At 45.6% G+C, this 57,671-nt stretch carries 51 protein-coding genes and 1 pseudogene (1 of these 52 cut by a window edge); 24 read left to right on the top strand and 28 right to left on the bottom strand.

Annotated elements, in window-relative coordinates; translation table 11 throughout:
* Positions 1–1,691, top strand: partial view of an MMPL family transporter gene (locus KO501_RS02980; protein ID WP_354667801.1) — the 3' portion only. Its footprint begins 775 nt before the window's first position; only the last 1,691 of its 2,466 coding nucleotides appear in the window; the start codon falls outside the window, past its left edge; the stop codon is at positions 1,689–1,691.
* Positions 1,692–1,752: 61 nt separating this feature from the next.
* On the opposite strand, the gene KO501_RS02975 is transcribed toward KO501_RS02980, so the two are convergent.
* Both KO501_RS02975 and KO501_RS02970 read right to left on the bottom strand, forming a co-directional pair.
* The gene (locus tag KO501_RS02975; protein WP_216028141.1) at positions 1,753–1,947 is read right to left on the bottom strand and encodes a hypothetical protein; all 195 of its coding nucleotides are present in this window, start codon (positions 1,945–1,947) and stop codon (positions 1,753–1,755) included.
* Between the two features lie 30 nt (positions 1,948–1,977).
* Positions 1,978–2,154 carry a DUF1328 family protein gene (locus KO501_RS02970; RefSeq protein ID WP_216028140.1) on the bottom strand — a complete coding sequence of 59 codons (177 nt, stop codon included), beginning with the start codon at positions 2,152–2,154 and terminating at the stop codon, positions 1,978–1,980.
* A 252-nt stretch (positions 2,155–2,406) separates the two neighbouring features.
* On the opposite strand from KO501_RS02970, the gene yfbR reads away from it, so the two are divergent.
* Positions 2,407–3,051 carry a 5'-deoxynucleotidase gene (gene yfbR, locus KO501_RS02965; RefSeq protein ID WP_216028139.1) on the top strand — a complete coding sequence of 215 codons (645 nt, stop codon included), beginning with the start codon at positions 2,407–2,409 and terminating at the stop codon, positions 3,049–3,051.
* 48 nt (positions 3,052–3,099) lie between these two features.
* Here the strand turns inward: yfbR and KO501_RS02960 are convergent, their stop codons facing one another.
* The 10 genes from KO501_RS02960 to KO501_RS02915 form a co-directional block, all read right to left on the bottom strand.
* Complete coding sequence (locus KO501_RS02960; protein ID WP_216028138.1) at positions 3,100–3,549, bottom strand: DUF2383 domain-containing protein; 450 nt, start codon at positions 3,547–3,549, stop codon at positions 3,100–3,102.
* A gap of 226 nt (positions 3,550–3,775) precedes the next feature.
* Positions 3,776–4,348: a hypothetical protein gene (locus tag KO501_RS02955; protein WP_216028137.1), complete on the bottom strand. Its 573-nt coding sequence runs from the start codon at positions 4,346–4,348 to the stop codon at positions 3,776–3,778.
* Between the two features lie 10 nt (positions 4,349–4,358).
* A complete protein-coding gene (locus tag KO501_RS02950) occupies positions 4,359–4,616 on the bottom strand; it encodes a hypothetical protein (RefSeq protein WP_216028136.1) in 258 nt (85 codons plus the stop codon).
* 2 nt (positions 4,617–4,618) lie between these two features.
* On the bottom strand, positions 4,619–5,104 hold the full coding sequence (locus KO501_RS02945) for a phage holin family protein (RefSeq protein ID WP_216028135.1): 486 nt from the start codon (positions 5,102–5,104) through the stop codon (positions 4,619–4,621).
* Positions 5,105–5,107: 3 nt separating this feature from the next.
* Entirely contained in the window at positions 5,108–5,428 is a 321-nt protein-coding gene (locus KO501_RS02940; RefSeq protein ID WP_216028134.1) for a DUF883 domain-containing protein, read from the bottom strand.
* 207 nt (positions 5,429–5,635) lie between these two features.
* The gene (locus tag KO501_RS02935) at positions 5,636–7,627 is read right to left on the bottom strand and encodes a response regulator (protein ID WP_216028133.1); all 1,992 of its coding nucleotides are present in this window, start codon (positions 7,625–7,627) and stop codon (positions 5,636–5,638) included.
* Between the two features lie 18 nt (positions 7,628–7,645).
* Entirely contained in the window at positions 7,646–8,098 is a 453-nt protein-coding gene (locus tag KO501_RS02930; protein WP_216028132.1) for a response regulator, read from the bottom strand.
* Positions 8,088–9,599 (bottom strand): sensor histidine kinase, encoded by a 1,512-nt coding sequence (locus tag KO501_RS02925; protein WP_216028131.1) that lies wholly within the window; start codon positions 9,597–9,599, stop codon positions 8,088–8,090. Before KO501_RS02925 ends, KO501_RS02930 begins: the two co-directional genes overlap by 11 nt.
* Positions 9,600–9,604: 5 nt before the next feature.
* Entirely contained in the window at positions 9,605–9,829 is a 225-nt protein-coding gene (locus KO501_RS02920) for a hypothetical protein (RefSeq protein WP_216028130.1), read from the bottom strand.
* A gap of 10 nt (positions 9,830–9,839) precedes the next feature.
* Positions 9,840–11,174: a sigma-54 dependent transcriptional regulator gene (locus KO501_RS02915; RefSeq protein ID WP_216028129.1), complete on the bottom strand. Its 1,335-nt coding sequence runs from the start codon at positions 11,172–11,174 to the stop codon at positions 9,840–9,842.
* Between the two features lie 334 nt (positions 11,175–11,508).
* Between KO501_RS02915 and KO501_RS02910 the strand changes: the two genes are divergently transcribed.
* Entirely contained in the window at positions 11,509–12,114 is a 606-nt protein-coding gene (locus tag KO501_RS02910) for an exopolysaccharide biosynthesis protein (protein ID WP_216028128.1), read from the top strand.
* 2 nt (positions 12,115–12,116) lie between these two features.
* Here KO501_RS02910 and KO501_RS02905 read toward each other — a convergent pair whose 3' ends face one another.
* The 3 genes from KO501_RS02905 to KO501_RS02895 all read right to left on the bottom strand — a co-directional run bounded on the left by KO501_RS02905 (position 12,117) and on the right by KO501_RS02895 (position 15,553).
* Complete coding sequence (locus KO501_RS02905; RefSeq protein ID WP_216028127.1) at positions 12,117–13,961, bottom strand: bifunctional diguanylate cyclase/phosphodiesterase; 1,845 nt, start codon at positions 13,959–13,961, stop codon at positions 12,117–12,119.
* A gap of 211 nt (positions 13,962–14,172) precedes the next feature.
* Entirely contained in the window at positions 14,173–15,093 is a 921-nt protein-coding gene (locus tag KO501_RS02900; protein ID WP_216028126.1) for a LysR family transcriptional regulator, read from the bottom strand.
* Positions 15,094–15,208: 115 nt separating this feature from the next.
* The gene (locus KO501_RS02895; RefSeq protein ID WP_216028125.1) at positions 15,209–15,553 is read right to left on the bottom strand and encodes a rhodanese-like domain-containing protein; all 345 of its coding nucleotides are present in this window, start codon (positions 15,551–15,553) and stop codon (positions 15,209–15,211) included.
* Between the two features lie 166 nt (positions 15,554–15,719).
* On the opposite strand from KO501_RS02895, the gene KO501_RS02890 reads away from it, so the two are divergent.
* Positions 15,720–16,025: a metalloregulator ArsR/SmtB family transcription factor gene (locus KO501_RS02890; RefSeq protein WP_216028124.1), complete on the top strand. Its 306-nt coding sequence runs from the start codon at positions 15,720–15,722 to the stop codon at positions 16,023–16,025.
* 4 nt (positions 16,026–16,029) lie between these two features.
* Here the strand turns inward: KO501_RS02890 and KO501_RS02885 are convergent, their stop codons facing one another.
* Together KO501_RS02885 and maoP are read right to left on the bottom strand one after the other, a co-directional pair.
* Positions 16,030–16,785 carry a PRC-barrel domain-containing protein gene (locus tag KO501_RS02885; protein WP_216028123.1) on the bottom strand — a complete coding sequence of 252 codons (756 nt, stop codon included), beginning with the start codon at positions 16,783–16,785 and terminating at the stop codon, positions 16,030–16,032.
* A gap of 165 nt (positions 16,786–16,950) precedes the next feature.
* Positions 16,951–17,307 (bottom strand): DUF413 domain-containing protein, encoded by a 357-nt coding sequence (gene maoP, locus KO501_RS02880; protein WP_216028122.1) that lies wholly within the window; start codon positions 17,305–17,307, stop codon positions 16,951–16,953.
* Between the two features lie 555 nt (positions 17,308–17,862).
* On the opposite strand from maoP, the gene KO501_RS02875 reads away from it, so the two are divergent.
* The 6 genes from KO501_RS02875 (at position 17,863) to KO501_RS02850 (ending at position 27,918) form a co-directional block, all read left to right on the top strand.
* Positions 17,863–18,708, top strand: coding sequence for a LysR family transcriptional regulator (locus KO501_RS02875; protein WP_354667800.1), 846 nt, complete (start codon positions 17,863–17,865; stop codon positions 18,706–18,708).
* Between the two features lie 252 nt (positions 18,709–18,960).
* Positions 18,961–19,326: a DUF2750 domain-containing protein gene (locus tag KO501_RS02870; RefSeq protein ID WP_216028121.1), complete on the top strand. Its 366-nt coding sequence runs from the start codon at positions 18,961–18,963 to the stop codon at positions 19,324–19,326.
* Positions 19,327–19,384: 58 nt separating this feature from the next.
* A complete protein-coding gene (locus KO501_RS02865) occupies positions 19,385–19,627 on the top strand; it encodes a DUF2789 domain-containing protein (RefSeq protein WP_216028120.1) in 243 nt (80 codons plus the stop codon).
* A 269-nt stretch (positions 19,628–19,896) separates the two neighbouring features.
* Positions 19,897–22,062, top strand: coding sequence for a S46 family peptidase (locus KO501_RS02860; protein WP_216028119.1), 2,166 nt, complete (start codon positions 19,897–19,899; stop codon positions 22,060–22,062).
* Positions 22,063–22,202: 140 nt separating this feature from the next.
* A complete protein-coding gene (locus KO501_RS02855) occupies positions 22,203–23,579 on the top strand; it encodes a ribonuclease J (protein ID WP_216028118.1) in 1,377 nt (458 codons plus the stop codon).
* A 121-nt stretch (positions 23,580–23,700) separates the two neighbouring features.
* On the top strand, positions 23,701–27,918 hold the full coding sequence (locus tag KO501_RS02850) for an EAL domain-containing protein (protein ID WP_216028117.1): 4,218 nt from the start codon (positions 23,701–23,703) through the stop codon (positions 27,916–27,918).
* 4 nt (positions 27,919–27,922) lie between these two features.
* Here the strand turns inward: KO501_RS02850 and KO501_RS02845 are convergent, their stop codons facing one another.
* Together KO501_RS02845 and KO501_RS02840 are read right to left on the bottom strand one after the other, a co-directional pair.
* A complete protein-coding gene (locus tag KO501_RS02845) occupies positions 27,923–30,172 on the bottom strand; it encodes a molybdopterin cofactor-binding domain-containing protein (RefSeq protein WP_216028116.1) in 2,250 nt (749 codons plus the stop codon).
* Complete coding sequence (locus KO501_RS02840) at positions 30,169–30,624, bottom strand: (2Fe-2S)-binding protein (RefSeq protein ID WP_354667805.1); 456 nt, start codon at positions 30,622–30,624, stop codon at positions 30,169–30,171. Before KO501_RS02840 ends, KO501_RS02845 begins: the two co-directional genes overlap by 4 nt.
* A gap of 273 nt (positions 30,625–30,897) precedes the next feature.
* Here KO501_RS02840 and KO501_RS02835 point away from each other — a divergent pair, with 273 nt between their 5' ends.
* Together KO501_RS02835 and KO501_RS02830 are read left to right on the top strand one after the other, a co-directional pair.
* Positions 30,898–32,580 carry an AMP-binding protein gene (locus KO501_RS02835; protein WP_216028114.1) on the top strand — a complete coding sequence of 561 codons (1,683 nt, stop codon included), beginning with the start codon at positions 30,898–30,900 and terminating at the stop codon, positions 32,578–32,580.
* 95 nt (positions 32,581–32,675) lie between these two features.
* Complete coding sequence (locus tag KO501_RS02830; RefSeq protein WP_216028113.1) at positions 32,676–33,062, top strand: hypothetical protein; 387 nt, start codon at positions 32,676–32,678, stop codon at positions 33,060–33,062.
* 8 nt (positions 33,063–33,070) lie between these two features.
* On the opposite strand, the gene KO501_RS02825 is transcribed toward KO501_RS02830, so the two are convergent.
* A complete protein-coding gene (locus tag KO501_RS02825) occupies positions 33,071–33,727 on the bottom strand; it encodes a dUTP diphosphatase (RefSeq protein WP_216028112.1) in 657 nt (218 codons plus the stop codon).
* 447 nt (positions 33,728–34,174) lie between these two features.
* On the opposite strand from KO501_RS02825, the gene recC reads away from it, so the two are divergent.
* The 3 genes from recC to recD are packed head-to-tail and all read left to right on the top strand — an operon-like array spanning position 34,175 to position 42,944.
* Entirely contained in the window at positions 34,175–37,486 is a 3,312-nt protein-coding gene (gene recC, locus KO501_RS02820; protein ID WP_216028111.1) for an exodeoxyribonuclease V subunit gamma, read from the top strand.
* Positions 37,483–41,067 (top strand): exodeoxyribonuclease V subunit beta, encoded by a 3,585-nt coding sequence (recB, locus tag KO501_RS02815; RefSeq protein ID WP_216028110.1) that lies wholly within the window; start codon positions 37,483–37,485, stop codon positions 41,065–41,067. The genes recC and recB overlap by 4 nt, the downstream gene beginning before the upstream one ends.
* A complete protein-coding gene (recD, locus tag KO501_RS02810) occupies positions 41,067–42,944 on the top strand; it encodes an exodeoxyribonuclease V subunit alpha (protein WP_216028109.1) in 1,878 nt (625 codons plus the stop codon). Before recB ends, recD begins: the two co-directional genes overlap by 1 nt.
* Here recD and KO501_RS02805 read toward each other — a convergent pair.
* Positions 42,926–43,954 carry a hypothetical protein gene (locus KO501_RS02805; RefSeq protein WP_216028108.1) on the bottom strand — a complete coding sequence of 343 codons (1,029 nt, stop codon included), beginning with the start codon at positions 43,952–43,954 and terminating at the stop codon, positions 42,926–42,928. The two genes, recD and KO501_RS02805, sit on opposite strands and share 19 nt — an antisense overlap.
* A 333-nt stretch (positions 43,955–44,287) precedes the next feature.
* On the opposite strand from KO501_RS02805, the gene KO501_RS02800 reads away from it, so the two are divergent.
* Entirely contained in the window at positions 44,288–46,672 is a 2,385-nt protein-coding gene (locus tag KO501_RS02800) for a zinc-dependent metalloprotease (RefSeq protein ID WP_354667799.1), read from the top strand.
* A 70-nt stretch (positions 46,673–46,742) separates the two neighbouring features.
* On the opposite strand, the gene KO501_RS02795 is transcribed toward KO501_RS02800, so the two are convergent.
* Together KO501_RS02795 and moeB are read right to left on the bottom strand one after the other, a co-directional pair.
* On the bottom strand, positions 46,743–47,864 hold the full coding sequence (locus tag KO501_RS02795; protein ID WP_216028107.1) for a succinylglutamate desuccinylase/aspartoacylase family protein: 1,122 nt from the start codon (positions 47,862–47,864) through the stop codon (positions 46,743–46,745).
* A complete protein-coding gene (gene moeB / locus KO501_RS02790) occupies positions 47,861–48,628 on the bottom strand; it encodes a molybdopterin-synthase adenylyltransferase MoeB (RefSeq protein ID WP_216028106.1) in 768 nt (255 codons plus the stop codon). Before moeB ends, KO501_RS02795 begins: the two co-directional genes overlap by 4 nt.
* A 125-nt stretch (positions 48,629–48,753) precedes the next feature.
* On the opposite strand from moeB, the gene moaB reads away from it, so the two are divergent.
* The 7 genes from moaB to KO501_RS02755 are packed head-to-tail and all read left to right on the top strand — an operon-like array spanning position 48,754 to position 52,911.
* Positions 48,754–49,263, top strand: coding sequence for a molybdenum cofactor biosynthesis protein B (moaB, locus tag KO501_RS02785; protein WP_216028105.1), 510 nt, complete (start codon positions 48,754–48,756; stop codon positions 49,261–49,263).
* Positions 49,263–49,748 (top strand): cyclic pyranopterin monophosphate synthase MoaC, encoded by a 486-nt coding sequence (moaC, locus tag KO501_RS02780; RefSeq protein ID WP_216028199.1) that lies wholly within the window; start codon positions 49,263–49,265, stop codon positions 49,746–49,748. Before moaB ends, moaC begins: the two co-directional genes overlap by 1 nt.
* Positions 49,745–49,993, top strand: a complete 249-nt coding sequence (locus KO501_RS02775) for a MoaD/ThiS family protein (protein ID WP_216028104.1) — start codon at positions 49,745–49,747, stop codon at positions 49,991–49,993. Before moaC ends, KO501_RS02775 begins: the two co-directional genes overlap by 4 nt.
* On the top strand, positions 49,994–50,470 hold the full coding sequence (locus KO501_RS02770; RefSeq protein ID WP_216028103.1) for a molybdenum cofactor biosynthesis protein MoaE: 477 nt from the start codon (positions 49,994–49,996) through the stop codon (positions 50,468–50,470).
* Between the two features lie 7 nt (positions 50,471–50,477).
* On the top strand, positions 50,478–51,230 hold the full coding sequence (gene modA, locus KO501_RS02765; RefSeq protein WP_216028102.1) for a molybdate ABC transporter substrate-binding protein: 753 nt from the start codon (positions 50,478–50,480) through the stop codon (positions 51,228–51,230).
* A gap of 2 nt (positions 51,231–51,232) precedes the next feature.
* The gene (modB, locus tag KO501_RS02760) at positions 51,233–51,913 is read left to right on the top strand and encodes a molybdate ABC transporter permease subunit (RefSeq protein WP_216028101.1); all 681 of its coding nucleotides are present in this window, start codon (positions 51,233–51,235) and stop codon (positions 51,911–51,913) included.
* Positions 51,898–52,911: an ATP-binding cassette domain-containing protein gene (locus KO501_RS02755; RefSeq protein ID WP_216028100.1), complete on the top strand. Its 1,014-nt coding sequence runs from the start codon at positions 51,898–51,900 to the stop codon at positions 52,909–52,911. The genes modB and KO501_RS02755 overlap by 16 nt, the downstream gene beginning before the upstream one ends.
* Before the next feature lie 24 nt (positions 52,912–52,935).
* On the opposite strand, the pseudogene hemN reads toward KO501_RS02755, so the two are convergent.
* The 5 genes and pseudogenes from hemN to KO501_RS02730 all read right to left on the bottom strand — a co-directional run.
* Positions 52,936–54,291, bottom strand: a pseudogene (hemN, locus tag KO501_RS02750) (oxygen-independent coproporphyrinogen III oxidase); the annotation flags it as partial.
* Between the two features lie 146 nt (positions 54,292–54,437).
* Positions 54,438–54,716, bottom strand: coding sequence for a hypothetical protein (locus KO501_RS02745; protein WP_216028098.1), 279 nt, complete (start codon positions 54,714–54,716; stop codon positions 54,438–54,440).
* Between the two features lie 278 nt (positions 54,717–54,994).
* Positions 54,995–55,390 carry a DUF3718 domain-containing protein gene (locus tag KO501_RS02740; RefSeq protein WP_216028097.1) on the bottom strand — a complete coding sequence of 132 codons (396 nt, stop codon included), beginning with the start codon at positions 55,388–55,390 and terminating at the stop codon, positions 54,995–54,997.
* A gap of 423 nt (positions 55,391–55,813) precedes the next feature.
* Complete coding sequence (locus tag KO501_RS02735) at positions 55,814–55,978, bottom strand: entericidin A/B family lipoprotein (RefSeq protein WP_216028096.1); 165 nt, start codon at positions 55,976–55,978, stop codon at positions 55,814–55,816.
* 10 nt (positions 55,979–55,988) lie between these two features.
* Entirely contained in the window at positions 55,989–56,906 is a 918-nt protein-coding gene (locus tag KO501_RS02730; RefSeq protein ID WP_216028095.1) for a mechanosensitive ion channel family protein, read from the bottom strand.
* A 290-nt stretch (positions 56,907–57,196) separates the two neighbouring features.
* On the opposite strand from KO501_RS02730, the gene KO501_RS02725 reads away from it, so the two are divergent.
* Positions 57,197–57,505 (top strand): 4a-hydroxytetrahydrobiopterin dehydratase, encoded by a 309-nt coding sequence (locus KO501_RS02725; protein WP_216028094.1) that lies wholly within the window; start codon positions 57,197–57,199, stop codon positions 57,503–57,505.
* The last annotated feature ends 166 nt before the right edge of the window (positions 57,506–57,671 follow it).

Here is a 57,671-nt window from a genome sequence, read left to right as displayed (position 1 = left end):
GCGCATATGTGGTAGGCCAACACCTCATTGATATCATCAAATCTGATTTGATCACATTTGGAACCGCCATTGTCTTAGTGATCGTACTGTTGCTTGCACTGTTATACCGTTCGCTGAAGTGGGTGTTTTTTCCTGTTCTGTCCTGTGCTTTAAGTGTACTTCTGACCATGAGTTTGTTTGGCTTATTGGATATGCGAACCACGGTGATTTCTGCTAATTTTATCGCCCTTCAGTTAATTTTGACCTTGGCGGTGATGATCCACCTTATTGGTGCTTATCGCAGTATTAGCCATGGGAATACGGATTTAACCCAGCATCAACGTATCGTGGCCACGTTACAGGAGAAATTGTCGCCTTGTTTTTATGCAACTTTGACTACATCGGTTGGGTTTGGTGCGCTCATTTTCTCTGGGCTGCAACCGGTGGTGGCTTTTGGCTGGATGATGTTAGTGGCCATGGTGGTTACCATGTTGGTTAGCCTCTTACTTTTTCCCGCATTGCTCTCCTTTTTGCCTGCGGCGAAAGAAAAAGCGGATTTTTCTTTTATATCCCATGTCCTTACTTGGCTACGAGGCGTCTCTTTACGAGCTCCATGGCCAGTTAGCATTGTTGTTATCGCCCTTTTCGCTATTACTGCGTTAGGTATTACGCGCTTAAATGTTGAAAATTCCTTTATTAACTACTTCAGTAAAGATACCCAAGTTTATAGTGAGTTAGCTTTCATCGATAAGGAATTTGGGGGCTCGACGGCCCTTGATATTATTGTCACGTTAAACAACGCAGGGAAGGGGAGCGACGAAGATTTAGTGCTCACGGCGCAGTCCGTTGCCCAAATGCAACTGGTGCAAAAAGCCATTGATGCTTTTGATGCTACCGGCAGTGTTACCTCGGTGGTTAATTTCACTACATTGGCCAAACAACTAAATGGGGGGAAGCCGTTAACTGAATACGAACTTACCACCATTTATCGTTTGCTAGATGAAAAAGTGGCAAATCAATTGGTCGGTGCTTACTTGGCGGTTGATGACGGGACGTTTCGGATTGCCACCCGAGTTCAGGATACTACCGAAGGACTAGACCGACAGCACTTTATGACCCAGCTTAAACAAGACATGCAAGCTGTCGGACTAGAAGATAACCAGTATCAGCTAACCAATTTGTTCGTACTTTATCAGGATATATTAAGTCGGTTATTCGATTCGCAAATAAAAACACTGGGGATCGTGTATGTGGTGTTAGGTGTTGTTCTGCTTATTATATTCCGTTCAGTCAAAGTGGCACTTATTGCGCTTGTGCCAAATGTACTGACAACCCTTGGCATCTTGGGCGTAATTGGTTGGTTAGGTATCTCTCTTGATATTATGACCATCACCATAGCTGCAATTGCCATGGGCATAGCCGTGGATGACACCATCCACTTTTTGCATAGTTACCTTTCGGCAGGTAAAGCGCCTTCGGCGTCATCGGCGAGCAAACAAGCGTTTGAGCACTCAGGACGTGCCATACTTTATACCTCGGTGATTATCGCCACAGGTTTTTCTTTGTTTGGGTTTTCTGACTTTCTTCCCAGTGTGTATTTTGGCCTGTTAGCGTCATTGGCCATGTTAATGGCATTAGTCACTGATTTAACGTTACTACCGGCTCTGTTAAACCGCTTTGTGGGTAAAAAAAACGGTAGATTCATGATGTAGAGATAGAAATTAAGATACAAAAAAACCAGGCAATTGCCTGGTTTTTTTAAATGGCTAAAAACTAGCAGTCTTCATCTTCTGCGTTCATGCCTTCTTTCACATCTTCGCAGGTGTCCTCGACGGCATTACCTGCATCGGTCATTACCTCATCGACTTCTTCGCCAGCATTTTCAGCATTGTTGTCGCCACATGCGGCTAGTGAGAGTGCAAAGGAAGCTGCCAATAGTGTTTTTAACATTAGTGAATAGTATTTCATGTCCTTTCTCCTTTTCCAAAAAAATTTAAGTTAGGCGCGCGGCGCCTTTCCTCTGAATGCATTTGCAATCAAAGAGATAACAAGTAAAGCTACAAACACAAAGAATAAAAATTGCGCGATGCCCGTAGCGGCGCCGGCGATTCCACCGAACCCAAAAATGGCAGCGATAATAGCGATAATGAAAAATGTAATTGCCCAACCTAGCATAACTTTTTCCTCTATTTGCTTATGTGAATGTCCCTTTAACTTATGCTTGAACTATGCCACCTTTATCTTGTTGAAATATAGGAGTTATTTTTAATTCGTCTCAGCTGCTAAGGTGTCTAGCAGACAAGAGTTACAAATACGCTGCATTTTTTACACGGCAGATTCACACCCTTTTACCGAAAACACGGTATGATAGGGTTTCGCCTCTGTTTAGAGGTGTACCAGATACAGTTAAGTGAGAACTAAATTACTATGACAAAGAAACATTCTGCTTTTATCGGTCTTATGCAACGAGCAAGAAACGTTAAGCGTTGGCCCCTTATGGCACAGTTTCAAGAAGAAATGCTGTCTACCCATGTATACGAAGCGGCAGTGGTGGCCCATATGCTCGGCGCCATTGCTAAAGATGTGTATAACGAAGACGTGGATCCAGATCGGGTAGCCGCTATGGCGATATTTCACGAAGGCAGTGAAATTGCAGGCATGAGTGATATTCCTAGTCCAGTCAAATATCACGATCCTGAAACAACCATAGCAATTAAAAAACTCGAGCGTCGGTTTGAAGCTATGTTGCTGCAAACGGTACCTGAACCGCTACGGCAACGGTATCAGCCGCTTATCGAGCAAGATAAAGAAGATATTCATGTTGCGTTAGCGAAAGCGGCAGATGTGCTGTGTGCGTACCTTAAGTGTGATTATGAGTTATCAAAGTCTAATTCTGAATTTGCCAATGCGATGCACGAGATGGAAGTACAACTGAAAAAGTATAAAGATACCTTTGCGTGCGTAGATTATTTTTGCCAAGTATTCTTAGAAGATGCCAAGGGTACCCTTGATGAACAAACCCGAGATCTCGACTGGGTAGAACGAGCAAATACAATAAACATCAAAGAATAAAATCTACCAGCAATGTTGTCTGTAATAACGGATGCTTAGTTGTCTATTTTAGGCAGAAACCTGTTTGGCTAACATCATAAGCTCATCGTGGCATTGAAGCATTCTGGAACGAACTTTACGTAATGCTTGAGCACATTCGTTTGATACATCTGCATCAAGTGCATCGTCGAAACTTTGCAAAATACGGTTTTCTATGTGGTTTAACCGCTTAGACAACGCGGCCTCTTTGTCTGTGGCGAGGGCGTTTTGCAGGGTTTCATAATCATTTTTTATTTTTTGTCCCCACGCCAAACGTGTATTCGGCGCGAGATCAGAGCGGTGTTGAAATGGGCTCAAGTCTCTAATGGCTAGACGTTTCTCTTCAACCATTCGCGTACACATTGCTCTAACCCGATCATAGCGAGTGCGGGTGATACCCTGTTGGTAAAAAATTAACCCGTCATTAAGTACATTGATTATTTCCGGTAGCATAGTATTTCGTTGATAGCGTGATGACATTACGATCTCTTCCTCACATCTTTACATCTAAAACTCGAACACCCTCTTTGATAAATTGCACATCACACGCCAATTTCACATTAACGATAATTAATTTGTATGTCATTGTATTAGCAGGTTATTTGATGGGTATGGATCTTTTTCTTTGTTAACGGTTGTTGGCGAGGCTTAGGGCTTCGCCGTTATTACATGGCGCTGTGTAAAAAGGTAAAGGGCATAGGCCTCGTTACTCAACTGGATGGGACAGCACCGTAGACACATCGAACGCCTTGGCATCAGGGCGACTGGTGGCGTCGGACATTCTTACCAAAATAGAATAGTACACATCCTTCATCACTTCGGTCTCGATAGTCATACCACTATTAGTGGGAAACGGTTGTGCGATTTCTGTACATCCAGACATTGAGCATTGTTCATTTTGGAACACCGACAAGGCGTTGTTTTTACTCTTTTCGGCTTCCACAGTATGTTTACCTAACGCGGCTTTGCGTTCCACGTCCGTTTTCACAATCGTGACCCAGGAATACTTTTGCTGTTGCGCGATTTGAGCGGCGCGAAACAAGGTATACTCTTGAACCTTGGAGGCATCGGTAGATTCTGTAGCGCGGAACATGATTCGATACTCGGTATCAGAAAGTTGCACAGAGGAGTAGCCATACCCTTCGTGTGTGCTGGCCGACTGAAAGGGGGTGGCAGTAGAATCGGGTAAATTAACACATCCCATAAGCACGAACGAGGAAGCCGCGGTTAACGCGAATATTCCTCGGCGCAGGCGCAATTGAAAAAAAGTCATATCCATATTACAGATCCTAGCCAATAAAATTGAAAAATGCCGTACGCGCAAAAGTAAACAATGCCTGCTTGCGCCTCGACTTTGGTTGATTACTGGTTAAGCCTTTACATGCGCCGGCGGCAAAAATAGACAGCAGAGCAGCGGGTCTGGCAATCAGCAATCGGGACTTTAATTTAACATGCTCTAGCGCATAGTCACTTCTTCTTTGCGCTATTATGTATTTTTCTTGCGCCTTGTCCCTATGTTGTAATTCTGATTTTAGAAAAAGCTGCATGGTTAATCCTCATTGTGTGCCTTTATTCCCACTTGGGCTAGCACTGCACGAAGTGCTGGCATGAGCGTGACATGCCGATAAGCGCTGCGAGCAACGATAAATGCACCAAAAGCGGCGGCCAGATTGAGAGCAAAGGTAATTAGGGCAATCACACCAAAATGCAATCCGGCTTTATGCAAACCGGTGGTGATGGCCAAGTTGATGACAAGCCAACAGAAACAAGCGAAAACGAACGCACCAAGGGTGGCCAAACTCATAATGATAAGAGATTTTTGCGCCAACTTTACTTCCGCACCAACCCATTCCGATAATGAAGCGATTTCGGATTGCTTTTGTCCAAAAGCGAATTTGGCACTTTCAACGACTTCTTCGATGGACGGTTCATGTTCATAAGATGTGTCCGCCCGGCCAGAATCACTGGCCGGGCGAGTTGAGCTTTTGTCGTCCTTAAGACTCGCCGTTTCAGGCGTTTCATGTGCGGACGTCATGGTTTATTTCTTCCGCATTAACGACGTTACCAGCATACCGGCAGCGAAGGCGATACCTGCGGTTGCAATGGGGTTTTCAATCGCGTATTTGCGAACACCTGAAGTCTTCCACTTCGCGTCTAACTGTGCTTTGCGTTCAGCCATATTTTCCGCTGAATCTGCCGCTGTTGAACGTAGGTTTTCTTCCGCTTTGGCCGCTGAGCTTGCTAGTTTGTCTACCGACGTGTGCAGTGTCTCTTGTGCCTTGTCCGTAAACGGATGGGTTGCTTCACTTGCTGAATTACCCGTGTTTGGTGTCTTAGGTGTGGCAGTGGTTGTAGCCATGATCTAAATCTCCTTGCTAAGTGAATTCATAATGACTGATGCAACTGCAATACCAATAAGTGTAGTTTATTAAGTATATGATAATTATGGGTTAAATATTCCTGCGGCGAAGGTGTTTTAAGGTGAAGACAATTTATTACAAAGTAATTGTAATATTTGCAGGAAGAAGGAAAAGATGACTTCTTTGCAACCAGAAATGGCGGGCACTTAATTTAACAGGTTAGCCAAATCGTCTTTATTGACCGGTTTTAGTAATGTTCCCGCTATGGCTACGTCGCCAATTTCGTTGGCGTCAGGTTCTCGGCCACTGACAATATAAACTCGTAACTCGGGGCACTGGGGATGCAATTGTGCCGCCAATTCAAGCCCGCCCATATCGGGTAAAGATAAATCCAATAAGGCGACATCAAACAACTGTTGTCCGCTGCGCTCCATGGCCTCTTGTCCGTTGTGGGCAACCGTCACCTCATGACCGAGATGGTTGAGTAATAGAGCCATTAGTTCTGCCGCATCATGATCATCTTCCACCAGAAGCACCCGTTTGGCGGCGGTGTTGTTATCAGGGCTCGGTGCCGGTTGGAGCCGATCTTCGACAGGTTTTTGGGGGCTATCCGCTTTAGGGGTTGTGATGAGGTATCTGTCCAGTACCTTCAACAAAGCGGTCTTGTCGATAGGTTTACCCAATACGTCGTCAAAACCTTCATCGAGCAGAGATTGGCGTAGCCCTTTTCTACTCGCGGCGGTTATCGCCACCACCGCCACGTTACAACGATGTTGACGCATAGCGTTTAAAGACTCTATCCCATTCATCACCGGCATGTGAATGTCCATTAGTACCAGGTGGAAAGGCTTGCCAGCCCGTTCTGCTTCCAGCACGGCTTCCAGTGCTTTGACGCCATTTTCAGCATAGGAAACAGAGGCATGACATTGGCTAACCATATAGCCGGTAAGACGACGTAATTCGCGTAAATCATCGACAATAAGCACGCGGCCAGTTACATGCAGATTTCGTTTATCATGTTGATTAATACTCGGTGCTGCAAGGGTGAGAAATTCCCTAGGCTGTTCTCGAATTTCACCGGGATCCAGGGTAAAAGAAAAAATACTGCCTTTGCCGACTTCCGAATCAACATCAATGGTACCGCCCATTTTGTAAACTAACTCACGGCAAATCGCTAAGCCCAGTCCAGCGCCGCCATGGTTAGCGCGCACAACATCTTCAATTTGCTCAAATGGATGGAAAATGGCATCGAGTTTATCTGGAGGCATCCCGATACCCGAGTCTTTCACCCGAAACAGTAACAGTTCTTTGCCATCAATAGGTCGTACAGGGAGGGTTTCTACCGTGACAGTGATTAAACCCGAATCGGTAAATTTTACGGCGTTACTGATTAAATTAATCAGAATTTGTCGCAAGCGGGTAGGGTCCACATCGATGTTAATCGGCACCTCGGTCTCTGAGCAAATGGCCATGGACAGCCCTTTATCTTTGGCCGCCAAATTCATCAGAGAGTGCACATCGGTCATAAATGCACTGAGGTTAATGTTTCGTGGGGCCAGTTCAAGCTTATTCGCCATGATCCTAGACATGTCGAGTAAATCGTTCAGTAAGCTAAGTAGATGTTTACCATTGGTGTGAATAATGGAAAGCTCTTGGCTCATATGATGATTTTCTTCGTCATCGAGGAGCAATTCGGTGTAGCCGAGTATTGAGGTAAGGGGAGTGCGAAGTTCGTGGCCTAAATGAGCCAAAAATTTATCTTTGGCTTTATTTTGTTGCTCGATCTTATGTCGTTCTATACGCTCATTTTCAATTTCACGGCGAACCATGGCATAACGCATGGTGCGCATAAAACGAGGCGATTCAATTTCACTTTTCGTGAGGTAATCGGCGGCACCTGCGCGCATCACCATTTCGTCGACTTGATTATCCGACTGGCCGGTAAGAATGACCACAGGCACCGTAATGCGGGCTTGTTTAAATTTGGCTAACACATCGAGGGCATTTTCTGCCCCCAAGATAAAATCGAGTAAACAAATGTCGAAGGTTTTTTTCTGCAACACTTCGATGGCTTCGGAGCCATTAGTTACCCAGGTTATGTGGAACCGAGGCTCCGGACACTGAGACATATAGTCGGCAGTGAGAAAATAATCGTCCTCGTCATCTTCTACCAGTAAAACACGGATGACCTCAGCCACTGTAACCCCTATTAACCACTAATCGTGTGGTAATTCAACAAACTCTATCCAATAGCGACCGAGGGCGCGCATTAAATCAACCAGTCCTTCAAAATTAACTGGTTTGGTTATGTATGATGCACACCCTAAATCGTAACCCCGTAACATATCTTCTTCTTCTTTCGAGGTCGTTAGGATCACAACGGGGATCCCTCTTAGTGATGGGTCACCTTTGATTTCTTGCAAGGCTTCCCGTCCATCTTTGCGTGGCATGTTTAAATCTAACAGTATGAGACTGGGCCTCGGTGAGGTTTTAGGATCGCTGTATTTGCCTTCACGTCGCAGAAAAGCAAGAAGTTCTACGCCATCTTCTACACAATATAAATTGTTCAATACCCGGCTTTCTTTGAGGGCATCAAGGGTAAGCAATCTATCATCTTCATCGTCATCGGCCATGAGAATATTGATTGGGGTCGCATTTTTAAGAGACATTGCTAACAATTCCTTCATTTTGGGTGGCAAACGGCTCACCATTTACCGGTATGATAATCACAAACCGCGTGCCTTTGCCAGGCTCACTGAATGCATTAATCTGTCCGTTGTGTCGCTCCACAATGCGCCGACAAACTGCCAGCCCAATGCCGGTGCCTTTAAAGGCAGAGCGTCCGTGTAATCGTTGGAAGGGAGCAAAGATTTTTTCAGCAAAAGATTGCTCAAAACCAATACCGTTATCTTCTATTGTAATGGCCACCCAATCAAAATTGTCACGGACTAATATGGGGGATAACTCTTCCTCAGAAGGAGCCCGTACTTTAATGTTAATAATGGGTGCTTTATCTTCGTTACGGAATTTTAACGCGTTGGAAAGCAGGTTCTGCATTAATTGTTCTATTTGGGATTTGTCGCACTGTAAGGTGGGCAAATCGTCAATTTGTATAGTGGCGCCACTTTCTTCTATGGCAATCTCGAGATCGCTGCATATGTTGTCCATGATATGATTTAACGACACTTGCTCAAATTCTTTGCCCCGCGTTGATACCCGTGAGAACGACAATAGATCGCTAATTAGCATCGACATGCGCTCCGCTGCATTGAGCATACGCTTAAGAAAATCTTTACCACGTTCGTCCATAATACCTTCATAGCCCGCTTCTAAACGGTTACCGAAGGCGCGAATTTTTCTTAATGGTTCTTGAAGATCATGAGAGGCCACGAACGCAAAGTCTTCTAACTCACGATTACTACGTGCTAGCTCATCGGCAAAGATCCGCAATTCTTGGGTCCGTTCCGAAATTTTATCTTCTAATTCCTCGTTGTATTCTTCTAGCGCCTCTTGATGACGCATGTTTTCTCTTACGTTTATTTTGAGTAAAAACAAAATGGCAAACACCAATAGACCGGTGGTAACACCGGAAATAATAAGGGTATTGACCGAATCTTTGCGCAGCTTCATCAGGTTGCTTAAGTGTGTCTGTTGCATTTCCTTTTCAGAGTGGGCAACTAACTTGTAGCGTTCTTCAAATTGATCATATAAGCCCAACCCCACATCGGTATTAACAATGGCCAATGCCGTCTGATACTCGCCGTCTTTGGTTAACTCGACGGTTTTGATAAGCCCATTCACTTTGGCTTTGGTTAACCGCAACAACTCGTCGATATTACTGTCTTGGTTGGGTTGTTCTGATGTGAGTGCGGCGGTTTCCACATCGTCAATAAGTTGGTTTAACTTATCTAGCGTACTGGTGTAATCATCGAGGTAAGCTTCATCGCGGGTGAGCAAATATCCACGTTGTCCTGATTCCGCCCTAAGCACCGCCATATGCAGTTGGTTGGTAACATTAATTACGCGATTGGTGGCGAATAAACGGGCCTCGAGGGTGGTTAGTTCATCCAAGGTGTTAATCACATAAAACGCGTTACCTGTGATAACAACAAGCACTATGATGACAAGGGCAATCCAACTATAAAATGACTGAATAAGTTTATTTAGCATGCTGATTATTCCGCACTGTTAGCGCCTAATGACGCCATCATTTGGGCGAGGGTATGGCTACAGTCTTTTGTGCTATGGATAATTTTGTCTAGTGCAACAGTGGCTTTTTCCACCGGTATCTCGCCATTTAGGGCCATTTTTACCAATTCGGCCTGCATGGATATACGGTTTAACGGTTTGCGGGCATCGTGTACCCATTTTGCAATTGTCGCTAACTCGTCGTCGTTCATTTGCTACTCCCTAGGCGTCGTCTTTGCTCAGATCACCGTATGCATGAAGCCGGTTATACAAGGTTTTTGTGCTGATCCCTAACATTTCGGCAGCTAAGGTCTTGTTGCCATTCACCTTTTCCAAGGTTGCATAAATCAGTTCTTTTTCTACATCTTCAATGGTGCGTCCTGCTGCTAACGCCGGGGTGGTCGATTGCTTTTTAGCGAAAGGCGATTCGATGGTTTTCGGCAACTCAATTTCACTACGCTCAGGATCGCTCATAATGCCAGCGCGATGGACAAAGTGGCGTAATTCTCTAACGTTACCCGGCCAATCATAGGCGGTGAGGGTATCAAGTTGAGACTCTTCCCATTTAAACTGGGTTTGGTTGTCGCGATTAAATTCGTCTATAAAGTGGGTGGCAAGTAAGGCAATATCTTCCCGACGTTCTCGTAACGGGGGAATCGTGATGGGAAAGACAGCCAATCTAAAATAGATATCTTCACGAAGTACTTTGCTTTCGGCGATTTCTTCCATTTTTCGGTTAGTGGCAGACACAACTCGGCAATTTACGGGAATGGTTTTAGTGCCACCCACACGAATAACCACTTTGTTCTCTAAAACCCGCAATAGATTGGGTTGCATGTCGATGGGCATTTCGGTGATCTCGTCGAGAAACAAGGTACCGCCCTCGGCTTGTTCAAATACCCCTTCTTTTTTGCCAACCGCACCGGTGAACGCCCCTTTTTCGTGGCCAAACAGTTCGCTACCGATTAATTCTTTTGAAAATGCGCCACAGTTGGTGGCGATATAAGCGCCGGTACTTTGAGATGCGGCGTGTATGGCTGCTGCAACCACTTCTTTACCTGCACCGCTTTCGCCAAGCAACATCACATTGGCGCTGGTTCTGCTAACCCGTTCAATGAGCTTGTAGAGTTCTTGCATACAGGCAGACTCACCAATTAAATGCCCAAAGTGTTTTTTGATCTTTGGCGCTTGGGATGATTTAGGTTGTTTTTTGCCCGATAAGACCGCTTCAATATCTTCCCGTTGGATGGGCTTAACCAGATAATCGATATTAGGGCCGCACAAGCCTTTGATAATACCCTTTACTGATGGGTGTCCTGTAATAAGGGTAATTCGCGGCTGCTTAGGTAGCTTATTAAGTTCATCAAAAAGGTGAGCACCACTGCCATCAGGCAGCATAAAGTCAAGAAGGACATGGTCGAAAGTTTCTTTTGTTAACCATTCTCTGGCTTCGGCAAGATTGCAGGCTGTTAAGACCTCATGGCCAAGAAACTCGATAATAGTACAAGCCACTTCTGAAAATTCAGGATCATCATCAACCAGTAAAACTGTCAGCACAGCACGTTCCTTTTTTATAAATTTTATTTCGTTGTACGTAGTACAAGATTCAACAGGGTTAAGATCACTGAAAAATCCTTTCCTTAGCCTAGCGTTAGCAACGCTAAGCGTTAGCGTAATAGGCAACCCGAATAGCGACGAAATTATCCCTTAAGGCTTGTGGGTATAAAATTCCCATATCGTGAAAAAAGCACCATTTCATGGATTTACGCTATTGCTGTTCACTATACTAACTTATTGAATAATAGCCATTAGGTTATTTTTTCCTTTTCCATTGTATGGCACGAAACTGGCAGTAGCTTGCATAACTTTGCAAAATTAGGATAACGGATAAATGGATTCTTCAACCGCTAAACCCTCTATGACACTTAATGAGCTGCTTGGACGAATGCAGTCTCACGGCGAAGAGGAATCAGTGTCCTTTGGGACACTGCTGTTTACCATGGAAAAGCGGGGGTTTGGCCCTATGTTAGCGGTTCCGGCATTTATTTGTTCCACACCAATAGGGGCATTACCCGGTGTGCCGTCAATGACGGGCATTACCATTATGCTTATCGCTATTCAAATGCTGGTGTCTAAGCAGCACCCTTGGTTGCCAGGGCCTATCCGTGATATTCCAGTAAGTCGGGCAAAGTTAAACAGTGGTATTCGACGCATGAAACCTTGGATGGCGCGCATAGATCGCTTTCTTGTGCCACGATGGTTGTTCGTTCAACATCCTGTTTTTCGTAGCCTTGTAGCTGTAAGTTGTGCGTTGTGCGGGTTATCGATGATACCACTGGAAATCGTGCCTTTTGTGGGTTTTATTCCGGCACTGTCGGTATTGGTAATGGCCATTGGTTTGACTACCGATGACGGCGCGGTGGCGTCAGTGGGACTGATTGCAGCATTAAGTGGCTTAATGCTTGGCACGCAGCAAGTCTACACTTTGGTCAGCTGATCTTACCGTGACAATCTACGTTTATTGCTAAAAGATGATTGCATCAGTGTGGTGATGTTTTTGGCCGGCGTAGGCTTGCCATACAAATAGCCTTGAGCAAAGTGACAGTCAAGTTTTGTAAGCAATTGAGCCTGGGCTTTGGTTTCCACGCCCTCTGCAATGACATCAATATCTAAGTTTCTGCACAAGGACACAATACTTTCTACAATTTTAGCCGTACGGCTGTTCGGCTCGAGATCCCGAATAAACGACTGATCGAGTTTTACGGTATTAATATCAAGCTCTCGAAGATAGGCAAAGGAACTCATACCCGTACCAAAATCATCGATGGATGTCTTTATCCCCATTTCTCTAAATGCGGTCAATACCCGTTTACTGACCTCGATATCCACCATGGTGGCGCTTTCCGTGAGTTCAAATTCCAGCAAGGCCGGATCAATATTGGTGGTTTCCAGACAGTGTTTTATAAAGGGAATAAACTCGCTATCCATTAGGTTGTAGGCCGATAAATTCACCGAAACAGGAACAAAGTGACCTTGAGATGACCAGGATTGTATTTGGGCAACGGCTTGCTCCACGGTATATCGCGTAAACGCGTGAACAATGCCGCTTTGTTCGATAAGGTCGATAAATAACGCCGGCACTAACAAACCTTCATCTGGATGTTGCCAACGGACAATGGCTTCAACACCTATTAAACGACCGCTGCCAATTTCTGCTTTTGGTTGGTAGTAGAGGATGAATTCTTGGTTTTGTAACGCAGAACGTAACTGACTACGAAGGGTAACTTTAATGGTACTGTTTAAGGCTAGGCGATCGCTGTACATTTGCACGCCCAAGCGCAGTTTCTTAGCACGATGCATGGCATTTTCAGCGTTGCGAACGAGCGTGTCGGGGCGTTGTCCGTGGTCTGGTAAACAAGCGACACCGATGCTACAGCCAATTTCAAATGCACTGTTACCAATTTGCAGGGGGTCTCGGCAGTCGTATAGCAATCGAAAGGCATGGCTTAAAACATCTTCTTGGAGAATGTCTGGTTGCCAAATGACAAATTCATCGCTGCGATAGCGATAGGTATAAGCAGTGGGGCCGGCTAAGGTTTTTAACCGCTGGGCAAAGGCGAACAACATACGATCACCCATTTCATGACCAAGGGCGTCATTAATATCTCTAAACCGGTCGAGGTCGAAAAAAAACAGCGCGCCATGAGCGAGATTGAAGTGTTTGCTGGCCAGCAGAGCATGACGATTTAGCAGATGGGTTAGTGGGTCTTGTAACGCTAATTGCTCTAGGGTTTGGTTCGCTTTTTCGAATCGTTTCGCGATGAAGGCAGACATGATCATGGCTACCCAAACGGCGAGACCAAAAAGGATAAATCCCGCTAACGTTAGCTGATTAATGATCCTCGAAGAAATGCCAGAAAGTTCATAGGCTTGCCAAACTATTACCACAGCCTTTGGCGATTGTTGGGTGGTGTATTTTTTTACATAATAACGGCGCTTGTTAAGCGCGAAAAAGCTATCACTATTTACCGTAGTCGCTAGCGAAAGTAGGGTGGGTAGAGGTTTTTGTTGCGGATAAACTTGGGTGTTACCCATGCTTACTAACACCACGTCAGGTGGCATAGACATCGCCGCTAAGGGAGTATCATTCGCTATCCGGGCAAGAACATGTTTGGCATGGCGATGGAAAGTGTCCTTTTCAAAGGCTTGCTCCATCTCTAATAAAATACCATGGCCAATAAAGCAAAGTGTACTGATAAGAATAAACGATAGGCTCACGGTACCGAGCATAAGGCGTTTTCTTAAGTTAGCCTTGCTGTGCTGTAAAATCACTTTATGAGGCATACGTTAACCTATCACAAAGGACAAAGCTAAACGAAATAATGAAGACAACTTTTCCAGTGCGTAAAGTGAGGATCTTTGAATATGAAGTGTAGTCGGTAACAGCAAAACCGGCCCTTTATTATTATAATTATTTTTAGGTGATGTTAGTTATACCCTGTAAGTTGTTGGCAAGCAACGCTTTAGCCGGTATGAAAAACGTAAAGTGAATGCTTTAGGGCGCCGATCCCACGTTAATGCCGTCAGCAGTAGGAAGCTGCATCGTTTGGTAGCGCAGTTCGCCGATAAATGCACGGGCTGCGGGCCCTAGTCTGTCGCCATCTTCAAATAGAAGATACAGCATGGCTTTGCGTACACCATGGCTTTTTAAGGGAAGGGGCTTTAAAAGTCCTTGATCTAGTTGAGGGCGAATGAATGCAACGGGCAGCCACGCAAACCCCATTCCTTGGCTCAAAATATCAATGGAGGTTCTTAAATGACTCACCGTCCATCGTTGATCTGCAGACAGCCAACCCGCGTCAACTTTTCCCTCGCTTGAAGAGTCTCTAACCACAATTTGTCGGTGTGATTTTAAATCTTCAATGGAAATGGTGCGGTTTAGATGATGTAAAGGATGTTCGGGGTGAGCCACCGCAATAAATTCGATTTCGCACAACTGTTCACTGAAACCGGACTCAAGGGGAAAGGGGGAGATAGCGATGTCAACTTCTGCAGCTTTTAACAGCGCATTGGCGCCGCTTAACACCGATTCCATCAGCTCAATGCGAAGTAACGGAAAGTTTTGTGATACACAGTGGAGCACGTTGTATAACACGGTGGGGGGAAAAATAATGTCAACGGCTACTTTTAATTCGGTTTCCGTGCCGTGATGTAAACTCGCCGCCACTGCTTCTAATTTATGTGCTTCTTCAAGCAGTGTGTTGGCTCGGCGAAGCATTAATTTCCCTGCGGGTGTCAGCTTTACTTTACGGCCGTCATTCGTAAACAGGGTAATACCCAGCCCATTTTCAAGTTTTTGCACAGCATGGTGTACACTAGACTGACTTTTATGCACTTGCTGAGCCGCTTGATTAAAGCCACCCGCATCAACGACGGCTTTAAACATGCGCCATTGTTCTAATGTGGCTTTTAGCATGACTAGGTTGCGAGTTAAAAAAGAATGGCGCTATGCTACATTCTTTCAGAAATTAAAGGAATAATTAGTCGACCCGTTGAGGGGCATTTCCCTTGTTTTAGCCAACTGGCCTCACTTAAAAATGCTGTTTAATTTGGGTGATATTGCAGGTGATAACGGTAACGTTAGTATATCCCATATTTAACAGCTGTTCGGCACTGAGCTGAGCACGTACACCGGATGCACAATGGATATAAATGGGCTTGCCCTCGTCGAGAAATTGTTCAAGCATTTTCATTTCTAACACCCCTCGAGGGATGTTAAGGGCACCGTCAACGGGCTCGTTTTGTACTTCAGCCGGCTCTCTGACGTCAATGAGACAACCTTGGTTGTTACTCATCTCTTCGGCGGCGAGGGCGGCGGTGATAGTTCTAATGGGATAAGAAATAGCGGCTAATCTTTGCTGAATATTTTTTAACATTGAAACTCAGTGACTTTACTAAGATGTAAGATATACCTTATGTATTGGTGTTAAAAATGTAAAGAGATTATGCTCTACAAAATAGTTTTGCGATGAATGAGCTTGATAAAAAAGTGCCTGTCGCATTAAATGTCATACTTTTTTATTATTACAAGACGCAATAACGATGATAACTGATGTAAATACCCATGCAATGTTGGCGCATGCCGCAGACGCTGAGCGTTACCTAAAGCAATTGGCCAATAAAACACGACTAATGGTCATGTGTTCGTTATTGGAAGAAGAACTCTCAGTCACCGATTTATTGAAACGGATCCCTGTGACGCAACCGGTTTTGTCTCAGCATTTAGCACTGCTTCGAGATGCGAAAATGGTGGCTACCCGTCGTGATGGCCAGACGATTTATTACCGCCTGGCAGACGATAGAGTGACGCAAACCATTGAGTTACTTTATCGCTTTTTTTGCGCTTAACAAATTAGTCTTGTTGGTTAAGCGCCAACGTTGCTTTGGCTTCCAACGTATTCAAGTACTCCCTGTTCTCCATTTTATCTTCTTCAAAATCCGGGAGTGCCATCACCGAATCGTGACAAAGATTCACATGAATTTTATGTGTGGACCAATCGATGGTTTCAACACAATTAGGGGGAAGCGCCACTTTTTTCCCCCCTGGCAACCAGTTACGGGTGTCAACAATGAGTAGTTTGATCGCCCAATTGTCTGGGTCGATAATAAAATCGGTAATGTGTCCGGTATCTTCATCGGTGGTGGCAACATCGTATCCGTGGACTTCTTCACAGGAACGTAAGTGATTCACACCTTGGTTCTCGAGTTTTGATATCTCCTGTTGAAACGATTGTTGATCGGCCAATTCTGTGGGGTGAGAGAAGTCGCCCCATGCCCCTGGACCAACCCAGTAATATCCGTAACCGAAATATTTAAACAACATTTCTTCGTACTCTCGAGAAACCGGCTTATGTTCGTCAATAGTCGGGCTGTCTTTGAGGGCTTGCTTGCTCATAGACACCACAAGGGTTTCGTCATCATGGTTGATGGCGCTAAGGGAAATAGGCGACAGCACCACTTTTCTGCCCAGTGGTAGCCATTTGTTTGTGTCGGCAACAAAATAGCGAAGAAAAAAGTTCTGGTCATCAAACAGAACATCTTTGCAACGACCAATATCACCATCCGTTGCATGTATACCAAAATCGGTGAGGCGTTTATAAGTAATCATTCCTGTCTCCTTATATCATCTATCGATGTGTTCGGTGGTTAGGTAAAGAAAGATCACATTTGTCAGTATAGAAGATGTCACGCAAAGCGGGAGGATTTTACTCTGATTGGCAGTGGAAATGGCAGCGGTGATGCTGCCATGAACAAGAACAACTGGGTTTGAAAACTAGGCTACGTCAAAACTCTCATCATCATAATCATCGTCGAATTCAGACTGATTACTCGCGGCGCTATGTAGGGTGTAAAAGTGGCGCTTGTCCCGCGCTAGATGAACGTATTTTTGCCAGGCTTTTTCTATCCCATTGCTGGCTTGCACTTTACCTGAAATAAAGTCGATAAAGTGTTTTTCATCGCTGGTTTCAGCCTGCATTTCTCCCTTCTCTAGTGCCACTAAGGAGTTGCCGAATTTTGTAAGTAAATCGGCCTCTGGAATGCTGAAATCACCAGATTTTCGAAAGCCATAAGGGAACTTACGACGATCAGTGAACGGTTTGTTAGATAAACGAATGTTAAAAGTATTCATGGTGTGGTCTCTTTGGCGGATTCAACTGTGCAGACTTTTAACCAAGAAGGAAATTGAAGGGAAACAAAAAATTTTTTCCTTAAAGATAAATTTTTTTTAAATTGTACGTTCTGTGTCTCAATTACCTAAAATAACCGTCCTAGCTCCCCAAAATAGGGAAAGAAAGCAGTCACACGCCATCAAAGTGGGAAAATTCATCGTCACCACAATTAAAATTTGTTTTCCATTTTTGAGTGCCTATTGATAATGGAAAAGTGGCAATCACTTTGATAGAACTTTGAGACAACAATGAGTAAAGACTACCGTCACCAAAGAGAGGAGTGGGATCCTATAGAGGATGTTCATCTCCAAGGTAAAAAAGGCCCAAGCAAACAGCTTCAGGTTAAAGATAAGATTAAGCGGGATCATCAGCGTCGGGAGAAGCAACGCCGACATCATCAGGAGGTATCGTGAGCACTGATGTACGTTGTGGTTTTATCCTCCCTTTTATTTGCTGCGTTTTAACGGTTTTTATTTTACTTAAATAATAAGCTGTGCCAAGGTAGGCTTCGCTACGTGATTCGTTGTGAAGCTTCTATGGACATTCGTTTTCTATCTACTTTTCTTGAAGTTGCCAAAACCCGACATTTTGGGAAAGCGGCTGAAAATTTATACCTTACTCAATCTGCGGTGAGTGCCCGTATTAAATTGGTTGAAGAGTATTTTCAAACCACCTTATTTATTCGTCATCGTAACAGCATTCAACTAACGCCCGCGGGCGAAAAATTATTGCCCTTTGCTCATCAATTGAACGATACCCTACGAGATGCAAAACGTGAATTGCAGCTTGAGTCTGGTGAGTTTGTGGTTTGTGGGGCAACCCAATTGGCCAGCGAGCTAGGCTTTACGTCAATGCTAGCGTCAATTCATCAAGCTTTTCCAGATTGGTCGGTGAAGGCAGAGGTATTAACCTTAGAAAGTTTATCCCGCCAGTTGCATGAGCGCAGTATTGACGTGGCGCTGTCGTCTGAACCCCTTAAGTCTGAGGAAATTCAAGCGGTCAAACTACTGCATGTACCTTTATCCCTTTATGCGTGTAATACCTCAGAAAGCACCCCAGGCGGGAAGAACTATGTTTCTATAGAGTGGGGAGCGAAAATACGTAACGCCTTGTATCACAGTTCTTTTCATCTGCGTGATGCACGGTTACGGACAAATTCTTTGCGATTAGCGATTAATAGTTTGAAAGAAGAGGGGGGCTTTGCAGTGTTACCAGACTCGGTGGCAACATCCCTTCGTGGTGATAACGATATCACTTGTGTCCACTCCTTCGATGAAGTGCAAACGGCGGTCTACATTAATAGCATGAAAAATGTGAAACGGGCGAGCTTACAGACGTTGCTGGATATCTTTTCCACTTAACAGCAAACGCAGGCAAAACGCTGACAGGCAAAAAATCGGTCTGTATCGAGAAATAACAAATTTGTACCTTCCCCTTGTTGCTGGGGCAAGTGGCCCAATATAGAGCAGTAATGAAACCTGTGAGCGCCAGTAATTTTAGCTGGGTAAACAAAGAGCGTTATTGAGGGTTTTTGCCTTTATTCCCTGGCGCGACGGTAGCACAACCTAGCGTCTCTTTGTGTACCCGAGGTTGATAAAACCTTAAGGATAATTATGTCTTCTTTACCACCACTTCTCGATGTTAATGCTGATGAACGTATGCACGCGACCATCAATTCTATGGTTGATTTAAAAGAGGTGTGGATCCTCAAAGATGATGATGGCTGTGTCATGCTTACCTCGGATGACGAAGATGGCGTGCCTATCTGGCCTGACGAAACCCTTGCCAAGTTATGGGCTACCGATGAATGGTCCCATTGTCAAACTATGCGTATTACTTTGGACGATTGGCTGGGTAAGTGGACGCCAGGACTGATGAAAGACGAATTGATGATAATGGTGTGTCCCGTTCCAGCTGAAGAAGGGGAGGTAATTACCCCTGAGTACTTGGCGGAACGCCTCCTTGCCCGCAAAGGCTGATCTGTTCGCTCACGGTGCGCGTTTATAATAGGGTTAGTCACCGTCAGTGAGGTTAATTATGTTAACGCAACAACCAACAATGGAAGACTTGTTCACCCAATTGGGGTTAAAAAATTCACCGCAGGCCATCAATCAATTTATTGACAAGCATCGCGGTATGAATAGTAAGCGTCATATTGAAGAAGCACCGTTTTGGAATGATTCACAAGCTACGTTTCTGCGTAGCGCATTATTAGAAGATGCGGATTGGGTAGAGGTTATCGACCAGCTAAATACCCAGCTACACGTCGATAACCCATAGCTGTTGCGCAAAGCTTCCCGCGCAACAGTGGTGCTGCATGGCCGCTTTGCGCTGCCACGAAGGGGGTTACCTCCCCCTTTTTTTAACTGGCTCCGTTTCTTAGTTTCTGCTTTGTCATATTTTCTAACAAAATTTTCTGCCGTACACCTTAGAGGCTTTGTGATACATTTTGAGATTAGGTAACTTGTTACCTGACATCTAACGACAGCAAGTAAAAATACTATTTCCCATAGGTTTTCCTTGTATCACAAAAATAAAAAGGACATTAAATGAAGCGAAAAATTGCAGTTGGTGCCTCGGTCGCCTTGCTGAGTTGTAGTAACACGGTGTTGGCAAAAGAAGGCATGTTTACTCCTGAACAGCTTCCCGCCATTGCGAAAGATTTGAATGCCACTGGGTTACAAATATCAACGGACAAACTGAGCGATTTAACCGGCTTCCCCATGGGCGCCATCGTTTCTTTAGGCGGCTGCTCGGCATCCTTCGTCTCTGAGTCGGGGCTTGCCGTTACCAATCATCATTGTGCACGGGGCTCGGTGCAATATAACAGCAGCCCAGAACATAATTACCTAAAGGACGGCTTTTTAGCACAGTCTTTTGAGCAGGAATTACCGGCTGCACCGGGTACGAGAATGTTTGTCACCGTTGATTTCGCTGACGTAACCGAGCAAGTTCTTGGTGATTTAGGGGATAACATCCAAGGCCGAGAGCGTTATGATGCCATCGAACAAAAACGCAAAGCGCTGATAGCCGAATGTGAAGCTGAAGATGGATACCGCTGCTCGGTGCCTGCATTTTTCCAAGGATTAGAATACAAGCTGATCAAACAGATGGAAATTCGAGATGTTAGGCTTGCCTATGCACCTGCAGATTCCATTGGTAAGTACGGCGGCGATATCGATAACTGGATGTGGCCTCGTCATACCGGAGACTTCTCTTTTTATCGTGCTTATGTGAACAAAGACGGCAAGCCGGCTGATTACAGCAAGGACAATGTCCCGTATCAGCCTGAGCACGTCTTAACTGTATCTGCTGGGGGGCTTAAAGATGGCGACTTTGTCATGGCGGCAGGGTACCCAGGCTCAACCAATCGCTATGCTCGATTAGCGCAAGTCTCCTACACCTTTGATTGGCTATATCCTACCTATGTGGCGTTAGTAGACAAATGGATCAACACCATTAATGCATCTTCTGAAGAGGGCAGTGATGCGCGAATTAAATATGAATCCTTGCTAGCGAGCTTGAACAACTTTCATAAAAATACCCTGGGTCAATTAGCAGGGGCAAAGCGGGTGAAACTTATCGACCGCCGCGCCGAGCGGGAAGGGGCGTTAAATCAGTGGTTGCAAGACAACAACAAACAGGCGCTGATCGACAATTTAACCGCTCTTGATGAGATTACCGAACAACGTATTTTGATGAACAAGAAAAATTTCTGGTATAACAACTTGTTGCGAGCACAATTGTTATCGTCAGCACAAACCTTATACAGAAATGCTATTGAACGGGAAAAACCTGATGAACTCAGGGAGCCCGGTTATCAACAACGTGACCAGTTGCGATTGGAAGAAAGCCTTAAACGGGTAGATCGTCGCTTTGATGCAAAGGTAGACAAAGCCGTATGGCAAACAATGATCGCCATGTACATGGAACAACCGGCAAAAAGCCATGTGGAAGTATTTGATACGATGCTCGGATTAACCGATGGTTTTGATAAGCAAGCATTGGCGAAAACCCTTGATGACTTCTATACCAAGACGGCATTAGAAGATAGCGATACTCGCTTAGAATGGTTGACTGCAGATAAACAAGCCTTCGAGGAAAGTGACGACCCGTTTATTCGGCTAGCGGTGGCCTTGTATGATACCGAAATGGCCATCGAAGATGAAAGCAAACGTCTCGCGGGTGAAGCCGCTGCGTTAAAACCACAATATATGAGCGCGATTATTGATTGGCAAAAAGCTCAGGGTAGTCTTGCCTATCCCGATGCTAACAGTACTTTGCGGGTGACCTATGGTAATGTAATGGGAGGCTCTCCTAAAGACGGCCTTATCTATGAACCGTTTACCCGCTTAGAAGGCATTGTTGAAAAAGACACCGGTGAATCGCCTTTTGATGCACCGGCAAAACAATTGTCGCTTATCAAAGATAAAAAATACGGTCCGTATGTCCTTGATAGTATCGGTAGCGTACCAGTGAATTTCCTTACTGACTTAGACTCTACCGGCGGTAATTCAGGTTCTGCCACACTAAACAGTAAAGCCGAGTTAGTTGGATTATTGTTTGACGGTACCTTCGAAAGTGTTAATTCAGATTGGGATTTTGATAAAAAAACCACTCGAACGATTCATGTAGACACCCGCTATATGTTGTGGGTAATGAAATACGTTGATGGTGCTACCAATCTTATCGATGAGATGACAATCGCAAAATAAATGTCGTTATCCATAAAGCGGTCTGGGGCTGCCCGACCGCTTATTTCCACGAGTTTCCTTACCCCTTTGGGTTTAGCCAACTCAATAGCCATAGTGCAACGTTAAATTCGAAAGCGAAATAACAGGAGTTTATTATTAGTATGTTGTCCCCCGGCAAAAATGATTTATGGTTTTTGCCACTTGGTGGCACTGGGGAAATAGGCATGAACCTTAACCTCTACGGTCATGATGGACGTTGGTTAATGGTGGATTGCGGCGTGTCATTTAATGCCCCTTTACATCCTGTAAAGACGGCTTGTACTAATGAAAAAGAGCGAAGCGAAAACCTACATAATATTGTTGCTCCGGATCCGCGCTTTATTGTGGAGCACAAGGAAGCGCTGTCTGGTCTTGTGCTGACCCATGCCCATGAAGACCATTTAGGTGCTGTGCCTTATCTGTGGCCACGATTGCGTTGTCCGGTTTATGCAACGGCCTTTACAGCAGAAGTGTTACGCAGAAAGTTAGTGCAGGTGGGTCTGGACAATAAAGTCCCCTTGATTGAAGTGGACGCAGATAAATTATTGCAAGTGGGGCCTTTCTCTGTGCGCTGGCTAGCGATAACCCATTCTATTCCCGATCCATTCGCGTTACATATCAGTACGCCGGCAGGAAACGTCTTGCATACGGCGGACTGGAAAATCGATGCCCAACCCGTAGCCGGTCAACCCTTTCAACATACCTTATACCAGTCACTAGGTGATACGCCAGTTTTGGCAATGGTGGGCGACTCTACTAATGCCTTAAAGCCGGGTATGTCAGTGTCTGAGCGAAGTTGCTTCGATGGATTGTTGGCCACCATTAAGCCACTGACTGGCCGGGTAGTGGTAAGTTGTTTTGCTAGTAATATTGCACGTCTTATCAGTCTTGCCCGAGTCGCAAAGAAAACGAACCGTTATATGGCCTTGGTGGGTCGCTCTTTGGTTAATATGTACAGCATAGCGAAATCACAGGGGATCTGGCCTGAGGATCTGGTGTTGGCTGATGTTAACCACATGGGGTATTTACCGCCAGAAGAAGTCTTGCTGGTGGCCACAGGAAGTCAGGGCGAACCCCGAGCGGCGCTATCACGCTTGGCGCTAGATAGTCATCCTCAATTAGAATTATCATCCGGCGACCACGTGGTGTTTTCCAGTATTATTATTCCGGGCAATGAAGAGGCGGTGCACCGCTTACTCCAACGTTTTAAAGCAAAAGGTGTTGATGTGGTACTCAGTGAGCAGAGTCCTTTACCCATTCATGCGAGTGGGCATCCTTGTGCCGAAGAATTAAAACTCATGTATCATTGGGTAAAACCCGATATCGCAATTCCGGTGCATGGCGAAAATGCGCATATTCAGGCACACTGCGCCATCGCTAAGGAAAGCGGTGTTCGAAAAACCTATGCTGGTAACAATGGCGATCTTTATCGCTTATCACCTCAAGCCGGTATACGGCGACAGTTAGTCAAGACCGGTCGTATCTCCTTGCAAAAATAGGCATTAGTATGCTTATGCAGGGCGAATAATCAGTGACTAGTTTGCGGATTGTGTTATTGTTTCGTGGGCATTCGGTTAATTTGATCTAGAGTGTGTATTACGCCTGTTGAAATATTCAAAAATGATCGCAAATTTGGTTTCTTATCCTTTAACACGCTTAATTATCTATTTTGGGTTACTGGCCTCATTACTTTTTCCTGAGGCCTACGGCAAGCCTCGTATTGAGGATCCTGCGTTTCTACAACTGGGCACCGATGCAGGTTTAGCACAAGATAATGTGCAGGACATCGTTAGAGACAGAGACGGCTTTGTGTGGGTGGCAACAGAAGGAGGCTTGAGTCGTTTTGACGGCTATCGGTTTATTACCATCCCCGGCCCAGACGATTTATTCGTTAATAATGCGATCACTAATCTTTTTGTAGATAGTCACAATCGATTATGGGTTTCTACCTATAATGAAGGTATTTTTTTCTACGACCTCGACAAAAATGCTTATTCCCACGTAGCCAGAATTCACTATCAGGATCAGCCCGAATGGATCCAGTCCAGTGACGCGTTTGAAGAACTGCCGAACGGAGACGTTGTGGTGGCCATGGAACAAGAGATTATTCGCGTTGATCCCACCACTGGAAAACATTCGGTGTTATATCGCCTGGGCAATGAGGATATTGCGGATAGCCATATTATCCGTGATATTTTGGTGATCAAAGAACACCTTTTGATTGCCACGTCTAAGGGCGTGGAGATTCTGTCCCTTACCCACCCTAGTGACCCTCCTAAACCTCTACCGTATTTGCCACCAGGTTCTGAAAACTTACTCAATATCAATGCTAAAGTCTTGTTTGCCCCCGCGCCTGATTTACTGCTCATCGGCACGGTGGGTGGCCTGTACCAAGTTTCCTTGGAAAGGGTATTGTCACCCGCGTCTGTGCAACAACCGCCCCAAGGGAAGGTTGTCTTGCCGGAACGAAATATTTGGGTGCTGCGTCAAGGCGATAAAAACAATTACTGGTTAGGTACGGATAAAGGGCTTTTCAAACTCAGTGGAACGAATGGGCGTTGGCAATACGAACATGTCTTATACCCAACCACTGGACTAGTAGAACTCGCCGATAAAACCATTCGTACGTTATTGCCCGACGAGCAAGGTAATTTGTGGTTAGGCAGTGTGTACGGCGGCCTGCTTTTCTGGTATGCCCAACCCTTAGGCATTGAAACGGTGCAAAACACCATACGGGATGATAAACGCGTATTAACTGACAATACCGTGTGGTCTTTTTATCAAGAAGACGGTGACACGTTATGGGTAGGTACAGAAAACGGCCTGACCAAGTACCAACTTAGTAATGGCGCCAGTTCTTTGTTTTTATATCAGCAGGATATGGCAGAACGGGACGAAATTATTTCTATTCAGGCCATTTACCCAGCCGATGACGACCACCTTATTTTAGAAACCTATCAGGGGCTTCGACTTTTTAACAAATCTTCCGGTATGCTTTCGCCATTACCTGTGGCCGACGATTTCAGTCGCGACGTGTTTCTAGATTGGAATTTCGGTAGCGCCGCTGACGAACAAGGACGGATTTACTTCCTTGCTGACGATTTTTACCGCTACGATTATCACACCGAAAAAGTGGAGCAGGTACCCCTTGAATCACTTGGTTATAATGCCCAGTTTGCCGACGGTTTTTTAGGTACTTCCAGTCACTATCCTGGAGAAATATTTCTTGCACTGAGAAATGCGCTGGTGATGATCAATACACAAACTTTTGCTGTCAGGCAGGTGTTTAAGTTCTCCAGCGAGCAGCGCAGTTATTTGCAGTCGGTATCGTCTTTTGTGGTAGACGATACCAATACCCTTTGGTTAGGTTTTCCAAGTTACGGGCTGATGGGCGTTGACGCTGACACCTTTGCGCCTAAGGTTCACTATACCGCTAATTCCCGCCTCGAATCGGACATTGTTTATAGTCTCACTGCCGATGATAGTGGTCAGTTATGGTTTAGTTCACATGGTTATTTTTCTTTACTCGATCCACTTACCGATTCCACTCGCACTTTTAAATCTGGTGAAGATATTCGTGTCTCAGAATTTAATGATGGTGCTGTGTATCGTTTAGATGACGGACGGTTAGTATTTGGTGCGACATCCGGTTTAATTATTTTTGACCCCACCTACCTTACTGCCCAAGCCTTAAAACGGGCACAAAATGTGAAAAAAATGGCGATCAGTGGTGTATCGTTAGAGTCAAGAAGGCTAAAACAGCCTATGCGAAACCTCAGTGGCGAGCATATGGATTTTAGGTCAGACGATTATGGCATCACCATTCGATTTTCGGCATTGTCGCCTAGTTACGGTAGAAACACCGCATTTCGCTATAAATTGGTTCATGAAGACACGGTGGTCAGTGAGTCGTTAACGAAACGAGGGGGGGTTACCTTTGCGTTTCTTGCGCCAGGGAAGTATCACTTTGAAGTTGCCCCCCTTAAACAGGCCAATGATGTATTGTTATTGCCTGCCATGCTGTCATTTACGATTCCTTATCCTCCGTTACGTTCGCCTCTAGCCTACACGTTGTACGGTGCATTGGCGTTAATCCTTACCGGGGCATATCTATATCACCGTCAACGCCAACTTACACGTTTACAACAAGCCCAACAGGAAGTGCGATTATTTGGGAATGCGTTTCAGCATACCCGAGATTGGGTCATGATTTTTAATAGCGAGTTGGTTCCCGTTGCGGCTAATCCCGCTTGCTGTCAGGTTTTTGGCCTCGAAAATGATAAACGTCTCCATAGGCAACTACAAAGGTTGTTCGAGAATTCACCGAAACTGGGGCAGCGTTTAAAAGATAAGTTAACCAGCCTAACGGCAGGGGATTTCTGGAAAAGTGAAGAACGTTTGATTGGCACTGATGGGAAGCACTATGACATCCTTGTTGAGTTGTCTGCTGCACAAGCCCTGAGCGATGACAGTGAACCAGAGCATTATCTCTTGGTGATGTCAGACATTTCCGATCAAAAATACGCCGAACGAAAATTAATAAAAATTGCTAACTACGACAGCCTGACAGGATTAGTAAATAGAACCTTGCTGCTAGAGCGCCTTGAACTTGCTATTGCACAGGGCGACAACACGGTGGCCGTATTGTTTGTCGATTTAGACCGATTTAAAGGCATTAATGACTCTTTGGGGCATGATTACGGTGATCAACTGCTACGTATTGTCGCCAATAGAATGCTTAACTTAGCGAATACCACAGATACGGTATCCCGTCTTGGCGGTGATGAGTTCGTTATTGTGCTTGAAAAGATAAAAAATAAACGGGTCGTGCGAGAGTTTGTAGATGCATTAATTAAAGCTGTAGAAACGCCGATCTCACTTGGTAGCGAAATAGTCAGGGTGTCCGCGAGTGTGGGTGTCAGTTTCTATCCTGACGACGCCCAAGAGCCTGCAGAACTGCTTAAACAAGCCGATGTCGCCATGTATACCGCGAAAAAAGATGTGGTGTATGGGTTTAGTTATTACACCGAAGAAATGGACGATAAAGTGCGACGGCGCTTGTCGTTGGAAAATAGGGTAAAACGGGCTTACCAGGAACATAGCTTTTTTAATCATTACCAGCCTATTGTGAATGTTATCACCGGCGACACTGCAGGTTTAGAGTTATTACTGCGATGTCATTTGTCGTCGCCGCCCTTGTATCCCTCAGAGTTTATACCGGTTTTAGAAGAGCTACGTTATATCATTGATATCACACGGGACGCCATGAAGCGCGCCGTGATAGATTTACAATCATGGTATAGCACTGGGTTTCGGGGGTATGTGGCCGTGAACCTCTCGGCGCTGCATTTTAAGATGGAATTTGACGTTGATGGGGTAATTGCCATGTTAGATGAAGCTGGATTACCCCGAAGTGCCATGCGCTTTGAACTAACCGAAAGTGTATTAATGGATGATACTGGCGCCACATTACGACAAATTAACCGTTTCTTAGAAGCGGGATTTTTGCTCGCCCTAGACGATTTTGGTACTGGATATTCATCATTAAGTTACTTAAAAGTATTCCCGCTTAACATTATTAAAATTGATAAAAGCTTTGTCGATGATATTAACCCAGAGCACGATAATGACGCCTTGGTGATGACCACCATAAATCTGGCTACAAATTTAGATATGGGGTGTATTGCCGAAGGAGTAGAGACACAAGTTCAAGCTGATTACTTGAAAGCAAACGGTTGTTACTTACATCAGGGGTATTTATATTCACGGCCGGTGGCAGCAGACCAGGTTCCCCATTTGTTAACGAAGACCTGGTCGACTCATTCAGCCGATGATTAATCGGCTAGCGCTTAATTTGTGATGGCAAAGGTAAGGTGCGTATTCGTACCCCAGTCGCCGCAAAAATCGCATTTGTTAATGCAGGTATAAATGGCGGTGTAGGGGGTTCACCTACGCCCGCGGCAGGTGCTTCACTGTCTACAATATCCACCGTGATATCTTGAGGAGCATGTTGAATGCGAGCCACTTGATAATTATGGAAGTTAGACTGCGTGATAGCGCCATCTTGAGCCGAAATTTGCCCTAAAGCACAACTTAGCCCGTAAATAGCGCCACCTTCGCACTGTGCTTTTACATGCTCAGTGTTCACAATGGTACCTGCATCGATGCTGATATAGGTAGCAGGAATGCGCCAACTGCCATCGTCATCAACTTCCACCTCAACAATGGTGGCCACGTAGCTTAAAAATGAGCGGTGGGCTGCCAGACCAAGAAAGCGTTTTTGCTTTTTACGTTCATCCCAATTGGCTAACTTACACACCCGTTCAATGACATTGATTAAACGGCTTGTATCCACGGGGAATTTTTCTATGGGATCTCCATAGTTGTCATATTCGGCACCTTCAGAAGCCAGATCGATAATACGCCCGGGGCCGATTAACGATAACAGGTAGGCTTTGCTGTCCTGTTGTGCTTTGGCAGCTAATTCATCGGCAAAGCTGTGAATGGCAAATGCATGAAAGATATTACACACACTTCGTAGCCAACCAATTCGTACGTGGCTAACCGCTTCACCTTTTTCCAATTGCATATTTTCAATGGCAAAGGGGTTATCTGTAAAACCTAACCGCAGTTCGCCGGCACTAGGGGTGGTTACCCCTTTAGCAAACGTGGATGAGATGGACGGGAAGGCCGTGCAGTGTTGCCATGCTAATGTTTTACCGCTGCTGTCTTGTACCGCCTTAATATGCTGGGCACTCACACTATGATAATACCCATGTTGAATATCGTCTTCCCGCCGCCAGATGAGTTTAACCGGTTGGTTTACCTGTTGTGATAGCAGAGCGGCTTCATTGGAATAATCCGGTTTAGATTTACGACCAAACCCTCCACCTAGTAAGGTGACATTTACGGTCACATTTTCTTCGGGGATACCTAAAATACCAGCGACGTTGCTTCTGGCTGATTGTGGGTGTTGTGTACATGCCCATATCTCCGCTTTGTCACCGACTACATTCGCCGTGGCGGCGGGGGGTTCCATAGGAGCCTGAGCTAATAACGGCGCAAAGTACGTGGCCTCTATAATGTCATCAGCCGCCGCAATGGTGGCCGGAGCATCGCCTTTTTTGCGAATGATCTCGCCCCCAGCCTGGGCAGACGCGATAAGCGCAGCTTTTTCTGTTTCAAATTGATACTGGCTATGCTCGTTCTTTGACCATTCAATTACGAGGGCTTTTGCTCCCTGCATGGCAGCCCAGGTATGGGTGGCCAACACGGCAACACCGCCTAAAGGTTTGAACAAAGGCGGCTCGGTTAATGCGGGCATGGTGATGATGTGTTTTACACCGGGCACTTGTTTGGCTTTGCTATCATCCACAGACACTGGGGTGGTGTATAAAACTGGGGGCCGAACAATCACTGCCACTAGCATATTATCTAGCTGCACATCCTGGCCGTAAACCGTAGCGCCTTTAACCACAGCGGGTAAATCTATGCTCGCTACCCCTTTCCCCACGAATTTCCATGCACTGCGTGCTTTTGGTGTTACCGTTTCGGGTTCGGGAACGGGTAAGGTAGCGGCTACGGGAACTATTGCGGCAAAGTCAATTTTTTTGCCTGAGTTTTGGTCGCGCACGGTGTGCTGGTCACAGACACAATCATCCGCACTAATGCCCCAGCCTTTTGCCGCAGCTTGCCTAAGCATAAGAGCCGCTGTGGCGCCTGCAATTTGTAGTCTGTCGATATTACGTCGAATACTGCGTGACCCATCGGTGTTTTGGTCACCGTATTTTTTATCGCCGGTGGCTTGAATCACATTGATTCGCTGCCAATCGGCATCCAATTCATCGGCAATGATTTGAGCAATGGCAGTACGAACCTGTTGACCCATTTCTGAACGGTGGCAAGTAATATTAACCGTGCCATCCACGGCTACATCTATAAACACACTGGGGGTCAGTGTTTCAGGTGTACTGCTATTATCTTGTGCTGCAAACACGTGTTTGCCTGGTAACAGAGTTACCGCCAGCGATAATCCGCCAGTAGAGGCAGTGGCTTTTAAAAACGAACGTCGGGACAGGGTATCTTGGCTCATGAGTTGCTCCCTGCCGCCTTTTTAATCGCTTTACGAATGCGAGGGTAGGTTCCACATCGGCATATGTTTCCAGACATGTTCTGGTCGATCTCAAGATCCGTAGGAGAGGGATTCTTTGCTAATAGCGAAGCGGCCTGCATGATTTGACCACTTTGACAATAACCACATTGGGGGACGTTTTCTTCGGCCCAAGATATTTGTAGTGGATGACTGTCTGTGTCGTCTAGGCCTTCAATGGTGGTGATGGTCATACCGTCGGTGGCTGACATGGGTAAAACGCAAGAACGGGTGGCTTCGCCATTGATGTGAACGGTACACGCACCGCATAGTGCCATTCCGCATCCATACTTGGTTCCTTTCATGTTCAATTCATCGCGCAGAAACCAAAGTAAAGGCATCTGCGGGTCACCGTTGAATTGATGTTCTTTTCCATTAATCGTAATTTTCATGATGTAGCTGCCTCTTTTTTGTCCACAACAGCAGGTTTATTGATAAAGCGCAACGATACTGCGGCCAGCGCATGTTTTTTCGTGACTGTTTTGATATGGTCTAGCTGCTGATTGTTTATTACCGTACATTAAATGCACCTGTTTAGGTATTTAAAATCATCGAATAGGGTGAACTTTGCTGTTTAAGTACGCGTAAAACCTCAAAATTGCATAACGAGATTGTGAATTTGATGTTAAACTTATTTCACAATATCAATAAACGTGGAAGACGCATAAATGAAATTTCCCGTCGTGTCTGAAAACCAGAATGTGAAGTATACGCCCCTTGCCATGCTATACCATTGGGAAAATACCCGCCCTGATGATGTCTATCTTACTCAACCGGTAGATGGCGAGTATAAACAGTATACGTTTGCCCAAGTGGCCGATATGGCAAGACGCATCGCTGCGGCATTGGCTTTAAGGAAACTCAGTGCAGGCAGTCGAATTGGGGTGTTTGCGAAGAACTGTGCCGAATGGTTTATTTTGGATCTGGGGATCATGATGGCGGGGCACGTATCTGTTCCCGTTTTTGCTTCAGCCGGTGGTGAAACGTTAAATTACGTGATCCGTCATGGCGATATAAAGCTGTTGTTTATTGGTAAGCTCGATAAACCCGCTATGCAACTTCCGACTATTCCAGAGTCGGTTCCCACAGTGGCCTTGCCGTATGTGGGGATCCCTGCCCATACCCAGTGGAATGATTTTATCAATTGTGACCCCATTGCACACTCGCCTGATCGTGAGTTTGATGACATCATGATCATCATCTATACCTCGGGTAGTACCGGTGAACCCAAAGGGGTTGTGCACAGCTTTAGAACCTTGTGTTGGGCAGCAGCCAACTCTATCGATAGCATTACATTTGGTCACACCGACAGAATGATGAGCTATTTACCCTTGGCCCATATTACCGAACGGGTATTGGTGGAAGTGGGAAGTTTTTATTCTGGCGGACAAGTGTTCTTCGTTGAATCCTTAGATACGTTTCAACGGGACGTGGCCCACTGTCAGCCTACCTTGTTTGTTTCGGTGCCACGCTTGTGGACAAAGTTCCAGCAAGGAATATTGGCGAAAATGCCACAGAAAAAACTGTCTGTGTTGCTTAAAATTCCGTTTGTCCGTGGTGTTGTACAAAACAAAATAAAAGAAGGCCTCGGGTTAGGCCAAACACGGTTATTCGCCAGTGGTTCTGCGCCCTTGGCTCCAGCGGTCATCAAGTGGTTTTATAGTGTGGGCATACCTATCTGTGAAGGATGGGGAATGACGGAAAATTGCGCCTATGGCACGGCCTGCTTACCTTTCAATAAAGAAAAGATTGGAAAAATAGGACAACCCTATAAAGGGGTGGATATCACGTTAAGTGATGAACATGAAATCTTGGTGAAATCGCCTTGTAACATGGTGTCTTATTATTTAGATCCTGCAAAAACAGCGGCCGCCTTTAATGATGATGGTTATTTACGCACAGGAGATAAAGGGGATATTGACGCTGAAGGGTTTGTCCGTATTACCGGTAGACTCAAAGATATCTTTAAAACAGAGAAAGGGAAGTACGTAACACCTGCGCCCATTGAAGCCCGCATTATGGAAAATGCCGCCATAGAGCAGGTTTGTGTTGTTGGCACAGGCTTGCCGCAACCCATCGCGCTGGTGGTATTAACTGAAGAAGCCCAAAAACAGGCAAAAGATGAGCTAGATACGCGCCTAAGCAGCACCTTACAAGCCACCAATTCAATGCTTGAAAGTCATCAAAAGTTGGATCGAATTTTAGTGATTGATGAAGAATGGTCCATTGACAATGATTTGCTTACACCAACGCTGAAAGTTAAGCGTCATGTTTTGGAATCTCGATATCGCGATGTGATCTTAGCTTCCTATACACAATCGGTGGAATGGGTGACGATAAATCCTCGCTAGCCAAAACACGGTGCGCTGGTCTATTATTTATCCAACTTAGACGCCGTAAACATACTGGCGTCATAATGTCATTCTACCGGCAAGGAACGCAAAAAATGGTAAAAATACTCGCGCTAGCGTCATTGGCTTTTACTCAAACGGCCATGGCGGATGTGAATGCCTATCAACAGGCGGCTACCCAATTTTGTAATAAAGTGAAAATGTGCATTACCGAAGAAGTTAAAAAGGAGACTGGCGGGGAAGTACCGGCACAAATGAAAGCCATTATTGACAGTATGACGTCTAAGATGTGTGAGCAATACATACCAGAACAAATAATGGGTGATCCATCACAGTATGCAGAAATGATTGAAGCGGGTACCCAATGTTTGGAAGATTTAGCTGCAGTGCCTTGTGAACAAATGAGCCGTGCAGATGAGCCCGCTTCATGCAAAGAAGCCCAGTCGGTTGCAGATAAACTGGGCTTGGATACATCGACTTAACCGGTTTGCTATGCGCCCGGGTAGCGGGTTACAAGTGCTTGGTAAACTTGCTCGCTGTAATCGGAGGCGTTGATATCCAATGTCTCTAGTACTTCTACTAAGTGTTCGTTGTCTTCCTTTTGGTGCCATATTTTAATATAGCTACCGTCTTTATAACCATTATCCTGACGGAAAAAGTTAAGTACATTTTTACCCACATATTGGCGGAACAATTCGTCACTACTCATTTCACATTGTTGCACAATATACATAAACAACGGCACGCTAAAACGCTTTGCCGCACATAACCCGGTCATCAACTCCAAATTATCCAGTAGAGATTGTTTTTCAGGATAGTAGTCTTTGCTATCAAATTTTACCTGTGTGGTCGATTGGGCGAGCTGAGCTGACAAGGCATTGGCAGTGGCTTGTATATCGCCTTTATAATCGATAATGCTGGCAGAGAGCGCAAAATGCCAAATATCCACTAATTCCATTTGCAACTGGGGAAGATCCCGTTGCTGGGCTTTCCACCATTTCCACCCATGGTGCTCAATGGCTTCTACCGACTCCACCATCGCAGCACGAAGATACCCGTAGCCTGCAGATAACCATGAGGTGTTTACCTTACAGTTCATTTTATTCTGAAGAGACAGCATGGTTGCCAGCTGTTGTTGACTGAGCATATTCATTTTCCATTAGTAAAATAAGTGGTGGATTGTAGCGAAACAGACAAAAAGAAGGAAGTACATGGCGATGAATCATCATTGTGCATTTTAATGGTGCGCTTGCACCAAAACATCTAAGCAACGGTGAAGGGATAAGGCGGTGTGTTTTTCTAACATTATGATTTTGTTAGATTTGTTTAGTTGGCACGTAAGATGCCTAATAAAAATGTGTTATTTGTGCTCACGCTTGGCGGTAACCCGATTCGGTGCCAGGCAACGCCGCAAAACGGTTGTCATGAGTGAGCCCATAACCTTGCCCATACAGATTTTTCGTGTCCTGAGGTCTGTATGGGTTTTTTTCTTCAATTATTCCCCACCGCATTTATCAACAAAAATACCCAGAGTCATGGATGGACAACCTAAGATAGAATAACATAGGTAAAAAACACGTCTTTAGGATGAACATTGTTAGCGCTATATCCTTCAAATAAACTCGAACACTTGAGTTATTTACTTGCAACGCTACTTGAGCAGCAACCTTCACAGGTATTTGAACCACAAACAATCCTTGTTGAAAGCCCTGGAATGCAACATTGGCTGAACATGGCATTGGCTCGGGAGCGAGGTGTCGCTATGAATCTGCACTATCCGTTACCCGTGCGTTTTATGTGGGATACCGCGAGGCGAATACTTGGTGAGGAGCGCGTGCCTAGGCAATCACCCTATCGCAGAGAAGTGTTGGTCTGGCGTATCGACGGCATCATTCAAAGTGATACCTTTTGTGAGCAACAGCTAGCAGAGCCGGTGTGCCGGTATTGGCAGGATAAAGGCGATGAAAACCAGGCAAGCTTACAACGTCTACAATTTTCTACCGCGCTGGCTGATGTGTACGAACAATATTTGTTATACCGGCCAGAGTGGATATTTGCGTGGGAAAACCATGAGCTGGTTACGGACAACCGGTCTGATGAAGCTTGGCAGGCTTTTATTTGGCGGGAGCTAGTCAAACAAAACCCTGACCATCCGGCTAAATTGCACGCAGAAACAATAGCGCGACTTTCCTCGGCAACTAACGCCCATTTATTGCCAGAGAATATTGTGGTGTTTGCCATCAATACCATGGCGCCTCAGTTAGTCGATTTTCTGGATGCGCTGTCTCACCATACTCATATTCATCTCTTTCACTTAAACCCCAGTGTTAATTACTGGGGTGACGTTAAAAGCAACAAGGAACAAGCCAAGCTATTACGTACTGAAGGATTATCACAATGGCAAAATGCAAATCAGGAAAACCCATTTTTGGGCAACTTAGGCCAGCAAGGGCGGGATCTCTTTAATCTTCTTACGCCTTTAAGCTCATATGAAATAGCAGCATTTGATGTAGAGCCCCCTGGAGAAGCTGACAACGACGTACAGCTTTTACATGCGCTACAGCAAGATATTTTGCATGCTAGAGCGGCGGAGGGGCACTTTACCCCTCAAAGCGATGACAACAGTGTAACCGTAGTCAGCGCTCATACCCCCCTTCGGGAGGTGGAAGCCCTTCATGACCACTTGCTGCGATTGCTTGAGGCTAACCACGAAGAGGGACTTAAACCCGCTGATATTGTGGTGATGTGTCCTGCAATTGAAAATTATGCCCCCTTCATCGATGCGGTTTTTCAGCGCGTCGGGGCGCCCAAAGAAGATGCGAATGAAACGGTTCGCATCCCTTGTTCCATTGCAGACCGAGCCCCGTTAGATGCAGAGCCAGTAATTGCTGCTTTTATGGAGTTACTTAACCTGCCAGATAGCCGTTTTGAAGTGAGTCGTATCATTGATTATCTGCGCTTACCGCCAGTACAGCGTAAATTTGGTATTAGCGAAGGGGATCTTGATATTATTAGCCATTGGCTTGAACAAGCCCATGTGCATTGGGGGCGAGATAAGGGGCATAAAGCGGCGCTAATAGGACAATCGGTTTCAGAAACTTATACCTGGGCGTGGGGATTAAAACGGTTGTTGCTTGGCATGGTGCTAACGGATACGCCTCAAATTAATGATGGCATTTTGACCGTTCCTGAAGTTGAGGGGCAGCACACGGTGTTATTGGGCAGGTTGATGCAACTTCTAGAGCAATTATCGACGTTTGCCTCATCCCTCGACGAAAAGCGCACGGCAACACAATGGCATCAATTTTTAGATGAAATGCGCCAAGGGTGCTTTGAACCGTCACAAGAGGATCAGGGGAGTTGGGAGGCCATTGCCCGGGCTACTGCCGATTTAGTGATACATTGCGAGCAAGCGGGCTACGAGCATCAACTTACGTTAGCGCAAGTACGGGGGATCTTAGTACGTATTTTTAGCACCCCTGACGCAGCTAATCACTTTATGACTGGACAAGTGACTTTTTGTTCAATGATGCCCATGCGAAGTATCCCGTTTAAAGTGGTATGCATTTTAGGATTAAACGACGGCGAGTTTCCCCGTCAGTCTTCGCCGATTAGCTTAGATCTCATGGCGGTATCAACGCGAAAACAGGGTGATCGTTCTCGTCGGTTAGAAGATCGATATTTGTTTCTTGAAGCCTTAATTTCTGCCAGACATTACTTGTATCTTAGTTATCAAGGAAACCGCAGCAAAGATAACAAGCCCCGACAACCTAGCTTGGTGTTGTCGGAACTGCTTGATGTGTTGAGCGCCAGTTATGGCGTTAAAGAACCCTTGGTAAGAACGTTACCGTTACACCCCTTTAGTCCCGAAAACTATTGGGGAGATTGGGTAGGGTTTGATCCAGGTTGGTTTCGATTGGCAAAAGGCTTACTACACCAAGAAACCGCCTCCTCACCCTTGTTGTCGCCAGTATCGGCAGATAGCAAGAGCGGCGTGTTGAAGGTAGATGCATTAGCTCGGGCTTTCGATCACCCTCTAAAAACTTTTGCCAATGAAAAACTGTCGGTGTACCTAGAGCAAAATCAACCGGTGTTGTCAGATGCAGAGCCCTTTGGGGACAACGCATTATTGCGCTACAAAGTGTTAAAAGAATTTGCAGGTTCCAATTTACAGGGGGCTGATCCTTCGATTATAGAGCAGCATTTTATGCTGAGTGGCGATTTACCCGATACCCCGTTGACCCCGCAACTACTCGATACTTGGTCTCAAGGCGCTAGAGCACTGACAGATAAGTTTGGAACCCATATGGCAAAGCCCCATACCATCAGTGTGGACTGTAATGGTCTGATTTTGGAAGCTCAAGCCTGGCAGGGAGCAGAGGGGTTACAGTTAATGCTATACGGCGGTGATAACAACAAGCAGCACCTGATGCAGTATCTTACCTTGTTGTGTTTTAATGCAAATGGGAATGCATTACCGCTAGATACGTACTTTTTGAAATGGACCAAGGGACAGTTTAATGTGCATTGTCGTCACTACGAGCCGTTTCCCACCGATGTCGCTCAACACCTGCTTATGGAGATCTGTAAACTTTATCAGTCATTCCTTACGGCGCCGGTTCCGGCGTTTATCGACTTAACCGTGAGCCTATTAGAGGCGTTTGCTAAATGGCAAAAAAGCCATGACGATGGCTTGATGTTTTCTCAGTGGTTGTTAAGTGAGGACGGACAGGCGAGATGGCAAAGCTGTTTAGCCAGTAGCTATATGAAAATAGGCTTAAACGAAGATGCGTATGTACGCTGGTTTTTTCCTAACGGGCTAGATGTTTCACACTTCCCGAGTCAGCCTCTTTGTCATGTGTTTGAGCCGTTACTCCTTAATAAAAAGGATAAGAAATTAAAATGACAGGACACGTTGATAACAGTCAGCCTCTTGATGTTTTGAATATGCCCTTACAGGGACGACATCTAATAGAAGCCAGCGCAGGGACAGGGAAGACGTTTAATATTACCCGCATCTATTTACGTCTATTGTTAGAAAAATCCCTTTGTGTCCAACAAATTCTGGTGATGACCTACACCAATGCAGCCACTGAAGAGATTAAAGGGCGGGTGGCAGAAACCCTGCGCGAAGCGCGAGGAGTGTGGCGGGATGTGCTTGCATCGCCATCCTTATTAGCTGAGCAGGACCCTACATACCAGGGGTTGTATCAGGTCGCACCGGGTGAAGACGGGTTACAGAAACTTGAGGCTGCGCTACTTGAGCTAGACGAAGCTTCGGTTTTTACCATTCACGGGTTTTGCAATAAAGTGATATCAGAACTGGCCTTTGCCAGCGGTTCATCTATGGCGCTGACGCTAGAGACTGACACTCAAGAATTTTGGCAAGCCGCGGCGCAAGACTGGGTGCGTAAAACCGCCAGTAACGAGGAAGCTTATGCCATATTGGTTGCAAATGGTTGGCACATCCCCGAGCGTTTTATTCGTGACTTTGAAAAGCCCCTACAAAGTGATTTGAAAGTAGAAATGTGGGATGCGCCTACGATTGAGAAGGATCACCTGGCAAGCTTGGAACGGTTTAAAACCAGCAAACAAGATATATTTGCACAGTTGTTTGCACAAATGAAGCAATGGGAAGGGGTGCTTAGCGAACACTTAATTGAGTCAAAAAGTGGAAAAGATAGGCTTCAACGAGAGCGTGAGTGGCAAGCCTTATTAGATTGGCTTTCTCAAGGTATTGCCGTCCCTCCCAGTAAAGAGGCAGAGAATTTCACCAAAGCACAACGATACAGCCGCCATAGCCATAAAGAGCAACTGAAAGACATTCTTTACCCTGTGTATGAATTAATAAAAGAAATTACAGGGGCGCACAAAGCGCGGGAAGAAAAACGCAAAGCCAAATTAGATGCCATTGCCACTTATCAATTGGTGGCAGAGGGGTTTGACTATATTCGTCAACATGTAGCCACCGCCAAGCAACGGTTAGGCATACTGGATTTTGATGATTTAATTAAAACCTTAGCACAACAAGTGACCCAGGAAGGCTCGTTACTACGGGAAGCTCTACGAGAGCGCTATCCTGTGGCTTTAATTGATGAATTTCAGGATACTGACGCCAGTCAATATCAAATTCTGTCGCAGGTCTATTCACCGGGTGGCACTGAGCACCTTTTAATGATGATAGGCGATCCTAAACAAGCCATATATGGTTTTCGTGGCGGCGATATATTTACTTACCTAAAAGCCGGTCGCCAAGCCGATTATCGTTGGGTGATGGACACGAACTGGCGTTCCGTCGCCCCCATGGTGAATGCTTATAACCGGCTTTTTTATGGCGACCAACTTGCGGGGGCGGCACGGGATGTATTTGGATTTGGTATTCAGTATATTCCGGTCAATTCCACACCTCATGCGAAAGCCGCTGGGTTGCCATTAGAAGATCTTAAATCACGTCAGGCGCTGAATTTTGTGGTTTATGAGCCAGAAGAAGACGACGACGTGCTCTCAGAAGGGCTCACCGATCAGTTGGTGGCCTGGACAAGCCACGAAATACATCGATTATTGGCTGAAGCGAAGTTGGGAGAGCAGAGGGTTCAGCCTGCTGATATTGCCATCTTGGTGCGTTCGGGTACAGAAGCGCAACTGATTCAGTCCGGCTTAAAAAAAGTGGGATTAAGTGCCGTATATTTGAGTACCAATACCCCTCTTTTTTCAGCCGAAGAAGCCGCTGACTTATATCGGGTACTCGATGGTATTTGGCATTGTGACGATAAGTCTCGGCTTTGCGGTGCACTATCGAGCCCCTTGTTAGGCTATGACCACAACACGATTGTGGCCATGCTGCACGATGAGGATGATGCTTTGTGGGAGGCATGTATGGCGCGTATCCTCAAATTAAGAGAGGTGTGGGTAAAGCAGGGGTGTATGGCTGTGGTGTTGATGATGCTACGCCGCTGGTTTGTCTTACGGGACACCCAAACCGAACGGCATCTCACCAATTACCTGCATCTTGCTGAATCCCTAGAAAGAACGGCATCGGTTACACCACGGCCAGAGCAACTCTTGTTGTGGCTACATCAAAACATCTTAGATCCCCAAGGGGGAGAAGATCTTGTCCAGCGACTAGAAAGCGATGCAAAGCTTATTCAAATTGTTACGATGCATGGTTCGAAAGGTCTAGAATACCCCATTGTCTTTGTTCCGTTTGCGAACAAGTACAAAGATCCGGCAAAATCCGGTAATCGCCAAGCTCATGGTTTTCGTTATTTTGATGAGCGAACCGATACGCAACGACTACAACTTGGTTATTCTGAAGAGGCAGAGCAGAACGTCAGGGCTCAAGGGCGAGCAGAGGAAATGCGTTTATTGTATGTAGCCATTACCCGCGCAGCCCACCGATGTTACCTTGGCGTGGCGCCCTTTAAACACAGCGAGCAATCCGCTCTGGCCAAAGCATTAGGTCTTGACGGGCCGAATCAATGGGTCGCCGCCATCAGTAAGATCATCGACGAACAGGGCATGCATACCACGGTACTGGATGCAGGCATGTTGCCCGTTAGCCAACAAGGTGACGAGATGGCTAAAGAAACCCGTTCGTTACGTATTGCCCAGTTTACCGGTTCGGTAAAAGATAATTGGCGCTTGTATTCGTTCAGTGCGTTAGCGCGTCAGCAGGTGGCGGTTAAGCACACGCAGCGGGATGAAGAGATTGTGGATAATCTATTAGAGCCAGAAGCTAGATCAGCGGAACATCTCTTTCGTTTTGCCATGGAAAAAGGCGCTAATGCCGGTAACCTGTTGCATGACCTATTGGAGATGACTGATTTTACTGAGCCCGCGTGGCTTACTCACCGTGAAATGGGAACGCGATTAAACTTAAATGATCAGGCGTTTGATGCCCTCGCGGAATGGATGGATGAAGTATTAGCCACGCCCTTATCTTCGTCGCTATGCCTTAATGCCTTGCCGGCATCCCAAACCCTTAAAGAGTCAGAGTTTTACTTTCCAATTAATCAGGCTAATTGGCGCACCTTAAAGCAACTCCTGAATGAACATCGGCTAACACTTAGCCCAAATCACGCTATCCCAGTGCCTAATGTGTCCACGCCGCAACTTGAAGGCATGATGCATGGCTTTATCGATTTGTTATTTGAATATGAAGGCCGCTTTTATGTGGCAGATTATAAATCCACTCATCTGGGTTATGATTTTGGCCACTATAGCCAAGACGCCATGATCAACAATAATCAAAAGCATCTGTATGATTTGCAGTATTTGTTGTACGCACTAGCGTTACATCGACATTTGAAAAACCATTTACCTGACTATACGCCCAGCCTGCATTTTGGTGGCGTGTATTATTTGTATTTACGGGGTATGCATCCTAACAATCAGGCATCTGAAGGGGTGTTTTATACGCCTGTGAGTGAAGAACAACTGCATGCCCTTGATGATTTATTCAGTGGCATACAGGATGAGGCTTGTTAATGAAATCCTTCAATCTTATTTGTCAGCAACTCGACGATATCGAAGCCATTGATTACTATCTTGCCCAGCACTTAAGCCAACGGGTCGAGCCTGAACATAGCCATAAGGTTTTTTATCTGATTGTCGCCTTGTCTTATTTTCAGCGCCACGGTCACACCTGTCTTAGCCTGCAGGCTATCGCCGATAAAACCTTATTTGCTAACAATGACGATGCTTCACCTAAAGACGGTATTCACTTTGACGGACTCACCGAGCTTATCAAACTGGCTCGGTATTTAACTGAGCATGAGCAAACAAGCGCATACTTTATGTACCAACATGGGCGCTTATATACCCGCCGTTACTGGGACTTTGAAACCACCGTAGCCAAACAAGTAATGTGCCGTTTGCAAAGCCGTCCCTTAAGCGATGACGGGTTACAGCGGCTAAAACCTATTTGGGCTAAACTGTATTCTTGTGAGCAAAGTGCCCAGCAAGATTGGCAGCAACTGGCCACGGCTTGCGCTATTACTCAGCAATTCGCGGTGATCAACGGCGGGCCGGGGACCGGTAAAACGTATACGGTTACCCGTCTATTATTGGCGTTACAAGCGGCAGCCGACTCTCCCTTAAATATAAGACTTGCGGCCCCCACGGGAAAGGCGGCTCAACGACTCACCGAATCGGTAAAAAAGAGCTTACTCGATATCAACGGTGATGACGTGGACAAGCTGAAGGCCTCGATCACCACCGAAGCCAGTACGCTGCATCGCTTATTGGGGGTTAGGCCTTTACAGATCACACCGAAACATCATAAAGACAACCCGATTCATTGTGATGTGCTTATTATCGACGAAGCGTCTATGGTTGATCTTGCTCTTATGGCTCGGGTGCTTAGCGCCCTTCAACCCACTACCCGTGTGTATCTTGTCGGTGATGCAGACCAGCTACCGGCGGTTGAGTCAGGCAACGTATTAGAAGCCCTCGTAGGGGAAGATAACGTAAGTACGGCAAGTGTAGGCAAAGTGCAAGCCCATCATTTACAAGCGTTGTGCCCTCATTTACCTGCATTAGCGGTGGATGACACCGCGCTGTCGTCGGTATTTACTTTGCAGGTCAGCCAGCGCTTTAGCGGTAAATTAGCATTGGCCGCCAAGGGCATTAAAGAAGGGAACGCGGAGGCACTAGAAGCGCAAATCAGCCAAATGGGGAGTAAAGGTAAAGAGATAGCGATCCAGCCGGATGTCACTCAAATGCCCTTTGTTGACGATATCTCCCTAGCCAGATTAATTGATAAGAGCTTTAAACCTTTATTTGATGCCTCCACGCCAAACGCGGCCTTAGACGCCTTGTCCTATTGTCGATGGTTGTCGCCGGTGCGACAAGGTGAGGGGGGCGTGGAATGGCTAAATCGTGAAGTCGAGAAACGCTTTTTGTCTTCGATTTATTTGGGGAATGGTCAGCATTATCATGGCCGGCCGGTGATGGTAACTCAGAATGATTATGTACAGCGCTTGTTCAATGGTGATACCGGTGTTATTTGGCGAGGGAACGACGGCCAATTGCGGGCGTATTTTACCGATAATGGAAACGTCAGGTCGATTAGTTTAGCGCGTCTCCCTAAGGTGGAGACCGTTTATGCCATGACCATTCATAAATCTCAGGGATCAGAGTTTGAACATGTGGTCATTTGGTTGCCCAAAAGCACAGGTAAGGCGGCAACCTTATTTACCCGCGAGCTTCTATACACCGGGCTCACCCGAGCGAAAAAAGGCTGTTTGCTAGTGGGTTCAACCGCACGCCTTCGGGAGGTTGTTACGATCCAAACACGGCGTTTTTCAGGGTTATACCATCGTATTTTGACTGACTGGCAGGCGAATCACTCTGCGGAAAAATAAAATAGGCAGTCAGATTTAGCCAGTTCAGGGTTTTTGGACAGTAAAAATAGGGTGGTAGTTTGGTTGACCGTTAGGCAATTATCGTTAGCGCTGAAAAAAGTGCTGACTTGCTCTCGGTTACTGCGTCCTACTATTCGGAAATGATCTAACCGATTATGATCTACCCAACCTAAGGTATCACCAGGTTGTAAGGTAACAAAACTACAACTTTCAATATCATTTCTTAGGGTGCAATTTACGCCGAAAACCGGTTTGTCTGAATAGGTTAATGCGGCGCTGCGCCTTAGCTCAAGGCGTCGTGGTTGAGAAATTGTTTGCACCTCGGTTTGCCCTTGTACGGATTTATCCTGCCACAAAGCCAGTAACCCCTTGGTCAGTTTCTCGTTTGTTTTTGTCGCCGCATTTTGCGGTGTGTAAACCGACACCACAGGCCCTTCTAATGGTAAATCGGTTAAAGCACCTATGATGATAGGCGAGTGAATCAAGGTATCACAGAAGTAAGAACCTAAAGCAACATGTGCCGGCGTCTTGTTCATCGAGAGTGCGAAACTTGGCACACCGGATGCGGTATCGTGGAGATTGATCACACATTCCGGAGAGAGTCCATCAAGTAACCGATATAGATTATTAGCAGGATGGCTGTCTTGATATAGAAAGGGTTCGCGAAAGCAACGGTTTAGGTCTCGTTTTCCAGGCTCAAAAGGATGGGAAAACAGAGGGGGGAGGGCCGCTGCGTCCACCGACACAATCACGATCTTAATGTTGGTGGCGGGGAGGATATTTTTGTGTAATACATCAAGTACCGTACGCAGGCTGGTGGGCTCGTCACCGTGCAATAAGGTAACGATGACACGACATACCGAAGACATGCCTTTAATGTGTAACACCGCCGGCCCGGGCAATCCTTCTACCACTTCTTGGCAGGAACTGGGTATTTGTCCACAGTCCAAGTTGTAAATATGGTAGAAGCCATCTTGTTTTACGGCTTGATTCCAAAGGGTGGGCGTCATAAGTGTGTCCAAATAGCAAAAACAATGAAAGCATAGGATTGAGCATAGACGCTGGTGATTATGATGCGTTGACGCAGATCAACGGTGAATTTGTTTGTGCCAATGTGATGACTAAACAATGTCTTTTATCGTAAATTGACTCTTGTTCAACGTGTGTGATTGCAAAATGCTCGTGTTTCCCTGTAGGGTAAATATTCAACAAAAATCACACACTTTCTTGGGCATTCATAACGCTCAGAATCCTTTCCAGTAGTACTTAGCAATTAATTTGTTTTAAAAACACAGTGGACGTGCCTTTCTAGGCATCAACTAAAATAATAATGTGGAGAATGCGTGTTGCGTACAATCATTACTTTGATATTTCTTACGGTGAGTTGCAATTTATGGGCGGCTTTACCTCGTATAGCTGATTTTACAGAAGGGATGGAAGCCCATGATGGCTTTTTACCTTTTTACTATGATAGCGCGACGGATAAAGTTTATTTAAATGTGGATAAACTTGATAGTGAAATGCTGTTTCTCAGTAGCTTACCCCAAGGGGTCGGCTCTAATGATATTGGCCTTGATAGAGGCCAATTGGGTGTTAACCATATTATTAAATTTGAGCGCCATGGTAATAAAGTATTGATGAAAGCGTTAAATACGCGCTATCGCTCCGATACCACAAATATGGCTGAACAAGCGAGTATCGATGAGGCGTTTGCCGACTCTGTACTTAGTGGTTTTACAGTAGTGGCCGCGTCTGACAATGGTGTGTTAATTGACTATACGCCTTACCTCCTAAGTGATGTGCATGGTGTGGCAAAACGCTTAAAGCAAAAAAAACAGGGCAATTATAAAGCGGATAGTAGCCGTAGTGCGGTTTTTACTCCTAGAAGCAAAGCCTTCCCTAAAAACACAGAGTTAGAGTCGATTGTTACGTACGGCGGCACCCAACCTGGTGAATATGTGCAGCAAGTTACGCCGTCACCTAATAGCATAACCGTGCATCTACATCATTCATTTGTGGCTTTGCCGGAACCTGGCTATACCCCACGGGCTTACCATCCTTACTCTGGGTATTGGAAGAAAGGCTATTTTGACTATGCCACCGCCATTACTGAGCCGACTGAGGTGAAATTCATAACACGGCATCGTTTGTTTAAAAAAGACATTAATGCGAAGGTCAGTGAAGCTGTTGAACCCATTATCTATTATTTAGATCCTGGTGTTCCTGAGCCTGTTATGAGTGCGCTAAAAGAAGGGGCAAGTTGGTGGAATCAAGCCTTTGAAGCGATTGGTTACAAAGATGCGTTTCAGGTAAAAGTCCTTCCAGAGGGGGCTGATCCCATGGATGTGCGCTACAACATGATTAACTGGGTACATCGTGCAACACGGGGTTGGTCTTACGGGTCGTCGATAAGAGATCCACGTACCGGTGAAATCATTAAAGGTAATGTTACCTTAGGCTCTTTAAGGGTGCGCCAAGACTACCTTATTGCGCTTGGTTTGATGAGCCCTTTTGATGGCAAGCAAAGTACCGATGAAGAAAAGGAAATGGCGTTAGCCCGGATCCGTCAGCTCTCTGCTCACGAAGTTGGCCATACCCTTGGCCTTGCTCATAACTTTGCCGCCAGCGAATATGGCCGTGAATCGGTAATGGATTATCCCCATCCACGGTTGACCATGAAAAACGGTAAAATCTCTTTAGAAGGCGCTTACGATTCCGGTATAGGCAAATGGGATATTCATGCCATTGCTTATGGCTATCAAGATTTCCCCACTGCGAAAGCCGAGGAAGAAGGTTTAGCGGCTATTATTGCCCAATCAAGAGAAGACGGTTTGGCATTTAAAACGGATTGGGATACCCGTTCATCGGTTCATCCTGCAAGTAGTGGCCACATGTGGGACAACGGCGATTCGCCCCTTGATGCTTTCGATGACATGGTTGCAATCCGCAAACATGCACTAAGTACCGTTGGCTTAAATTCCATACCTGATCAAGCCAGCTTGTCTTCGATAGAAGATGTGTTGGTGCCTATTTATCTGTTACATCGTTATCAGTTAGAAGCCGTCGCAAAGCAGGTGGGTGGATTAAACTATGAATACGAACGTAAAGGGGATTACGATAAACCTAAGGGCGTGAGTATTGTTCCAGCTTCTGAGCAAAAGCGGGCAATTAAACAATTATTATTAGCCACCACGCCGGCATTCTTAAGTATACCGGATAAGCTAAAAGCGTTGATCCCACCAACCGCGTTTGGTGATGATATCACCCGAGAGCAGTTTAAAAGTCGAATGGGTTTAGCCTTCGATCCCGTTACTGCAGCAGAATCAGCAGCAGACTTTAGCTTTTCGTTGTTGTTAACTCCGCAACGTCTTAATCGCATCGAATGGCAGTCTACCCAAGAAAAAGGCCTACCTGATGTTGGCGACATTGTTGAGCGTATTATGGCAACCCATTGGTATGACAGTGATGGTGACAGCGATGGACTGAACAAGCGTCTTCGTTTAGTCGCCCTTAATGCTGTTATGAAGGCGGCGACATCACCGGATTTAGCACCAGACATCAAGCTCTCCATAGACGATAAACTGTGGGAGTTTGCAGAATGGTTAGATGACAACGATGATGTAACTGGAAGCCATACTCTTGAAGATTGGTTGAAGGTGTACTTTGAAAGCGGTCAATGGCCTGGCGCGTTTTCGGTAAAACCGTTACCACCAGGATCCCCTATATAATAGGACAATAGTATAATAGGACAATAGCGCTGATGTTAGAGACCTAACGTCAGCGCTTTTTTTTTACCCTTTAGCTTAAACTAACGTATCGAGTAAAGACCTTATATAATTGTGTTCCGCTTAAAACTGACGCCGAAGGAAAATGCAGCATCGGTATCAGATCGCACGGTGCGCACACTTCAAAACAGCCCTTAGGGTTATCTAATTCATCAATATTGAGTACTCTGGCCAGTACTTCTCCTTTTTTAACATGATCGCCAGGTTTAGCGCAGTACTCCACCATTCCGCCCCATTGTGTATAGAGGGTTTTATAGTCGCTTAGGGCAACGCCTAGTCGCTGCATCACGGTAGGCTTAAGGGGCTCGCCAAGTAAACACCCCTTATTGCTCAAGTAGGTTAAGATGCTTTGGCTATCTACCTTGCCTTCGGAAAATTGAATCACCTCTTGACTCCCCATTTCCAGGGTAAAGCCCACTACTGAGAAATCATAAGGTTTGTTAAACCGAGCTTGTAAGCAATCTTGTAATGTCCACCAGGGGCAAAATGTGGCTTCGTCTAATGCGCCGGCGAATTGATTCGGTATGAAAATGCAATGAGGAAAATTAAATTGTAGGGCGGCTTCTTTAGCATATTCGGGAATATAAATGTGTCGGGTAGAGACCGGCCCATTATGTAAATCCAATACAATATCGGCTTTCACTGCAAGTTGTTGTAATTTAAGGTTCAATTGCTGTGCTAAACCAAGACCCCAAGGCGACGATAACTTATCGGTAATGCAATCAGCCCAGTATTGTCTAAATCGGTCTCTTATGGCGTCTGCCGGCTCGTCTGGTGTGACGGTTTCTGCAAAGGCAAGTACCTTGTTTTTATCGTAAAAATAGCCTCGATTCCAATTGGTACCGTTAACAGGATCAAATCGGCCTAAGGTGTATTCACCAGCTTTTATATTGGTGCCAACGGGGTTACAGTTTGGCACTAAAATAATTTCACCGGCGATCACTTGGGTCTTTAAGGCTTGGATAAGCTGATAAATAACCACATTTCCCTGTACTTCCGCACCATGGATAGAGCTCTGAATATAAACCGTAGGGCCGGGCTGTTCACCCTGTAGCCGGTACACAGGGACATTCATATTTCGGCCAGAGGCGTTTTGCGCCACTACCATATGGCTTTTCGTTATTGTCGTTTTCATGTTGCTGATGCAGACCCTCCGCAAACGGTACAATTGGGGTGACGGGGAACGGTAAAATTTTGCCATTGAAACGTGAGGCCATCGAAGAGTTGCAGTTGGCCTTGGGGCAATGTGCCAAACCCGGTTAATGTTTGCAATACTAGGTGGGCCTGAGCTAAGCCTATCATTCCTACCACTGGACTGAGGATCCCTGCTTCTGTGCAGCTAAGCGGTGTCATATTGAACATACGTGACACACAGCCATAACAAGAGGTCTTCTGGGCAGGAACACTAACAAATAATTGACCCTCAAAGCGTATTGCTGCACCACTTACTAAGGGTTTGCCTTCTTGCCAGCATAGGCGATTGATTTGTATTCGGCTATCAAGGTTGTCGGTACAATCCACTATCACATTGTGTTTGGCCACAAGGGTTGCTAGATCATGGTCACAAAGGCGCTTGTCGACAGTGTGAATACAACATTCGGGGTTAAGCGCATTGAGCTGGGACTTCGCAGCATCAACCTTCTTCTCGCCACAATGGCTAGAGGTATACAAGATTTGTCGTGGTAAGTTGTGCGCGTCCACAACATCGTCATCAACCAAGGTTAAGGCGCCCACACCACTGGCACATAAGCTTTGTGATAGTGCAGTGCCTAAGCCCCCAAGGCCAATAATTAACACGGCAGACTCACAGAGGGTTTCTTGACCTTGCAGATCAAATTGGGGGAGTACAATGTGTCGGTTATATCGCATGACTTGTGCATGCGTTAATGTATCTGGCATAGTAACGGCAAATTTAGTAAATAGTAATAGACGTCGTCCAAAGTGTGGCGACGAGTTAAACGAAGGTTACCTTAGCATAATTGATGCAAAGTAGCCTTGGTTCGAATCGACTTTCAGGAAACATCATGTCATCGTCAGCAACCTCACTTAATATTGCCATTCTTACCCTTTCTGACACACGTACATTAGAAAGTGATACGTCCGGAGCGTATCTTGTTGAAGCCGTTTCCTCATCAGGCCATCAGGTGGTGGCCCGGGATTTAATCAAAGACGATATCTACTTACAACGGGCGGTCGTGTCGCAATGGATAGCCGATGAGAACGTCCACGTTATACTTCTAACCGGCGGCACAGGTTTTACCTATCGGGATTCAACGCCTGAAGCCGTGTCCGTCTTGTTCGATAAAACCGTTGATGGATTTGGCGAATTATTCCGCTACCTTAGCTACCAAGAAATCGGCACCTCGACGATTCAATCTCGGGCACTGGCAGGGTTTGCAAATCGCACGGCTATTTTCTGTTTGCCAGGAAGCACGGGGGCCTGCAGAACAGCATGGGAAGGTATCATTCAGTCGCAACTTGATTCGACTTTCAAGCCCTGTAATTTCGTTAAACACCTTACCGGAGAACTATGATGTCAGCGTTTAGTCACCTTAATGCGCAAGGTGAAGCGAACATGGTAGATGTGTCAGCCAAACCCAACTCTACCCGCACGGCGTTAGCGGAAGGTTATCTTTACGTGTCTGAGGACGTGATAGAAGGGATCGCCGCACAAACCGTAAAAAAAGGGGATGTTTTTGCTGTTGCGAGGGTGGCGGGTATTCAAGGGGCCAAACGCTGCGCAGATTTAATTCCGTTATGTCATCCATTGCCGCTGGCAAAGGTAGATATTAACTTTACAGTAGATGAAACCAACAGTCGTATTGGTGTGACTTGTTTATGTAAAGTGACAGGAAAAACTGGCGTAGAAATGGAAGCGTTAACAGGGGTCAACGTGGCGCTGCTGACTTTATTTGATATGTGTAAGGCTATCGATCCTGGCATGCGTATCGATAATGTCAGGGTGATGAGCAAGCAAGGCGGAAAAACCGGCGATTGGCAGGCAGAACCAAACCTATGATCAACATTAAAACCTTTGCTCAAGTGCGGGAAGTAACCCAAGAAGCCGGGTTTTCCTTGCCACTAGAAAAAGCCAATAGTACGGTTGCCGACGTAAAAGTGACGTTAAGAATGCGTGCCCCATGTTGGGGTGAAGCTCTTGATGATGGCGTGCTGTGTGCCGTTAATCAGGTATTGTGCGATGATAGTCACCCTGTAGCAGAAGGCGATGAAGTTGCTTTCTTTCCACCGGTAACGGGAGGCTAAATGGGCGCCTGTATCACATCTACCCCGTTGACTATCACGGCTTATCATGAGGCATTGCAACGGGCCGTGCCTAAAGCGGGTGCTATTGTGACTTTCACCGGTCAGGTACGGGATTACAACCAGCAAGGGCCCATATCGGGGATCCACTTAGAACATTATCCGGGCATGACAGAAAATGCACTCACAAAGCTTGTTACCCAAGCCATTGCTCGGTTTTCTCTCCTTGATGCCCACGTTGTACACCGCATAGGCGACATCAACAATTATGCACCCATTGTTTGGGTAGGCACGGCAGCCAGTCACAGAAAAGCCGCCTTTGACGGGGCCTGTTATGTCATGGACCTGTTAAAGCAGTCGGTGCCGTTGTGGAAAAAAGAATATCAGGGTGAGCAAGGGGTGTGGGTGCAGACGAAAGCGTCAGACGATCACGCCGCGATGGCATGGCTAAAAGAATCACCGAAGGGTGAGGAGAAGTAACAGGAAAATGGGTCTGCAAAGGGTATTGTTATTGATAATTAGCCTAGGGGTTAGTGGGCAGTCCTTTGGTCAGTCTTCGCAGGTTAATATTGCTGTGGCAGCTAATTTTGCCGAGCCGGTGAAAGAAATTGCACAGAATTTTCATCGCCAAACCGGCATAAAGCCTGTGATTTCCATTGGTTCTAGTGGCACGCTTTTCGCCCAAATTAGCCATGGTGCCCCCTTTGATTTATTTCTCTCAGCAGATGCGCTGCGTCCGGAAAAGCTCGTACAACAAGGGAAGGCGAGTGATCTTCATACCTACGCCAAAGGTCGGTTAGCGCTGGTGACGCGGGGGAAGTCCTTGGCATCGTTAAATGCCTTTTTTACTCACCCCCAATTTACCAAGCCGGTGGCTATCGCGAACCCTAAATTAGCCCCTTACGGCGTGGCGGCGATGGAAACCCTAGCGCATTTTTTTAACGATAATGAGCCTTGGCCGTTTACCCTTGTACAAGGCAAGAGCGTTGCACAAACATACCAGTATTTTCAAGCGGGTAACGTAGATGTTGCGTTAGTCGCCCTGTCGCTAACTGCAAAAACGCAGGGGGACGTCTTTGCCATACCTAGCCAATATCATAGCCCTATCGTACAAAAGTTAGTCTTACTCAAAGGGGCTGACCATACGGATGAGGCTAAACGCTTTATCGATTACCTCTTGTCGCCGCAAATACAGTCTACCCTGCAGGAATGGGGCTATGCACCAGTCACGGATGAGTAAGTATGAGCGATGACATAACGGCTATCATGCTTACGCTTAAGCTAGCATGCATAACCAGCATTATTTTATTGATAATCGCTACACCTTTAGCGTGGAAATTAGCCCGGTGGCAACATAAAGCCAAACATTATGTGTTAGCTGTGGTGGCGCTGCCCTTAATTTTACCGCCTACGGTATTGGGTTTTTATTTGTTGCTTCTGTTTTCTCCACAAAATGCGGTGGGGCAGATTTGGCAAGATTTCACCGGTCAACAATTAGCATTCTCTTTTTCCGGGCTAGTGTTGGGTTCTGTGGTTTACTCTCTCCCTTTTGCGGTTCAGCCCTTATATGCAAGCTTCGTCCAATTAGATGGTCGATACTTAGACGTTGCCACGACGTTGGGTATGTCCAAATGGAGCCGTTTTCGCCGCATTGTGATCCCCTCATGCAAGCCTGCATTCATGGTAGCCTTAGGGCTGACATTTGCCCATACCATTGGTGAATTTGGTGTGGTACTTATGATTGGGGGCAATATTCCCGGAGAAACCCAAGTGCTTTCCATTGCATTGTTTGAGCATGTTGAGGCATTAGAGTACGAGCAGGCTCATGCGCTCGCGTTTGGCATGTTGGTGTTTTCGTTTATGATGATGGCCCTACTGTATCGGTTTAATCGCGGTGGAGGGACGTCGTGGACATTAAAGTAACCGGTCATTGGAAGGAGTTCAATTTAACTGTTGCATTGAACTTGCCCCAAGACTGCGCGTTTGTGGGGCTTAGCGGCCCATCTGGTGCGGGGAAATCTACGTTAATGCGCTGTTTGGCGGGCTTGTCAGAGAGGGCAACGGTGGCGGGAGGCTGGCAGCAAACCATCATCGGCGAGGGCCGTACCGGTCTTGTGTTTCAAGATAGCCTGTTGTTTTCCCATTTATCAGTAAAAGGCAACCTTGATTTGGCTATGGAATATGCAGCCAAAACGCGGTTTACCCTCGATGACGTGACACGGGGTTGCCATTGTCAGCACCTTTTAGCGCGAATGCCCCATACGTTATCTGGTGGTGAAGCCCAGCGGGTAGCCATCGCAAGAGCGATCCTTAACTCGCCAGATATGCTCCTTTTAGACGAACCGGTAAGTGCCTTAGACAACAGCTTAAAACATGAGGTATTAAAGTACCTTAGTGCATTAGCCGAAAAGGGAATGAAAATAGTGATGGTGTCCCACGATCTCCATGACATTGCCTTGTATTGTGATGCCATGGCGTGGTTGGAGAATGGATGTATTTCTAGCCAAGGAGAGGTGGAGCAGGTGTTGGCGACGTTAGCCGATACGGTGGCGTCCTATGAAGGACAATTCTCCGTGTTAAAAGGTGAAGTGGTTAATCATTTGCCAGCGCAAAACTGTTATCAAATACGTGTTGGGGAGCAGGTGGTTTATGCCCGAAAACCGGTGATCCAAAAAAATAGAGCAACCCTGACGGTGGATGCGCGAGACGTAAGCCTCGACCGAGAGCATGCTTTAGCGTCATCCATTGTGAATAGTTTACCTTGCCATATTGAAGCCATTCATTGCAGCGAGGATAAAAAAGCGATGGTAACCTTGCGCTGTAATGATGTTCAGTTATTTGCTGTTATCAGTACGCTGTCGTTAGAACGACTGGGCTTTGAGGTGGGCGAGCCAGTAACAGCTCGCTTCAAACTTCGCTAGATATTGGCATTAAATTACCCGAGAGTAACGGTGTGTTTTAGATGCGTCCTGTAGATAGCTATCAAAGGTCATACAGACAATACGGATAAAAAGACGGGCATGGTCAGCCACTTCGATGCCTTGGGCCGTAATGTTAACAATACCATCTTGCTCGAATTCCCGAAGAGCCATTAATTCGTTGGCAAAATGGGAATGAAAGTCGACACCGAATTGGTGCTCGACATCAGCAAACGAAAGGGTGAGATTGCACATTAGCTGCTGAATAATATAGCGGCGAAGGTGATCTTCATCGGTCAGAAATACCCCTTTAACTGCCGGGTCTTGGTTATTATCTAGCTTTTCATAATACGCGTTTAACGTTTTCGGGTTTTGCAAATATGCGTTGCCCACGGCGCTGATAGATGACACGCCAAGTCCGAGAAGATCAAGTTCGCCGCCCGTGGTGTAGCCTTGGAAGTTTCGGTGTAATTGACCTTTTGCTTGAGCCACGGCAAGTTCATCGGTAGGTAGACTAAAATGATCCATACCAATTAACACGTATCCCACTTCGGTTAAACTTTCCATCGCCTGCCTCATAAGACGGGTTTTTTCCACCGCAGAAGGCAACCAGTTGTCTTTAATCTTATGCTGCGCCGCAAAGCGTGAAGGTAGGTGGGCGTAACTGAAAAGGGAGATCCGCTCAGGCGCCATTTTTTTTACCTCAGCGAGGGTTTGGGCAAACGTGTCCGGCGTTTGATGTGGGAGCCCATAAATTAAGTCTAAATTGACCGACTTAAACCCATTATTTTGAGCAAATTTAGTTAAAAGCGCCACATGCTCGGTGCTTTGTACACGGTTTATGGCTTGTTGTACTTTATAGTCTGTGTCTTGCACGCCAATACTTAAGCGATTGTAACCAATACTTGCCAAGTGCCTTAACTGGGCGGTGGTCATTCGTCGAGGGTCGATTTCTATACCAATTTCTGCGTCTTCAGCGAGAGTAAAATTAGCGGTAATTAACCCCATCAGGCGAACCTGTTGGGTCTCGGTTAAAAAGCTTGGCGTGCCACCGCCTAAGTGGATCTGATGTACTTGCGTGTCTGCGAAGTGGTTCGCTTTTTGGCGGATCTCTTTTTCTAAGTAATCTAGGTAGCGATCGGCTTTTTCTCTATGCCGCGTAACGATTTTATTGCAACCACAGTAATAGCAAAGTTGGTGACAAAACGGGATATGAATATAAAGGGACAAGCCTTTGGTTTTAGATTGGGCCAGTGCGGCAACTAAAGGATCTGCAGCAGTGATATCATCAAATTCCAAAGCAGTGGGATAAGAGGTATACCGTGGACCATTAATATTATATTTAGATAATAAGGTTTGATTAAATAAATCGCTCACAGACATAAGGCTCTCTCATTCATAGGTACAGAATCAGTGTATAAGGGAGAGCGGGGGAATATATTGATCTCGTGCAATAATTTGCAGCTTTTATTTTAAAATACGGTGGGATTTCACATTTAAATGATTTGCTAGATATTGAGCACTGCCTGTTACTGAGGTTTTGTACTCATTACCGGTGCCGGTAATGATTTAAATAACCGTGGTTTATTCGCGTCTGCAAGGAAGCTACCGGAAGCATGACCTGGCTGCTGAATGGTCACCGAGGGCAAAATGGACGTGGCGTTTAACGGTTGTCGTGTTTTTTTGTCTAACTGATAGGATACCGAGGTGCTTCGAGGTTTGCTGGTTGCGCTGTATTCATCTGCTGCAACGTAGGCTGACACATTAACGGTGCATACAAGCATCACATATTGCATTAGCTTTTTCATTGCCTTTACCTCTACCTACCTGTGAAAAATGAGGTCACAGGGTATCTGTTATGGATTAACCACTATTAAATGGGAAAGCGGTAAAAAAAAGAATCATCACAGCAATACGCAGGTATTTTAAATAATACTAAAGTTTACCTGTGAGCTAGCTCATATAGGGCTGCTATTTTTCTTCTGTCTAATTTGATAAAGAAAAAAGCGGCGTTGCCGCCGCTTTTTAGTGCAGACAGGTGTCTGCTACCATGTTGAAATGGTGTAAAAACCTGGCATTTTTTTTATTATAATCGCTTGGCTAATACGTCTGCGATAGGGCTATCCTGATGTCCGCTTTCTGACACCCAGGCCTGTAAAGTTTTGCCGTCATCTTCTGGCGAGCTCAAGTCATCTTTGGGCATCTTTTTAACTAACAAAGTGCCGGCTTCAACTGCGTTGTTTAAAATAGCAGTACGGATCAAGCTGTTGCCGCCGCACGTAATGCCTGAATAGTAATCTCGTAGCTTCAAGCGGTAATCAGATTCGACTAAACGAATTTTTTTACGCAATTCGCCTTTGTCATTGGCTTGTACAATCGTACAAATATTGGCTAGTGCGTCGTTGATGTCTGCTTGTGCAGTACCTGTAAACCCTAAACCTAAAGCAGCAAGAGCAAGAGAAGTCTTAACGATTTTCAACATGGTTAATTCCTCGATAAAGTTGAATGATGTTGTTTGTTCGAGATCAATTAAACGTTAAAAAGGCATGGCAGAAAATAACTACGCAAATACTAAAGTATAAGTGGTTATACTTTAGGAGGTAGATAAAGGAATGAGTAAAATATTTCAATTTGTTGTATTTGAAGGCTTTAACTCTATCTTGAGTGTTTTTTGCGCTAATTTTAGGAAGAGAAAATTTATTATATTTTACTCTGTCTCTAAATAGCATTTATATTTTTGGTTTTATTTTTAACCCGCCATTGACTGAGGGTGTGCTGTAAGGTTATGAAAATAAACATTATAATTTTTTAATGGGAAATGGTGTGCAGGCTGGTAAGCGAATGCACACCATGATTTTTATATGAAAATACACGTATTTATATTGATAACAAAGTGCGCGTTGGGTTATTCGTTATCCTCAGCGGCGTCTTCTAACGCTTCTCCTGCGGTTTGAATGTCCTTTCCGGCCCCTTCCATGGTGGCGCATCCGCCCAAAAGGCCACCAATGAATGATGTTAAGACGAACATATAACGAACACGTAATCGTTTGCTACTTGCGAGTGCTTTCATAAGGAGATCCTCATTGTTGATCAGAATTAGTTTGTTTCGATGCGGATATCATGGCATCCAGTGTCTTTCCACCTTTGGCATCAAAATCCAATGTTCTGATGGGGAAGGGGATTAAAATACCCGCATCGCTGAGAGTTTGACGGATAGTGACCACGGCATCGTGGCGTACTTCCATAAAGTTATGGGGCCCAGGGTACTTCATCCAAAACCAGACCAATAAATTGACGCTACTGTCACCAAAAGAAGAAGCGAACACATCAGTCTCCTCTTTTTTGATCACATAATCTTTTTTATTCAACGCTTCGACTAACACCTCTCGGGCATGTTGCGGATCATCGGCGTAAGAGATCCCCACTGGAACTTCTAATCGTCGGTAGCCAATTACGCTATAGTTGGTGAGAATATTTCTAAACAATATTTTATTGGGAATGATTTCCCGTTGACCGAAAAATGTTGCCACTAAGGTATTGCGAAGGTTTATGGCCTCGACTTTACCGAATACCCCGTCTGCTTCAATAACGTCACCAATCTCAAAGGGTTTTCTTATTCCCATTGCTATGCCGGCAATAAAATTTTCAGTGAGATCTTGAAAGGCAAAGCCGATGGCCAACCCGACAATTCCCGCCCCAGCGAGTAAGGAGGTGACGGTGCCTTGTAAACCAACAAAATCAAGGGCGATAAATAGCCCGGCGCTAATAAACGCTGCTTTTAAAATAGAAGTGAGAAGGTCAGCGATTTGGCGAGATTCGAATGCACGTCGAAGCCCACGCTTGACAAATTTGCCCAATAAATTGGCGAGTAAACCAAAAACAACTGCAATAAAAATAGCGACGACAATATTAGGTAGGTGCTTAATGCCTTGCTCGAGCCACATTTGCAGCTTTTCGTTGATTAAAGACGACACTTCATCTATTTGTGGAAATTCCATGGAGTACTCTTCGCGTAGGACGTTAACCAATGATAACTTCCTATTCAAAAACCATACCCTCTTCGAGGTGCATTTAACTTGTTGATAAAATACAAAAAATATCCATGTTGGCTTTTGTGATAAGGCGGGGTATGTAAAATTTTCTTTTGGTTAGAGTAAAAAGCACAGGCATTGGCGACGCTGTGTAAAGCTTGCTTACCGCTGGTGCTTTAGTGATCCATCGGGATCCCTTGCTTATAATGGTACGAAAGGCGAAATTACATTGGATAGCATAAAAGGGGTTTTTAAAAATGACACAGACACTTGCCCATACTGAGATTGCCCAGTTGGTCGCGCAATTAAACCAACATAAAGAGGAAGGCGCCCATTGGCACCAAGACGGAGACAGACTGGTAAAAACCTTCACCTTTAACAATTTTATTGCTGCCTTTGGCTGGATGAGCCAAGTCGCTATGTGGGCGGAAAAGCTTAATCATCATCCTGAATGGAAGAATGTGTATAACCGTGTTGAGGTTGTATTAACCACTCATGATGCCAAAGGATTAACCGAACGGGATTTTTTATTAGCGCAGAAAATGGATAAGCTGGCGTCAAATTGACTGCATAGTAGGCGGTATGCTGGTTTATTGTCCATGTAGTCAAAAAAATGCAATATTCTTTGCATCTTCCCTTGCTATGGCTTAACGCCTATGTATAATACGCACCACTCAAGGGCAAGGCGGAAACGCTAAGCCAATGAAGTAATACGGACGCGGGATGGAGCAG

This window comes from Alteromonas sp. C1M14, assembly GCF_018860965.1.
Taxonomy (GTDB): Bacteria; Pseudomonadota; Gammaproteobacteria; order Enterobacterales; family Alteromonadaceae; genus Alteromonas.
The sequence above is the reverse complement of the archived record's forward strand: the minus strand, read 5'-3'. Positions and strand labels throughout refer to the sequence as shown.

What these genes read in the sequence shown, in the direction of transcription:
- KO501_RS02975 (WP_216028141.1), bottom strand. Translation starts at nt 1,947, where the DNA reads ATGAAATACTATTCACTAATGTTAAAAACACTATTGGCAGCTTCCTTT.
- KO501_RS02970 (WP_216028140.1), bottom strand. Translation starts at nt 2,154, where the DNA reads ATGCTAGGTTGGGCAATTACATTTTTCATTATCGCTATTATCGCTGCC.
- yfbR (WP_216028139.1), top strand. Translation starts at nt 2,407, where the DNA reads ATGACAAAGAAACATTCTGCTTTTATCGGTCTTATGCAACGAGCAAGA.
- KO501_RS02960 (WP_216028138.1), bottom strand. Translation starts at nt 3,549, where the DNA reads ATGTCATCACGCTATCAACGAAATACTATGCTACCGGAAATAATCAAT.
- KO501_RS02955 (WP_216028137.1), bottom strand. Translation starts at nt 4,348, where the DNA reads ATGGATATGACTTTTTTTCAATTGCGCCTGCGCCGAGGAATATTCGCG.
- KO501_RS02950 (WP_216028136.1), bottom strand. Translation starts at nt 4,616, where the DNA reads ATGCAGCTTTTTCTAAAATCAGAATTACAACATAGGGACAAGGCGCAA.
- KO501_RS02945 (WP_216028135.1), bottom strand. Translation starts at nt 5,104, where the DNA reads ATGACGTCCGCACATGAAACGCCTGAAACGGCGAGTCTTAAGGACGAC.
- KO501_RS02940 (WP_216028134.1), bottom strand. Translation starts at nt 5,428, where the DNA reads ATGGCTACAACCACTGCCACACCTAAGACACCAAACACGGGTAATTCA.
- KO501_RS02930 (WP_216028132.1), bottom strand. Translation starts at nt 8,098, where the DNA reads ATGTCTCTTAAAAATGCGACCCCAATCAATATTCTCATGGCCGATGAC.
- KO501_RS02925 (WP_216028131.1), bottom strand. Translation starts at nt 9,599, where the DNA reads ATGCTAAATAAACTTATTCAGTCATTTTATAGTTGGATTGCCCTTGTC.
- KO501_RS02920 (WP_216028130.1), bottom strand. Translation starts at nt 9,829, where the DNA reads ATGAACGACGACGAGTTAGCGACAATTGCAAAATGGGTACACGATGCC.
- KO501_RS02910 (WP_216028128.1), top strand. Translation starts at nt 11,509, where the DNA reads ATGGATTCTTCAACCGCTAAACCCTCTATGACACTTAATGAGCTGCTT.
- KO501_RS02905 (WP_216028127.1), bottom strand. Translation starts at nt 13,961, where the DNA reads ATGCCTCATAAAGTGATTTTACAGCACAGCAAGGCTAACTTAAGAAAA.
- KO501_RS02900 (WP_216028126.1), bottom strand. Translation starts at nt 15,093, where the DNA reads ATGCTAAAAGCCACATTAGAACAATGGCGCATGTTTAAAGCCGTCGTT.
- KO501_RS02895 (WP_216028125.1), bottom strand. Translation starts at nt 15,553, where the DNA reads ATGTTAAAAAATATTCAGCAAAGATTAGCCGCTATTTCTTATCCCATT.
- KO501_RS02890 (WP_216028124.1), top strand. Translation starts at nt 15,720, where the DNA reads ATGATAACTGATGTAAATACCCATGCAATGTTGGCGCATGCCGCAGAC.
- KO501_RS02885 (WP_216028123.1), bottom strand. Translation starts at nt 16,785, where the DNA reads ATGATTACTTATAAACGCCTCACCGATTTTGGTATACATGCAACGGAT.
- maoP (WP_216028122.1), bottom strand. Translation starts at nt 17,307, where the DNA reads ATGAATACTTTTAACATTCGTTTATCTAACAAACCGTTCACTGATCGT.
- KO501_RS02870 (WP_216028121.1), top strand. Translation starts at nt 18,961, where the DNA reads ATGTCTTCTTTACCACCACTTCTCGATGTTAATGCTGATGAACGTATG.
- KO501_RS02865 (WP_216028120.1), top strand. Translation starts at nt 19,385, where the DNA reads ATGTTAACGCAACAACCAACAATGGAAGACTTGTTCACCCAATTGGGG.
- KO501_RS02860 (WP_216028119.1), top strand. Translation starts at nt 19,897, where the DNA reads ATGAAGCGAAAAATTGCAGTTGGTGCCTCGGTCGCCTTGCTGAGTTGT.
- KO501_RS02855 (WP_216028118.1), top strand. Translation starts at nt 22,203, where the DNA reads ATGTTGTCCCCCGGCAAAAATGATTTATGGTTTTTGCCACTTGGTGGC.
- KO501_RS02850 (WP_216028117.1), top strand. Translation starts at nt 23,701, where the DNA reads ATGATCGCAAATTTGGTTTCTTATCCTTTAACACGCTTAATTATCTAT.
- KO501_RS02845 (WP_216028116.1), bottom strand. Translation starts at nt 30,172, where the DNA reads ATGAGCCAAGATACCCTGTCCCGACGTTCGTTTTTAAAAGCCACTGCC.
- KO501_RS02835 (WP_216028114.1), top strand. Translation starts at nt 30,898, where the DNA reads ATGAAATTTCCCGTCGTGTCTGAAAACCAGAATGTGAAGTATACGCCC.
- KO501_RS02830 (WP_216028113.1), top strand. Translation starts at nt 32,676, where the DNA reads ATGGTAAAAATACTCGCGCTAGCGTCATTGGCTTTTACTCAAACGGCC.
- KO501_RS02825 (WP_216028112.1), bottom strand. Translation starts at nt 33,727, where the DNA reads ATGCTCAGTCAACAACAGCTGGCAACCATGCTGTCTCTTCAGAATAAA.
- recB (WP_216028110.1), top strand. Translation starts at nt 37,483, where the DNA reads ATGACAGGACACGTTGATAACAGTCAGCCTCTTGATGTTTTGAATATG.
- recD (WP_216028109.1), top strand. Translation starts at nt 41,067, where the DNA reads ATGAAATCCTTCAATCTTATTTGTCAGCAACTCGACGATATCGAAGCC.
- KO501_RS02805 (WP_216028108.1), bottom strand. Translation starts at nt 43,954, where the DNA reads ATGACGCCCACCCTTTGGAATCAAGCCGTAAAACAAGATGGCTTCTAC.
- KO501_RS02795 (WP_216028107.1), bottom strand. Translation starts at nt 47,864, where the DNA reads ATGAAAACGACAATAACGAAAAGCCATATGGTAGTGGCGCAAAACGCC.
- moeB (WP_216028106.1), bottom strand. Translation starts at nt 48,628, where the DNA reads ATGCCAGATACATTAACGCATGCACAAGTCATGCGATATAACCGACAC.
- moaB (WP_216028105.1), top strand. Translation starts at nt 48,754, where the DNA reads ATGTCATCGTCAGCAACCTCACTTAATATTGCCATTCTTACCCTTTCT.
- moaC (WP_216028199.1), top strand. Translation starts at nt 49,263, where the DNA reads ATGTCAGCGTTTAGTCACCTTAATGCGCAAGGTGAAGCGAACATGGTA.
- KO501_RS02775 (WP_216028104.1), top strand. Translation starts at nt 49,745, where the DNA reads ATGATCAACATTAAAACCTTTGCTCAAGTGCGGGAAGTAACCCAAGAA.
- KO501_RS02770 (WP_216028103.1), top strand. Translation starts at nt 49,994, where the DNA reads ATGGGCGCCTGTATCACATCTACCCCGTTGACTATCACGGCTTATCAT.
- modA (WP_216028102.1), top strand. Translation starts at nt 50,478, where the DNA reads ATGGGTCTGCAAAGGGTATTGTTATTGATAATTAGCCTAGGGGTTAGT.
- modB (WP_216028101.1), top strand. Translation starts at nt 51,233, where the DNA reads ATGAGCGATGACATAACGGCTATCATGCTTACGCTTAAGCTAGCATGC.
- KO501_RS02745 (WP_216028098.1), bottom strand. Translation starts at nt 54,716, where the DNA reads ATGAAAAAGCTAATGCAATATGTGATGCTTGTATGCACCGTTAATGTG.
- KO501_RS02740 (WP_216028097.1), bottom strand. Translation starts at nt 55,390, where the DNA reads ATGTTGAAAATCGTTAAGACTTCTCTTGCTCTTGCTGCTTTAGGTTTA.
- KO501_RS02735 (WP_216028096.1), bottom strand. Translation starts at nt 55,978, where the DNA reads ATGAAAGCACTCGCAAGTAGCAAACGATTACGTGTTCGTTATATGTTC.
- KO501_RS02730 (WP_216028095.1), bottom strand. Translation starts at nt 56,906, where the DNA reads ATGGAATTTCCACAAATAGATGAAGTGTCGTCTTTAATCAACGAAAAG.
- KO501_RS02725 (WP_216028094.1), top strand. Translation starts at nt 57,197, where the DNA reads ATGACACAGACACTTGCCCATACTGAGATTGCCCAGTTGGTCGCGCAA.